This is a genomic window from Massilia phyllostachyos (assembly GCF_021044825.1).
Classification (GTDB): Bacteria; Pseudomonadota; Gammaproteobacteria; order Burkholderiales; family Burkholderiaceae_D; genus Telluria; species Telluria phyllostachyos.
Genome location: NZ_JAJNOC010000010.1, coordinates 57,672 through 113,447, shown reverse-complemented (window position 1 = coordinate 113,447; position 55,776 = coordinate 57,672). Strand labels below are relative to the sequence as shown.

The following is a 55,776-nucleotide window of genomic DNA, read 5'->3' as shown; positions in this document are numbered from 1 at the left end:
CAGGGCCGGCTTGTCCTCGGCGAACATGCGGTTGATCTCGTCCATCCGGCTGTAGGGATTGTCGATCGCCTTGCCCTCGCCCAGCAGGGTTTGCGACACCGACTCCAGGCTGAACGAGGGAAAGCTCCAGGTCGCCGAGCGCAACGCCTCGATCCCGTCGATCACCGGGCGGCCGGCGATGCAGACGAAGAAATGCTCGGAGCGGCCGTGGGCGCGCGTCTCGATGGCGCTGCCGTCGCGCCCCAGCATCAGCGGCCGGCCGCGCCGCTCGGCGGCCTGCACCAGCATGCGCAGGTCGAACTGGATCACGTTCCAGCCGATGATGGCGTCCGGGTCGTGGCGCGCGATCCACTCCTCGAAGCGGTCGAGCAGTTCGTTGCGCGAGGCGCAGTAGTCGAGATCGAAGTCCTCGGCACCGTCCGGCGGCGCGCCGCCGTTGGCTTCGCCCAGCATGTAGACCTGGCGCTGGCCGCAGCCTTCCAGGCCGATGCAATACAGCTCGCCGTGCTGGTTGGTTTCGATGTCGAGCGAGACCAGGCGCAGGCTTGGACGGTAGCCGCCGTCGGGGCGCAGCTGGGCGTCATGCAGCAGGTCAGCTCTTTCGTTATCCGGCCGACCACCATACAGCACCGGCGCGGTGACGAAGCGCTCCATCAGGTAGCGCTCGGTGGGCTTGACGTCGGCTTCGTAGACGTCGACGCCGGCTTCGCGCAGGCGCTTCTCGAAACGCAGCAGCTGGCGATAGTGGCGGCAGTACAGGCCGGCCACCGGGCGGTGGCGGAAGTCGGTGAGCGCCAGTTCGCGCAGCTCCCAGTCGACCCGGCCGCGGGTTTCCTGGCGCAGCAGCTGTGCGGCGGCCTCGCGCTGCTCCAGCGGGATGAAGGCCAGGGCCGGCTGGGGCGGCAGGCGCAGGCAGCGCGCGCCATTCTCGGTGGCGAGCCAGTACTCGACTTCGCAACCCGCATCCGTATCGCGCCAGTGACGCGTCAGCAGGAAGCCGCGTTCGGCGGTGTCATCCATGGCGATTCACGCGAAGCGGGCCAGCTCCGCCTCGCTGAAGCCGGCCTGGCGCCGCGCCTCGAGGTTGAACGGGCCTTTCAGGACCGGCGCCTTGTACTGCAACGTGAGGTCGGCATAGGTCCGGACCGGCTCGAGGCCGCGTTCCTCGCACAGCGCGAGATACCAGCGGTTGCCGATGTCGACGTGGCCGACTTCATCGACCAGCAGCACGTCCAGGATGTCGGCGGCGGCCTGGTCGCCCGCTTGCGCCAGCTTGGCGCGCAGCGGCGGGATCGCATCCAGGCCGCGCGCTTCGAGGGTGCGCGGCACCAGCGCCATGCGCGCCAGGATATCGCCCCTGGTTTTCTCGACCATCTCCCACAGGCTGTCGTGGCCGGGGAAGTCGCCATAGCGGTGGCCGAGCGTTTCGAGGTGGGCGCACAGCATAGTGAAGTGCAACGCCTCCTCGCTCGCCACCTTGAGCCAGTCGAGGTAATACTGCTCCGGCATGCCGGGAAAGCGCCACAGGGCGTCGAGCGCCAGGTTGATGGCGTTGAATTCGATGTGGGCCAGCGCGTGCACCAGCATGGCGCGGCCCTCGACGGTCGCCATCGAGCGGCGGCCGACCAGGCGCGGCGAGACCAGTTCCGGTCTGGCGGGGCGGCCGGGGATGCCAGCGGGCGCATCAAGGCTTGCGGCGGCATCGACCGTCCAGCCGCCGTCGCGGCGCGCGGCCGCGAGCGCCGCTACCAGCTCCGTCTTGCGGGCCGGGTCGGTTTCCAGCAGGGCGTGCAATGCGCATGCGCGAAGTTCCAGCGGGTGCGCCATGATCCGAATGAGAGCCAAAGGGCGTAGTGTACCATCGTCAATCTCACATTTCCTGGCGCGCCATGTCCCACGACTCCCCTGCCCTGATCCTCATCGACATGCAGCAATGCATGGCCAGCCCGGCTGCGGGCGAACGCAACAACCCGCGGGCCGAGGAGAACATCGCGCTGCTGCTCGCCGCCTGGCGCGAGCGCGGTGCGCCGGTCGTCCACGTGCGCCACGTCTCGCGCTCGCCAGGGTCCGGCTTCGCACCGGGACAGCCGGGAGCGGCGTTCCAGCCGGCCTTTGCGCCACGCGCGGACGAGCACGTGGTCGAGAAGAACGTACCGGACGCCTTCGTCAACTCCACCCTGGAACGCTGGCTGCGGGTGCGCGGCATCGCGCGCCTGGTCGTCGTCGGCGTCAGCACCAACATCTCGGTCGAATGCAGCGTGCGCAGCGCGGGCAACCTCGGTTTCGATGTGACGGCGGTCGAGGACGCGACCTTCACCTTTGCGCGCGCCGACCATGCGGGCGTGGCGCGCAGCGCGGACGAGGTCCATGCCATGTCGCTGGCAAACCTGGACGGCGAATACGCGGCGGTGGCCAACACGGCGCAGGTGCTTGCCGCGATCTAGGGCCGGCGCCGCGCATTTATCCGATGCGCATTGTGGCCGAACGGACAAGCTTGCTACTATCGATGCAGGGTTTTCACTTTCACTGCCTGGCTCACCGCAAAGGACCCATGCCATGCATCTCGCTGCTCGCCACCCCTCGCTGCGCACGCGCCTGCTGCTGACCCTGTGCGGCCTCGCCGCCGAACTGCTGCACCTCGGATGGGAGACCACGCATGGCGGCGTGCCTGCCCACCACCTGCTGAACGATCCGGCCATGCCCGCCATCTCCAACTGGTGGGGTGTGCTGGTGGTGCCGCTGCTGGTCTGGTTCGCGCTCGGACGCATCGAACGGCGCGGCGCGACCCTGGTGCAGGCCGGCAGCCGCGAGCGCTTCACGACGGTGGTCCGGCTGCACTTCGCGCTGTCGCTGGCCTGGGGCGGCGCACTGGCCCTCGCCTTCACAAGCGGGCACCCGGCGGTCAGCTTCCTCTTCCTCGGCGCCTTCGTGATCGCGCCGCTGGTGCACGGCTACCGCGCCGAGTACCTGCTGGGCTTCGTGCTGGGCATGACGTCCACTTTCGGTGCGGTGCTGCCGCTGCTGGCGGGCAGCGTGATCGCCCTGTTTGCATGGGGCACGCGCCTGACGATCGGCGCGCTGGCGAGGATGGCGCGCGGCGGGCGGGCACGCGGAGCGGGCCTGCCTTAGCATGGTGTGCATCACATCTGCCGGAACAGGTGGGCATACACCGGACTGACGCGCGGCTTCTCCGGGCGGCTGCGCAAATTCAGTTGCAGCTTGCCGACCGAATCGCGCACGGCGCTGGTCACACAGGCCAGGTTCACCACGGTGCTGCGATTGATCTGCCGGAACAGCTTCGGGTCGAGCTGCGGCAGCAGTTCGCGCAGGGGCACACGGATCAGGACGTCGCTGTCGGCGGTCGCCACGCAGACATACTTGTCGGCCGCCTGGAAGTAGACCACCTCGTCCGCCGGGATCATGCGCACCACATTGCCGACGGCCGCGCGCACGAAGTCGAGGCGCGCGGCGGCGGGCGGTGCGTCGTTCGGCAGCAGGGCCTGCAGGCGCTCGACCAGCTGGTCGAGCGGATCGCTTCCCTCGCGCCGCCCCGCCAGCAAGCCCTGCAAGCGCTCCACGGTGCGCGCCAGCCGCGTCTCGTTCACCGGTTTCAGGACGTAATCGGCAGCGGCCTGCTCGAAGGCCTGCACCGCGTAATCATCGTAGGCGGTCACGAACACCACATGCGGAAACGGCGCCGGTCCATCCCAGCGTTCGAGCAGTTCCTCGGCCGCCTCGATGCCGGTCTGCCCCGGCATGCGGATGTCGAAGGACAGCACGTCGGGACGCAGGTCCAGCGCCTGTTCGACCGCCGCCACGCCGTTCGCAGCGGTGGCGAGGATCTCCAGTTCCGGCCACAGCTTCTGCAGAATGCGCGCGAGGGTCGCGGCGAGGATCGGTTCGTCTTCGGCAATCAGGGCGCGGGGCTTCATGCGGTCTCCAGGGGAAGGGTCAAAATGGCCAGGGCGCCCTGCGGCTCGCCCGGCGTGAGGTCGAGCGCGGCCCGCTGTCCGTACAGGACGCGCAGGCGCTCGCGGGTCGTGTCCATGCCGATGCCGCCACCCTTGGCTCGCTGCGCGGCTGCGGCGCGGGGGCCGATGCCGGTGTCGCGCACCCGGATCTCCAGCAGGCCGCCGTGCGCCGAAGCCGACAGCACGACTTCGCCGCCGTCGATCGCCGGCTCCAGGCCGTGCACAATGGCGTTCTCCACCAGCGGCTGCAGCAGCATCGGCGGCAGGCGCGCAGCGCGCAGGGATGGCGGGAGTGCGAGCCGGTAGGCCAGGCGCGCACCCATGCGCACCTGCATCAGTCCGAGATACGCTTCCATGGCCGCGAACTCCTCGCCCAGGGTGGTGCTGTCGGCGCGGCTCGCGCCCAGGGTCGCGCGCAGGAACTGGATCAATTGGTCGAGCATGGTGTCGGCGCGCGCCGGGTCGAGTGCGATCAGGCCCTGCAGGTTGGCCAGGGTATTGAACAGCATGTGCGGTTCGATCTGCGCCTGCAGCAGTCGCAGGCGGGCCTGCAGCGCCTGGCGCTCGATGGTCTCGGCGCGCAGGCGGGCGTCGGCGTGCTCCTGCCGGATGCGCGCCAGGCGCTCGCGGTGCTCGGCCAGCATGGTCATGACGACCAGGCCGATCAGCGTGAACACGATCATGCTCACCCGTCCCGTGTTCGCGTACTCGGACAGCGGCGGCAGGCTCTCCCCCAGCAGCAGCGCGCCGGCATGCAGGCCGGTGAAATGCGCCAGCGGGGCGACCACCACCGTCAGGGCAAGGAGGGCCGCCCAGCGCAGGCGGTTCGCCGGCAGCGACGCGGCCCAGCGCAGCCGCACGGTGTCGACCACGGCGAAGCCGCCCAGGCCGATGCACAGCGAGTACACCAGCTGCGCGAACAGCGTCTCCGGCTTGGCCACCGTCAGCACGATGACGACGGCGGCCACGGCGCTGACGAGGGCGGCCAGTCCGAGGTCGCGCAGGAGGCGGGGAGCGATGCGGGCTGTCATGTGGCGCTGTGATCCTTATGTCAAGAACCGGCATTCTGGCGTGCCGCGGAACGCGAAGCAAGGCGGCTGCGACGAACGCGCCATTGATGGCGCGAAGCGCGGCGTGGACGCCGTGAACTGTCGTAAAGCGGTCCGTAAAACCACTTTCCACGTGTCCAAAACCATCCTTTCCTGTAGGATAATGGCTTTGCGCAAGACGGTCAGCCCCTGAAAGCGGCACGATGCCGCGCCGATCGGGCGGCTCCACCGTCGTCACCATAATTTACGAACGCCGGTTTCCAGGCCGCCGCCGGAACCCGTCCAGGATGTCAATGGAGCGATCCCCGCTAGAGCGTGGCGCAGCAGCGCGCCGCACCGTCTTTGCCTGCGCCGCCATCGTATTGGCGGTCGTCGCTGCCGAAGCAAGCCGCTGGAGCCGCGCCGCGCGCGCCGCCGCCACGCCCGCCTCGATCGACACCATCGTGCCGGGCACGGTGACGCTGTCCGAGCTGTCGCGCTCGATGGTGCCGATGCCGCAGAACGTCCCCTCCGCCCACGCCAGCGCCCTCGCCTCCCTGCCGGGCGACCGCATGGTCGCGTTCTGGTGGGCCGGCAGCCGCGAGAGCGGGCCCGACGTCAAGGTCTACGCTTCGCGCTGGAGCAACGGCAAGTGGGGCCAGCCCTGGACCGTGGCGAGCCGGGAGTCGCTCGGCAAGGCGCTCGGCTTCGGCGTGCGCCGCATCGGCAACCCGGTCGCCTGGACCGCGCGCGACGGCCGCATCCACCTGTTCGTGGTGGCCACCGGCCTGGGCGGCTGGGCCGCCTCGCGCGTGGTGCACATGGTCTCGAACGACGAGGCCGGTCAGCCGCCGAAAGGACGCCGCATCCTGCCGGCGCCCGAGGGCGAAGGCATGGATTTCACGGTGCGCCGCGTGCTGCCGGCTTCGCCGATGTTCAACACCAGCACCCTGGTGCGCACTTCGGCGGTGGGCCTGACCGACGGCGGCTGGTGGCTGCCCCTATATTTTGAACTGGGCATCAAGTACCCGATGCTGATGTCCTTCGACGCCGACGGCGAGCCGACCTGGGCCGGCCGCATCGGCGCCCGCACCACCACCTTGCAGCCGGCCATCGTGCCGGTCTCGCGCACCGAGATCCGCGCCTGGATGCGCGATGCCAGCGACGAACGGCGCGTCCAGCATGCGCTGAGCCGCGACGGCGGCGCCAACTGGGAAGACCTGCCGCCCCTCAGCCTGCACAACGAAAGCACCTCGGTGGCCGCGCTGCGCCTGGCCAACGGCGACTTCCTGATGCTGCACAACGACGCGGTCGAGGGAGGCTCCTCGCGCAGCACCCTGCGCCTGTCGATCTCGCAGGACGGCCGTACCTGGCGCACCGTCGCCGACGTCGCCAGCGGCAGCGCCGGCGACGAGTTCTCCTACCCGACCATGCAACAGGTCGGCAACGAGCTGCACGTCACCTATACCTACCAGCGCCAGGCGATCGCCCATCATCGCTACCGCATCCAGATTGGGGAGCACATCTGATGGTCCTGCCTGAACTTTCCTGGCAATTCCTGTACGGACGCCTGGCCTGGGCCGTGGTCCTGGCGGCCCTGGTCGCGAGCGCCTGGCCGTCCGCCTGGCGCCTGTCGCGCCGGGCTCTCGGGGCGATCGTCGGGGCCTCCAGCGTCCTGATGGCGCTGCCGGGCGCGGCCTCCGGCGCCTGGCACCTGGCCCTTGCCTTCCAGTATCCGAGCGGCCTGCTGCTCGGCCTGAGCGTGGCCGGCCTGCTGCGGCGCTGGCGCGGTACCCACCGCGCCGACGGCGCGCTGCTGCCGGTTCCCGCGGCGGCCGTCCTCGCCGTCACCGGGGCGGTGCTGTACCTCGACGCCTTCGGCCTGCTGACGCGCGGCTGGTACTATGCCGGCTTCGGCCCCAACGGCGCGCCGCTGGTGGCGGTGCTCGCAGCCATCGCCTGCGCGGCCGCGATCGTGCAGGACCGCCAGCGCGAACAGGCCGCCGCCCTGCTCGGCGCCGTCACCCTGTTCTCGCTGGCGCGCCTGCCGAGCGGGAACCTGTGGGACGCGGTGCTCGATCCGCTGCTGTGGGCCTGGGCCATCGCCACCCTCCTGGTCGCCGCCGTGCGCCGCCTGCTGCGCGCCATGCGCACGCATGCGCCGGCCGAGGCGCCGGCACGCACGCCCGAACCAGCCCTGCAGGCGGCCGGCATCGATCCGTATTCACCCATCAAGGAGTAGTTTTGAGTAACAAGAAGCCGTTTCTGCATCCCGCCATCGCCACCGGGATCGCCATCAATGTGTTCGTGCTGGCGCTGGCCGTTGTCTGGTCGGGCAATCCCCATGAGCTGTCGCGCCTGCTGGTCGAGGACGGCATCGTCGAGTGGTCGCAATTCCTCTGCTTCACCGCCATCTCGGGCATGATCGGCTACACCTTCGTCCAGCGCATCAAGGCGGGCGGCGCGGGCAAGCTCGAACTGCTGGCGCTCGGCGGCCTGAGCCTGCTGTGCGCGCTGGCCGCGCTGGAAGAGATCAGCTGGTTCCAGCGCATCCTGAACGTCCAGTCCTCCGAATTCTTCCTGCAGAATAACCGCCAGGGCGAGACCAACCTGCACAACCTGGCGGTCGGTTCGGGCAGCCTGCACAAGAACGTGCTGCTCAAGCTGATCTTCATCGCCGGCATCACCCACAACCTGATCCTGCCGCTGGTCGCGCGCGTGAAGCCGGCTGTAGCACGCTGGGTCGAGTCGCTCGGCCTCTACCTGCCGCCCCTGGTCGCCTCGGTGCCCTACCTGGTGCTGGTCGCGCTGTCGCACGTGCTGATCGACCACCCGCGCAAGGGCGAACTGGGCGAACTGTTCGGCGCCGTGCACTACCTGGCGACCGTCTATGGCGCTTATTTCGTCGGCGTGAACTACGGCCGCAGGCCGATCTTCGACCGCGAGCCGGAAGCCGGTCGCCTGACGACGCTGTTCTGCATGTTCCTGGTGTTCATGCTGTTCATGGGCTGGCTGCTGAGCGCCGGCGCGGGCGCCGACCTGAGCGGCGTCATGAAAGCGGATTGAGTGTCAATGAAGGTGGCCGGCATGCCGGCCACCGTTGCCGTCAGAAGCCGTAGTTCATCCGGGCGTAGATGAAGCGCCCGCCCCGCCCGAACGGGGCATAGTTGGCGAAGGGCGTGTTCCCCGTCGTGTTGAGCGCCGGCGGCTGGGTTCCCGGATACTGGTCGAACAGATTGTCCGCGCCCAGCGCCAGGGTCGCTTTCGGCGTCAGCGCGAAGCGCGCCTCCAGGTCCACCACCGTCTTCGCCCCCATCCAGAAGTCGAGCGCCTCCGTGGTGCCCGGCGACAGCACCTTGCCGTAGCGCGTCGCGCGCAAGGTCGCGCCCCACTGTCCCAGCTTCCAGTTCACGTTCGCGCTGAGCTTGTTCTCGGGCTGGCCTTTTTCCAGCGACAGCACGTTCAGGCGCCCGAACAGCGTCGGCGCGGGGTTGAGCGCGGCCAACTGCGCGGTGGTCGGCGTCCGGGTCACCTTGGTGTCGGTGACGTTGGCCGCCAGCGTGAAGTCAAAATTTCCCGCTTGGGCCGTCTTCATCGGCCAGCTCACCACCACGTCCACGCCCTCGGTGCGGGTGTCGACGCCGTTGATGAAGAAGCGCCCGCCGCCCACTCCCGTGATGCCCTGCGAGACGATGTAGTTGAACACATTGGTCTGGGTGAGATTTTCGGACAGGACGATGCGGTCGTCGATGTCGATGCGGTAGGCGTCGATCGTGATGCTGAAGGGAGCGAAGCGCAGCACCGCGCCGATCGACGCATTCACCGATTCCTCGGCCTCGAGCGGCTTGGCGCCGAGCGCCACCGCGACCCGGTCGGTCGGGCGGAAGGTGGTGATCTCGAAGGGCACGCCGTTGATGAAGTTGGTCGCGGTGGCGGTGAAGTTCTGCTGTTGCGGGGACGGCGCGCGGAAACCGTTCTGGATCGCGCCGCGCAAGGCGAAGGACTTGCTGAAGTCGTAGCGCCCGGACAGTTTGCCGGCCAGACTGTTGCCGAAGTCGGTGTAGTGTTCGCCGCGCACCGCGACCGAGGCCAGCAACTGCGGCGTGATGTTGGCTTCCAGGTCGACGAAGGCGCCGATCGCGCTGCGGTGGGCGTCGACCTCGTTCGAGGGCCGGAAGCCCGGGAACACCTGGGCGCCCGGGGCAGCCGGAACGCCGCTCGGCAGGATCACCGGACCGGCGCGCCAGGAATCGGGTTCGCCGGCGAACAATTCATAGCCTTCGCGCCGCGCTTCGGCGCCGACCGCGATGTTCAGCGGCGACGAGAAGGCGGCGACGTCCACCGTGCGCACGCCGGTCAGGTTGGCCACCAGCTGGTCGTAGGCATAGCCGCCGGCATAGAACTCGGTCTTGCTGGTGGGGCCGATCGAGCGGTTCAGGGTGTTCTCGATATCGTAGGCCATGCGATTTTTGCCGTAGCCGAGCGAGGCGTCCATGTCCCAGCTGCCTGCAGTCCAGGTGACGCCGCCGGTGGCCGCGAAATCATTCACGGTCGGCGCGATGATGGGGAGGAAACCGTCCGGGTAGATCGACTGGATGTTGCGCACGTCCTGCGCGGGGCGGAAGAAGCCGCCGGAGCGCGCGAAGCGGTTCTGGCCGCTCATCCAGCCATACAGCTTGGCGCCGCCGCTCAGGTTGATGCCGGCGTTGGCGAACAGCGTCACCTGCTCCAGTTCCGGCTCGCCGTACCAGGCGTTGAAACGGTTGATGGTGAGTTCGCGTGGATCGAAGGCGCCATTGGCCAGACGCGGGTATTGCTGGCGCATGTCGTAGCCGCTGCGTTCGGTGCGCTCCTGCTTGCGGTATTCGGCGGCCAGCGTCAGGAAACCGTCCCCGCCCAGCGGCATGCCCTGCCACAGGCTGATGGTGCCGGTCTGGCCGTCGGTGCGCTTGCGCTTGGCCGGCGCGGTCCAGGTGGCGCCGGCGGGCGCGGCGTCGTTCCACAGCTCGTATTCGGTCTTGCGCGCGCCGTAGGTGACGCTGGCTTCGCCGCCGCTGCGGTCGGTGCGCAGGCGCAGGTTCACGACGCCGGAGATCGCGTCCGACCCGTATTGGGCGGCGGCGCCGTCGCGCAGCACCTCGACGCTTTTCACGATCGCGGTCGGGATGGTGTTCATGTCCACCGCCGCCGAGCCGCGCCCGATCGAGCCGTTGACGTTGACCAGCGACGAGGTATGGCGGCGCTTCGAGTTCACCAGCACCAGGGTCTGGTCGGGCGCCATGCCGCGCAGGGTGGCGGGACGGATGGTGTCGGTGCCGTCGGTGATGGCCGGGCGCGGGAAGTTCAGCGAGGGCAGCGCGATCGACAGCGCCTGGGTCATCTCGGTGGTGCCGGCGTTTTTCAGGGTCTCGCTTGATACGATATCGACCGGGGCCGCGGTGTCGAGGGCGGTACGGTTGGCGACGCGGGTGCCGGTGATGACCACCGTGGAGGCGGCGCCCGGCTCGCTTGCTGTCTCCTGCGCGTGGGCGCCGGTAAAGAGCGAGGCGATGGCCAGGGCAAGCACCGTTTTTTCAGTAACGCTAGCGTGTTTCTGCATCATGGGTTCCTTGTGGTCGGCTGGGAAGGTGGCGCAAATCGATACTGCTGCGCACTACAAACGATGTCAATTCGGAAATTCTTTGTCTAGCGTCTTTACAACAGGGTTGCGTGCGTCAGGCTGCTGTAAGGATGAGCTGTCGGGGACTGCTACACTGGCGCTTTCCTATTCGATGAACCTGTTTATGGACGACTCGCTGTTTCCCGTCTTCCAGCACTTCACGATCGACACGGATGGCGCGACGATCGCCGGCGTGACCGGCGGCTCCGGGCCGCCGCTCCTGCTGCTGCACGGTCATCCGCAGACCCACGCCATCTGGCACAAGGTGGCGCCGCGCCTGGCGGAGCGCTTCACCGTGGTGGCCTGCGACCTGCGCGGCTACGGCGACTCGTCCAAGCCGCCGGCCGAGCCGGGGCATGCCAACTACAGCAAGCGCGCGATGGCCGCCGACATGGAGAGCGTGATGGCGCACCTGGGCTTCGGACGCTTCGCCGTGATGGCGCACGACCGCGGCGCGCGCGTTGCGCACCGGCTGCTGGCCGATCATCCGCAAGCCGTGGAACGGGCGGTACTGCTCGACATCGCGCCCACGCTCGCCATGTACGAGCAGACCGGCGAGGCGTTCGCGCGCGCCTACTGGCACTGGTTCTTCCTGGTCCAGCCGGCGCCGCTGCCCGAACGCCTGATCGAGGCCGATCCGCAGGCCTATGTGCGTGACGTGATGGGCCGGCGCAGCGCGGGACTGGCGCCGTTCGACCCGCGCGCGCTGGCGGAATATGCGCGCTGCCTGGCGCTGCCGGGCACGGCGCGCGGCATCTGCGAGGACTATCGGGCGGCGGCCGGGATCGACCTGGAACACGACCGGGTCGATCGCGACAGCGGGCGCCTGCTCGACACGCCGCTGCTGGTGCTGTGGGGTGCGGACGGCGTGGTGGCGCGCTGCTTCGATCCCATGCGGGAGTGGCGCCGGCTCGCATCGAGGGTCGAGGGCGAGCCGCTGCCCTGTGGCCATTACATTCCGGAAGAGGCGCCGGATGCCTTGCTGGCTCGGGCGCTGCCTTTCCTGCTGGGCTAGCGTTTCACCCTTACATAGCCCATTGGCACCACATCGCACGCAGTTTCAGCCGCGCGCCACGCCCCCGGGCGCTTGCCTATAATCGGTCGCCGCAGGGCTATCGTATGTACAGACTCGGCCTTGCACCCGATGTTCACGGGCCGGTGCGCTCCATGCCGGCAAAGGTTCCCACCTTCTATGTGATCGGCGTCATGCGTCCCCCCAGTGCACGTACCGATGTGGAACGTCTCCTGCCAGCGAGCGACGACAGCGCCCCGCGCCGCCTGCTCGGCCTGCGCCAGGCCATCGCCCTCATTGTCGGGGTCGTCATCGGCGCCGGCATCTTCAAGTCGCCCTCGATCGTCGCCGGCCTGTCCGGCAGCGCCGACTGGATGTTCGGCATGTGGGTACTGGGCGGCCTCATCTCCCTGGTCGGCGCGCTGTGCTATGCCGAACTCACCACCGCCTATCCGCACCCCGGCGGCGACTATCACTTCCTGCACCGCGCCTACGGCCGCGGCACCGCCTTCCTCTTCGGCTGGGCCCGCTTTGCCGTGATCACCACCGGCTCGATCGCCCTGCTCGCCTTCGTGTTCGGCGACTACATGCAGCAGGCCGCGCCATTGACCATGCTGCCGCCCGGCTGGGGCGCACCGAGCTACGCCGCGGCGATCATCGTGATCCTGTCGCTGCTCAACCTGCGCGGCCTGCGCACCGGGGCCGGCGCGCAAATGTGGCTGACCCTGGCGGAGATCGGCGGGCTGATCCTGCTGGCGGTGGCCGCGGCCTTCTTCACCGAACCGGCGGCCGCGCCGGCTCCGGGCGCGGCGGTGGCGCCGGTCTCCTTCGGCATGGCGATGGTGTTCGTGCTGCTGACCTACGGCGGCTGGAACGAGGCCGCCTATATCAGCGCCGAGCTGCGAGGCGGCGCGCCCGGCATGGTGCGGGCGCTGACCTTGTCGATCCTGATCATCACCCTGCTCTACCTGATGGTCACCTGGGCCTGCCTGCAGACGCTCGGCATGCAGCGCATGGCCAGTTCCGAGGCGCTGGCGGCGGACGTGATGGGCATGGCATTCGGCGCCCCGGGCGAGCGGGTGATCTCGGTGCTGGTGGCGATTTCCGCCCTGACCTCGATCAACGCCACCATGATCGTCGGCGCCCGTACCGGCTATGCGATGGGGCGCGACTGGGGGCGCCTGGAGCGCCTCGGCCAGTGGAACGGCGAGCGCGGCACGCCGGCGGTGGCGATGGGCATCCAGTGCGCGGCGGCGCTGGCGCTGGTCGCCATCGGCACCGCCTTCGGCAGCGGCTTCAAGGCCATGGTCGAGTTCACGGCGCCGGTGTTCTGGCTGTTCTTCCTGCTCAGCGGCGTCTCGCTGTTCGTGCTGCGCCGGCGCGAACCGCATCTGCCGCGGCCCTTCCGCGTCCCCCTGTATCCCCTGCTTCCCCTGCTGTTCTCCTGCAGCTGCGCCTGGATGCTGTGGTCCAGCCTGTCCTACGTGACCAGCCAGTCACTCGGCGGGCTGAACGCCGCCTGGATCGGCGTCGCCGTCCTGGCGAGCGGGACGCTGCTGCTGCTGTTCCTGCGCCGCGAGGCCGAAGCCTAGGCCTCACGCGCTTTCCGACAAGCCATCCCACCTGAAGGAGCACGAGCATGCACACCGATCCACGCCGCCGTACCCTGCTGCTGTCCGCCGCCGCCACGGCCGGCCTGTCCATCGTCCCCGCGCGCGCCCTGCTGGCCCAGGAGGCCGAGCCCGCGCGTCTCGACGTGCCCTATGTCCCGACGCCGCAGGAAGTGGTCGACCGCATGCTGTCGATGGGCCGGGTCGGCAAGAACGACGTGCTGTACGACCTCGGCTGCGGGGACGGACGCATCGTCGTCACCGCAGCCAAGGTGCACGGCGCGCGCGGCACCGGCATCGACCTGAACCCGGTGCGCATTGCCGAAGCGAAGGAAAACGCGAAGAAGGCCGGGGTGATGGAGCGCACCACCTTCCGGGTCGGCGACCTGTTCGAGACCGACGTCTCGCCGGCCAGCGTCGTCACCCTGTACCTGCTGCCGACGGTGAACGCGAAGCTGCGCCCGCGCCTGTGGCAGCAGCTGAAGGTCGGCACCCGGGTGGTCTCGCACGCCTTCGACATGGGGCCGGAGTGGCCGCCCGAGCAGACCGCCGAGGTCGACGGCCGCACGATCTATGCCTGGACCATCAGCCAGGCCAACAAGCGCGCGGTCAAGGCTTAGCGTCAAGTCTTGCGTCAAGCGCCTTGCCGGCAGCCCGCGGGCGCCAGGTCTCGCCGTGCTTCAGCACGAAGAAGGCGTCCTCCGGCACGCCCTGGGCCTGGCGTGCGGCGGCCAGGTCGCGCGGGCCCTGGTCGATGCGCTCCTGCCCCATCGGGAAGGTGCCCCAGTGCATGCCGACGCTGTGCTTCACCCGCAGTTCGCGGTGGATGCGCACCGCCTCGTCCGGGCTGACGTGGGAGTTGCGGTACCAGACCGGCTGGTAGGCGCCGATGCCGATCGCGGCCAGGTCGAAGCCGTCGAAGCGGGCGGCGATGTCGCCGATGTCCTTCGAATAGCCAAGGTCGCCGGAGAAGAAGAAATTGAAGCCGGGCCGCGTGACCGCCCATGCGCCCCACAGGGTCGCGTTGCGGTCCCAGGGCGTGCGCGCGGACCAGTGGTGCACGGGCAGCAGGTGCAGGTCGAGGCCGCGGAAGCTTGCCTTGTCCCACCAGTCGAGGCGCACGATGTTGTCACGCTTGCCGCCGGTGACGTTCCGCTCCAGCCACAGGTCGATCCCGAGCGGCACGTAGAAGGTCGGCGGGCCGCCGGACTGCTTGTAAAGCGCGCGCAGCGAGTCGACCGACAGGTGATCGTAGTGCGAATGGCTGATCAGGACGGCGTCGATGCGCGGCAGCTCGGTCAGCGCCAGGCCCGGCGGCTGGTGGCGCTTGGGACCGGCGAACGCCAGCGGCGAGGCGCGCTCGTCGAACACCGGATCGAGCAGGATGTTGACGCCGGTGCCGGTCTGGAACAGGAAGCTCGCGTGGCCGATCCAGGTCAGGGCCGGTTCGGTCGTGTTGGCGTGGATGAAGGCCAGGTCCGGCTTCACGGTCGGGATCGGCGCCAGCGGCAGGCGCGAACTGCCGTCGTCGGTCCAGTTGCGGATGCGCGCGGCCCAACCGGCGAAGAAACCCTGTGGCGGGCGGAAGTATGCCGGGTTCGATGGGTAATTGTTGGCGAAACCCTCCGGCCGGTGATGTGGCCTGGCGGCGTCGTAGTAGGGATTGACGTGCGAGCAGCCCGCGGCGAGCAGGGTGAGCGTCAGGATGGCGGCGCGGAGGGGAAGACGCATGGCGGGCTCGGCAGTTTGGATGCGGCGAGTATAAGGGAAACGATATTCCGCATGGCGCGCCTGCGTGCAAATGACAAGCCCATGCGTAGGGTGGGCGGCTCCACCTGGCGCTTCGAACGGTCGCCATGTTGGCGCCGCCGACGCGGTCAAAACACGGTGCTGCAATCCGCTCGCCTGCCTCGACCGGCTGACCGCGTGGGCGGCGCTACTGCCTGCCACGTATCACATGGCTGTGTTCGCGATCGTTGGGTGAACCAAATCGCGTTGCCGAAGTCTTACGCATCGTCGAGTTAACTCATCTGGAGTGACGATGCAAAGCCCGAGCTTCGACGAATTGCTAGCCCTCTTGACGGCCGCGCCATTGTCCAGCACTGATCTGGCCCGGCTGCGCGACTGGCTCGACAGCATCCGCGACCCGGCCGAGTGCCTCGCGCTCATCGAAGCGGCCGCGGCAGGCCGGCCCTGTCCGCATTGTGCTTGCGCGCGCTTGCACCGCTCCGGCTTCGCCAGCGGCCTGCAGCGTTATCGCTGCCTGGGTTGTCGCCGCTCCTTCAATGCGCTGACCGGCACGCCGTTGGCCCGGCTGCGCAAGCGCGAGTGCTGGCTGCCTTATATCAAGTGCTTGCTGGAATCACGCACCGTACGCGACGCGGCGCTCGTTACCGGCGTGCATCGCACGACAAGTTTTCGCTGGCGCCACCGATTCGCGCCGGGGGCCGCCCGGCACCGGCCCGCAGCATTGACGGGAATCATAGAGGCCGACGAAACCTACCGCCTCGAATCGCAGAAGGGTTCGCGCACCTTGTCGCGCCCGCCGCGCAAGCGTGGTGGCGCCGCCCGGCGGCGCGGCATCAACCGCGAGCACGATTGCCTGCTGGTGGCGCGTGACCGCATCGGCATGACGCTGGATTTTCACACCGGACGTGGTCCAGTGACCGCTGCGCAATTACATAACTGCCTGCAGCCGGTGCTGCCCGGCGACGGGCTGCTCATCAGCGATGGCGCTGCGGCTTACGTCCGGTTTGCCCTTGGCGCCGGAATCATGCACGAATCCGTCAACGTGCGGGCGGGCCGGCGCGCACGCGGTGCGATCCACATCCAGAACGTGAATGGCTGGCACAGCCGCTTCAAGAACTGGCTGGTGCGCTTCAAGGGCGTGGCCAGCCGCTACCTGGCGAACTATTCCGGGTGGCAGCGATTACTGGATGCGCAAGTGTTGCGTACACCAGCGCAGTGGCTATGTGCTGCGGTACGACAAGTTCAGTGAAGGCGGCTGCGAATACATAACTAACGCGAACACAGCCTATCGCATCGTCCGGCCCAGCCGCCCACCCTACGATGCAAACGATATTTCTGTGTGGATCCTGCCATGCAAATATTATTTGCTTTCGCCGCAGGGTGGTCGGCCCTACTTGGGACGACGGTCAGCACGTGGCATATGCGCCGACCGCGCGTCCAACCAGCCGCTGAACAGACTCGACCTCAGCGGCCATCGCCCCCACTCATCCATAAATTGTCATTTCCTAATTGTTGCCCAGCATGTAAGCTATGCAACCCAGCGCGCGTGTCAGCCCCATCCGGGCCACCCCTGCCGGCCACAAGCCGGGACGCCGCGAGCGCAGTTGCTGTCATTCTGCTACCGTAGACACAGTGCAGCGGTGCACCCATCCCGCGCTGCGCACTCACGTGCCGGCAGCACAGAACTTCGTTAACACTAATTTGGCCAACAACATGACTTCTTCGACAGACACCGACACCGGTCTTCCCCTCGACATGATCATCTTCGGCGGCATGGGCGACCTGGCCATGCGCAAGCTGCTGCCCGCGCTGTACATGGCCTACCTGCACGGCAACCTGCCCGCCGCGACCCGCATCATCTCGACCGGCCGCCAGGATTTCGACCGCAAGGCCTACCTCGCCCACGTCGAAGAGCACTCGCGCTCCTTCATCGCCAGCGCCAACTTCAACGAGAAGACCTGGGACGGTTTCCTGGCGCTGCTCGAGTACGTGCGCCTGGATGTCCAGGCCGCCCCCGACTTCAGCGCCCTGGCCCGCGCCTCACAGCCCGGCCACCAGCGCGTGTTCTACCTGTCGACCGCGCCGGCCCTGTTCACCACCATCTGCGACAAGCTGGCGGCATCGAACCTGGTCGACGCCAACGCGCGCGTGGTGCTGGAAAAGCCGCTCGGACACGACCTCGATTCCGCGATCGAGATCAACGAGGCGGTCGGCAAGCACTTCGCCGAATCGCAGATCTACCGCATCGACCACTACCTGGGCAAGGAAACCGTGCAGAACCTGATGGTGCTGCGCTTCGGTAACTCGATCCTGGAACCGCTGTGGCGCGCCCCGAACATCTCGAGCGTGCAGATCACGGTGGCCGAGGAAGTCGGCGTCGGCAGCCGCGCCGGCTTCTACGACGGCACCGGCGCGATGCGCGACATGGTGCAGAACCACTTACTGCAGCTGCTGTGCATCGTCGCCATGGAACCGCCGACCTCGCTGTCGCCGGATGCGGTGCGCGACGAGAAACTGAAGGTGATCCGCTCGCTGCGCCGCTTCGGCCTCGCCGACATCGCACGCGACACGGTGCGCGGGCAGTATGTCCACGGCGCCAGCGCGAACCACGAAGTGCCCGGCTACCTGGAAGAGAAGAACGTTCCGCAGGACAGCAAGACCGAAACCTTCGTCGCCCTGCGCGCCCACGTTGATACCTGGCGCTGGTCCAAGGTCCCGTTCTACCTGCGCACCGGCAAGCGCATGGCGCGCCGTTCCTCGAAGATCGTGATCGAATTCGCCAACCCGCCTTTCCCCCTGTTCCCCGACCAGCCGGGCGGCGTCGCCAACCGCCTGGTGATCGAACTGCAGCCGGAAGAAGCGATCAAGCTGCAGCTGATGGCCAAGCAGCCGGGCAGCGGCATGCAGATGCAGCAGGTGGCGCTGAACCTCGACCTGCAATCGGCATTCCAACAGCGCCGCGCCGAAGCCTACGAGCGCCTGCTGATCGATGTGGTGCGCGGCCGCCTGACCCACTTCATGCGCCGCGACGAGTTGGAAGCGGCCTGGGCCTGGGCGGATCCGATCATCGAGGGCTGGGGGACGCTGGGCGAGAAGCCGCATCCGTATGCGGCGGGTTCCTGGGGTCCGGCGGAGTCGTTCGCGCTGCTGGCGCGCGATGGCTTCGCCTGGGTCGAGTAACACACCGCGCACTTTTGCTTTTGTAGGGTGGGCGGTCCTCCGCCCACCCTACGAGGGTGTGAAAAATTCCGCCATGGCTGCGTTGCGCCGTCTCGCCGTACAAGTGTACTGTCTTCGACGGCGCGCCCTGCCCTGGCGGTTTTTTCACACCCTCTACGGAAAACGGCGTCGCAGCATCCAGCCATACAGTCCTGCATTCACCAGCAGCACCCCGGCCGCAAGGCCGAGCTGCATACCGCGCGTCAGCTCCCCCGGATAAATCAGCGCCACCACATAGTGCTCGACGAATCCGCCGCTGTACCCGGCATCGCCCGCCAGCAGCCGCATCCGGTTCTCGGCATACGTCAACGGACACACCGCCCCCAGCAACTCGATCCCGATTCCCCACGCCACCGCCAACAAGTGCAGCGGCATCAGCCGCCGCCGGCGCAGCACCAGCAGCGCGCCGAACACGACGAACAGGATGAAGGCCAGGTGCGCAAGCAGCACTGCGTCGGCCAGCAGGCGGTAAAACAAACGGTAAAAGTCCCTTGGAAATTGACCACGCGGGCCAGGTCAACCCAGCGCAAACCCGGGCCCGATTCCATCCTCGCACGTTTGGCACGCACGCGCAGCTGGCGTACAGTCTCGGTTCCGACCCTGACGAGATTGCCATGCACGCGCCCATCGTTCCCGCCGCACCAATCGTCCCGCACCCATTCGCCGCCTTCGGCGCCACACTCCTGAAAAACATGGACCGCTCGCGCCAGGCGCGCGGCAAACTGCTCGACCGCGCCGGCTACGGCCCGAAGGAAACACCCTTCACCGTCCTGCACAGCGAACCCGGACTGAACCTGCGCCGCTACGAACCCGAGCATACGGAAGGAGCAGCGCTGCTGCTGGTCCCCGCCCCCATCAAGCGCTCCTACATCTGGGACCTGGCGCCCGAGGTCAGCGTGGTGCGGCGCTGGCTGGCGCGCGGCTACCGGGTCTACCTGGCCGAGTGGACGCCCGTGGAAGACGATGGCGAAGACTTCGGCCTCGACGATTACGGCGACCGTCTCCTGGCCGCCTGCCAGGGTGCCATCGCCGCGGACAGCGGCGCAGGGCGGGTCATTGTCGCCGGCCATTCGCTCGGCGGCATCCTGGCCGCCATCTACAGCTGCCTGCATCCGGAGCGGGTGCGCGCCACCATCCTGCTCGAGTCGCCCCAGCACTTCGAGGAAGGATCCTGCTGCTTCCGCCCGCTGGTGCGCGCGCTCCCGCACGCCGGGCCGCTGGCCGCCGCCTTCGGCCGGGTGCCGGGCGTCTTCCTCAACCTGATGAGCGCAATGGCCGAGCCCCAGGCCTTCCAATGGGAACGCATGACCGACCGCTACCTCTCGCTCGGCAATCCGCACGCCATCGCGACCCACATGCGAGTCGAGCGCTGGACCCACGACGAATTCGCCCTGCCCGGCCGCCTGTTCACCGACATCGTCGAATCGCTCTACCGCGAAGATGCATTCATGGGCGGTCGCCTGGACATCGGCGGCCGGCGCATCGGCCCGGCCAGCTTGACGGCGCCGCTGGCCAGCGTGGTCGATCCGCGCAGCCGGGTCATCCCCTGGGACGCCGTGGTGCCCTTCCACGAAGCCGCCGCCAGCGCGCACAAACTGCTGCTGCGCTACGGCGGCGACATCGGCGTCAACCTGCAGCACGTCGGCGTGCTGGTCGGCGCCAGCGCGCATGCGCGGATCTGGCCGGCGATCTTCGACTGGCTCGACGAATTGCAAGCGGACAGCGCTGGCGGCGGCTAGCGTAAAGACCTATACTGCCGGGTTTGGCCGCGTCACCTGCGTGGCCACAGTTCATTCCCGGAGTTATCTTGTTCGCTGTTCTTTCGCTCGACATGGGCGCCGCCATGAAGACGCTGGTGCTGACGCTCGACCTGATCGGCACCTTCGTGTTCGCCCTGAGCGGCGCCGCGGCCGGCGTGCGCCGCCGGCTCGACCTGTTCGGCGTGCTGGTGCTGTCTTTCGTCGCCGCCAACTCGGGCGGCATCGTGCGCGACCTCCTGATCGGCGCCACGCCGCCGGCGGCGATCAGCGACTGGCGCTACCTGGTGGTGTCGCTGGCGGCCGGATTGACGATCTTCTTCTGGCACCCGACCGTGCAGCGCCTGCGCAGACCGGTGCTGGTGTTCGACGCCGCCGGCCTGGCGCTGTTCTGCGTGGCCGGCGCCCAGAAGGCGCTCGTGTTCGGACTGGAGCCGGAAATGGCCGCCCTGCTGGGCATGCTGACCGGCATCGGCGGCGGGGTCGCGCGCGACGTGCTGCTGTCGGAAGTGCCGGCCGTGATGCGCTCGGACGTGTATGCAGTGGCGGCCCTGGCCGGCGGCGTGGTGGTGGTGCTGGGCGACGCCCTGGCGCTGCCGACCGCGCCCACGGCCTGCGCCGGGGCGGCGCTGTGCTTCGTGCTGCGGCTTGCTGCGATCCGCTACGACTGGCACCTGCCGGTCGCGCGCGGGTATGGCCCGCGTGAAGAGGACGATGGCCGCTAGATAAAGCACGCACCGGGCCACGAAAGGCGGCTCCATGTTGATGTAGGATGTACGGCTTTGCCGTACGCGCGTTCAAGCAGTGCATGCGTAGCCACAACGCATCTACAGGTCCACGCAATGTCGAGTTCGGTCGTGGCATATGCAGCCACAACCCATCCGTGAGTTGGACGCGCGTCCGCGCCAGCGGCAGAATGACGCCGGGCTAGTTCGGCATCCGCTCGCCGTCGCGCAAGGTCAGCACCTTGAACCCGCTGCGCGTCACGGCGACCGTATGCTCGAACTGCGCCGACAGCAGCCCATCCACCGTCACCACCGTCCATCCATCGTCCTCAGTGCGCACCGCGTGCCGGCCCTGGTTCAGCATCGGCTCGATGGTGAACACCATCCCTTCGCGCAGCACCAGCCCGGTGTTCGGCCGCCCGACGTGCAGCACCTGGGGCGGCTCGTGCATTTCGCGGCCGATGCCGTGGCCGCAGAAGTCGCGCACCACCGAATAGCCGTGGCGCCGCGCATGCCGTTCGATCGCATGCCCGACGTCGCCCAGCCGCGCGCCGGGACGCACGGCCTTGATGCCCTTCCACATGGCCTCGTAGGTCACCTGCACCAGGCGCTTGGCCGGCGCCGGCACCGCCCCCACCATATAGGTCTTGCTGGAATCCGCGATATAGCCGTTCTTCTCCAGCGTGATGTCGAAGTTGACGATGTCGCCGCGCTGCAGGATCTCGGCCTCGGACGGCACGCCATGGCACACCACCTGGTTGCGCGAGGAATTCAGGGCGTAGGCATAGCCGTACTGCCCCTTGCTGGCCGGCCGCGCCTTCAGCTCGTCGACGATGAAGCGCTCGACCAGGTCGTTCACCGCCATGGTCGACATGCCCGCCAGCTCCAGGCGGTCGAGTTGCGCGAACACGCTGGCCAGCAGCCGGCCGGAGTCCGCCATCAGGGCGATTTCCTGCGGCTGCTTGGTCATGAGGGCGCCCTCACCGCCTGTGGGACGATGCCCGCAGCCCGCAACTCGCGCGAGACGATCTCGTTGAAGCTCTGGGTCGGATTCATCTCGCACAGCATGCCGATCTTGATCCAGAACGCCGCCTGCGCATTGATCGAGCGGCACGACACGATGCTCGCCTTGCGCAGCTGGTCGTGCACCTCGTCGTCGATGTTCACGATACCCATTCCCCACTCCATATATAGATCATATACGAATCATATACGCAGTGCTCGGTATCCGCAAGCCGCTCCGCTCAAGGGGCGAGTTCGATCGTCTGCCGCAGCCGGATATCGTCCGAGGCGCTCCCAACCATCAGCTCGAACTTGCCCGGCTCCGCGGTCCAGGCCAGCTTGCGGTCGAAGAAGGACAGCGTCTCGCGGTCGATCGTGAAGCTTACCTGCCGCTGTTCCCCCGGCTGCAGCGCGATCCGCTGGAAGCCCTTCAACTCCTTCACCGGCCGCACCACGGACGCGACCGGGTCGCGCAGGTAGAGCTGCGCCACCTCCGCGCCGGCCCGCTTGCCGGTATTGGCCAAGGTGAACGACAGGGTGATCTTGCCGTCCGCCCGCATGCTGTTCGACGACAGCCGCAGGTCGCGGTAGCCGAAGCTCGTATAACTGAGGCCATGGCCGAAGGCGTAGCGCGGCGTGTTCGGCGAGTCGATATAGGCCGACTTGTAGACGATGTTGTTCACGTCGCGCACCGGGCGGCCGGTCTCGTACTGCTGGTAGCTGATCGGCACCTGGCCCATATTGCGCGGGAAGGTCATCGGCAGCTTGGCCGACGGAGTGACGTCGCCGAACAGCACGTCGGCCACCGCGCGCCCGCCTTCGCTGCCCGGGAACCAGGCGTACAGGATCGCCGGCGCTTCCTCGGCCAGCCGCTCGAAGATCAGGGGCCGCCCGGCCATCACGACCACCACCGGCGTCTTGCCGATCGCGCGCAGCGCCGCGAACAGTTCGTCCTGGCGGCCCGGCAGCTTGATGTCGGCGCGCGACTTGGCTTCGCCCGACATGTCCCAGCTCTCGCCCACCGCCAGCACCACCGTGTCGGCATCACGCGCCGCCCGCAGCGCCGCCTCGAAACCGTTCGCGCCGCGGCAGGCCACGTCGCAGCCCGGCGCGTAGCTCACCCGCGTGCCCGGTCCCGCCGCCTCGCGCACCGCGTCGACCAGGCTGGCCATCTTGTCCGCATTCGACTTGACGATCCAGCCGCCCTCGAGGTCGCGCCGCGCATCGGCGAGCGGGCCGACGACCGCGATCGAGCGCAGGCCGCGCCGCAAGGGCAGCGCGCCGCCCTCGTTCTTGAGCAGCACGATCGACTTGGCGGCGACCCTGCGCGCCGCCTGGGCGTGGCGCGGGTCGCTCAAGGCCGCCTGTTCGCGCGCCGCGCTTGAAAAGCGGTAGGGGTCGTCGAACAGGCCCAGCTCGAACTTTTTCGTCAGCACGCGGCGCACCGCGTCGTCCACCTGCGCAAGCGCCACCTTGCCGGCCCTGACCTGCGCCACCAGCGACGAGGAAAAGGCATTGCTCTCCATATCCATGTCGCTGCCCGCGTTCAGAGCCTTGGCGGCGGCATCGGCCAGGTCGTCGGCATAGCCGTGCACCACCATCTCGCGCACCGAGCCCCAGTCGCTGACCACGAAGCCCTTGAAGCCCCAGGCGCCCTTCAGGATGTCGCGCTGCAGTCCGGCGTGGCCGGTGGCGGGAATCCCGTTCAGGGTATTGAAGGCGTTCATGAAGGTGGCGGCGCCGGCGTCGAGCGCGGCCTTGAATGGCGGCAGGTAGGTTTCATGCAGCTGCTGGTCGCTCATGTCGACCGCGTTGTAGTCGCGCCCCGCGACCGACGCGCCGTAGCCCGCGAAGTGCTTGGCGGTCGCCATCACCGATTCCACGCCGCCCAGGCGCGCGCCCTGGAAGCCGCGCACCCGCGCTTCAGCGATGCGGGCGCCGAGGTAGCTGTCCTCGCCGGCGCCTTCCATCACCCGGCCCCAGCGCGGGTCGCGCCCGACGTCCACCATCGGGGCGAAGGTCCAGTGGATGCCCGATGCCGCGGCCTCGCGCGCCGCGATGCGGGCCGACTCCTCGATCGCCTCCAGGTCCCACGACGCCGACTCGCCCAGCGGCACCGGGAACACCGTCTGGTAGCCGTGGATCACGTCCAGGCCGAACAGCAGCGGAATCCTGAGGCGCGATTGCAGCGCCAGCGCCTGCAGGCGGCGGGTGTCGGCCACACCCTTGATGTTGAGCATGGAGCCGACGTGGCCGCTGCGGATCTCGGCTTCCATGCTGCGCACCTTGTCGGTGGCCGGGCCGGTGAACTCCTTGCCGGACAGCTGGTTCAGCTGACCGACCTTCTCTTCCAGCGTCATCTGGGCCAGCAATTGCTCGACCCGCTGGGCCACATTGTCCACCGCCGCCTGCGCCAGGCCGGCGCTGAACGCGAGCGCAAGTGCTCCCGGCCCGATCAGGCCACGCCAATACCGCTTCATCTCGTCTCCTCCAGCGGCTGGCCGGGCGGCTCGCCGCTTGTAATCGTTTATATGATTGACAGCATTCGTGGCGAATATACCGCTTAGTTAAACGTTTTACAAGCGCTTAGCCGACTTGGAGCGGTGCATCCTACCGTGGCTGCCGAGCATACTGGGCGTCGCCCTTTCCCATCCATTCGATCTGTTTACCTTCCAGGCTTTCCTGGATCGGCATGTGGTCATGGCCGATTTCGGTGCAGCTTCGAGCTAGTATGATTGGGTATCTAACATGCAATACCCTTACGAAAACAGCTCATGAATACGGGCCGCGACGCATGTCGCCAGCCGTTGAATTGTTTGTCGTTATTGCCTTCAGCACTATGCGGAAATGCTAAGTTAAACGATTAACTACTCAGGCGAAGCTGCCGGAGCTGGTGCCGTCGTACGGCTTGACACTGAACGACGATCCAACCCTGGCGAACCGCAGCTGGGTCGCTGAAGCCAGCACCGTCGCACCGGCGGAGGCCGGTGCCCAAGGTTGCATGCGGACCGTCTGCGCAACGAACTTAGGCACCGGCCTGCGCCGGTGCGACGGTCTTGGGGCAACGCAAGCGGCGCAGCTGCGCGGCCTGGTAAGCGCCGAAAGTGTCGCTGAACAGGCAGCGGATCAGCGGATCATCCACCACGTCCGCCTCCGCGATCGCCGCCTCGTGATCGTCATCGAACACCGCATCGTTGATGCGCATGTACATCGACGTCAGCGACTCGCCCAGCTCCAGCGCCGCATACAGCTTGGCCGCCGGGATCTCCGTGGTCCAGCCGAGCGGACCTTCCTCCGCGCCGGCGAGGCGCGCCGCTTCCCCATCCAGCCGATAGCGCCAGCACGTCGCCACGCCGTCGTGATCGTACAGCGTCAGCTGCCAGATCCGGGGAACGTCGAAGTACGCCGACCCCGCCTCCACGTCCCCATATTTCGCCGGCAGCTCGACGCTGCAATAACGGCGCACACGCGCGTCCTGCTCCGCCGTGAGCGGCGCAAAGTGGCGCGCGATCGAGGCCGTCGAGGGCGGCGCCGCATTGCCCTCATAAACGTAATCCACATCCTGCGGGCCAACCGGATGCACCCACGCCAACGGCGGCGCGTTCTCCAGCCCTTCGCTGCCGAGTAGCACCGACACCGACGGATCCAGCCGCACGACCCGGGCGCGCGGCAGCGCCGCCCTCACCTCGCGCGTGAACTGCGCATACGAGATCGGGAAGAAGGCGCGGTTGTACCAGGACCACGGCTCCTGCTGGAACTGGCAGGAACTCGGCACCACATAGCGAGGATCGAGCGCGCGCAGCTGGTCGATCCAATGTTCCGGCAAGTTCGGTGGCGCCGCCAGCGCGCGCGATGGCGCCAGCACCTCGATCTCGCGCATGGTCTGGAACGGCCACAGCACCATGTCCCACGGCGCCTGCCGGACCAGTTCCGCCAGGGTGCCCTCGTCGATCCACGAGTCGACCACGTTCAGCACATTCATGCCGCCGGCCTTCACCTGGAACATCGAATCGACGTCCGCATCCATCGCCTCACGCGGGATCACCTCGAACGGCCCGACCAGCACCGGCGCGTTCAGCTCCAGCGGATGCACGCGCGTGAAGCCGAGCTGGCGGATCATGGCGAACAGTTCGTCGAACCGGCAATACAGGTAGATCGGCGTGTCGCGGTCCAGGAGGTCGAGGCTCTCGAGCGAACAGTGGTCGTCGTGGAAGTGCGAGATGAACACCGCCGCGAAGCGCTCGCGCCGGATCGCCGCCGCATCGAAGCGCACATCGGGAAAGGCGTGGCAGTTGCGGCTGAAGGGATTCTCGAAGATCGTGTCGAAGGCGATGCGCGTGCCCTCGCACTCGAACACGTAACCGGCGTGCAGGATCCGGGAAATGCGCAAACCTGTGCTTCCCATCTTAGCAGCCGGTCTGCTTCACGCGCTCGACCTCGAGCCCGAACAGCGGGCGCAGGCGGGTGCCGAACACGTTGCCCACAAAAGCCGCCACCAGCCACAGCCAGCCATGCAGGCTGCCCGACAGGATGCCGCTGAAGTAGGCGCCGATATTGCAGCCGTAGGCCAGGCGCGCGCCGTAGCCGAGCAGCAGGCCGCCGACCACGGCCGCCGCCACGGAGCGCAGCGGCAGGCGCCACACCGGCGCGTAGCGGCCGGCCAGCGCGGCGGCCAGCATGGCGCCCAGCACGATGCCGATGTCCATCACCGAGGTCACGTCCTTCCACACCGGCGCCTGCAGGGCGGCGGCGTTGGCGGCGCTCGACCAGTAGGTCCAGCCGGCGACGTCCAGCCCCAGGAAGGACGCGGTCTTCGCGCCCCACAGCGCGAACGCCGAAGTCACGCCCCAGGGACGGCCGGCCAGCGCCAGCGTCGCGAAGTTGAGCAGCACCAGCGCCAGCGCGCCGGCCAGCAGCGGCCAGGGGCCGTGCAGCCAGCGCGAGCCCGCGCTCGGCTGTACTTCGTTAGTCACGATGCGGCCGTGGCGGCGCTTCTCGACCGCGATGGTCAGCAGCGCGATCGCCGCGAACACCAGCAGGTTGAGCAGCAGCGCCGGCGCCAGGCCCATCGCCTTCACCAGCGAGGTCGGGGCCAGCTGCGGCAGCGCGCTCCAGTAAGGCATGTGGGCGGTCGCGATCAGCGAGCCGGCGATGAAGAAGAGCAGCGTGACGACCATGCGCGTGCTGCCGCCGCCCACCGTGTACAGCGTGCCGGAAGCGCAGCCGCCGCCGAGTTGCATGCCGATGCCGAACATGAAGGCGCCGACGACGACGGAGGTGCCGGCCGGCGACACCAGGCCGCTGACCGGATTGCCGAACAGGGTGCCGTTCGCCAGCACCGGGAAGAACAGCAGCACCCCGATCGCCAGCATGAACATCTGGGCGCGCAGGCCGGCGCCGCGGCCGTCGGCGATGAAGACGCGCCAGGCCGAGGTGAAGCCGAAGGCCGCGTGGTAGAGCGAGATGCCGAGCAGCGCGCCGACCACGAACAGCGCCGCCAGCTTGGCGCTGGCGGCCTGCATCAGGAACACGGCGCCCATCAGGATGAGCAGCAGCGACACGCCGAGCGGCTTGAGGTTGATGTCGATGCGCCGCGCGAGCGGCAAGGTAGCGGATTCTGACATGACGAAGAGCATGAGTGGATATGAAGCCCGGGATTGTGCCTTGCTTCCGGGATTTCGGCCACTTTACTCCAAAGCGCGATTGCGCGATTCCACGTCCACGTAGCGGATCGCGACGGCGCCCAGCACCAGGCAGGCGGCCAGCATCGCGAGGGCCCGCGTGAAGTGGGTCGCCATCACCGGCGCCACGATGCTGGGCGCGAACAGGCCGCCGATGCGCGCCACCGCGCCCGCCATGCCCATGCCGCTGGCGCGCAGGCCGGTCGGATAGACCTCGGGCGTAAAGGCATACAGGGCGCCCCAGGTGCCGAGCAGCGCGAAACTCATGAGCAGGGTCGAGCCGACCACCAGCGCGGTCGAGCTGCCCAGGCTGTAGCACATGCAGCCGGCGCCGCTCAGCAGGAGGAAGCCGATCAGCGTGGGCTTCCTGCCCCAGCGCTCCACTCCATAGGCGGACAGGGCGAAACCCGGCAGCTGGACCAGCGCCAGCGCGACCAGGAATTCCTGGCCGCGCATGAAGCCGAAGCCCTGGGCGCTCAGCCGCACCGGCAGGTAGACGAAGACGCCGTAGTAGGCGATCGAGATCAGCATCCACGCCAGGAGCAGGCAGACGCTCCGGCGCCGCAGCGCCCCCGCGAATAGCGCGGCCAGGCGCGGCTTGTCCGCGCGGTCCGGGGCCAGCTCCGGAATCGGTGCCGTGCTTCCGTTGGTGCGCGCCACCCGCTCGAGCACCGCGCGCGCCTGCGCGCCTTTGCCGCTGCGGTTCAGGTACATGGGCGACTCCGGCACGTACAGCCGCAACACCACGCCGACCAGCGCCGGCAGGCCGGTCACGAAAAAGATGATGCGCCAGGCGTCGTCGCCCCAGGCCACCGCCGCCAGGGCCAGCAGCGCCAGCAGGATGGTGCCGACCGCCCAGAACGATTCGAGCAGCACCAGCCAGCGCCCGCGCCGGTCGCTCGGCAGGAACTCGGCCATCATGGTGTAGTCGACTGGCAGCGTGCCGCCCACGCCGACGCCGGTGAGGAAGCGCAACGCCAGCAGCCAGGTGAAATCGGGCGCGAAGCTGGACGCCACGCCGAAGCAGGCGTCGAGCACCACCGCCATCATCAAGACCGGCCGGCGCCCGATGCGGTCCGCCAGGCGCCCGAAGGCGAAGGCGCCGAGCAGCATGCCGACGAAGAACCAGGTGCCGCTCTGCAGCGCCTGCGGCAACGGAATGCCGAAGGTGGCCGCGATCGAGGGCGCGCTGAAGCCGATCGACAGCACCTGCATGGCGTCGGCCATCCAGACCAGCCCGAAGATCGCGAACAGGCGGTACTGGAAGCGGCCAACGCCGGCCGTGCGGATGCCCTGTTCCACTGTCGCCTTCGATCCGGTCATCGTTTGTCCTTTGATATAAAAAAAATGCCCACCGAAGTGGGCACCCGTCTTGCATGGCGCCTTATACGCCGACCATCGATACGGCCTTGGTGTTCAGGTAGGATTCCAGCGCCTCCGGGCCGCCTTCCGAACCATAGCCCGAATCCTTGATGCCGCCGAACGGCAGCTCGGCGCTCGGGGTCGCCGGCTGGTTAATCCACAGCATGCCGACTTCTACGCGGTTCATCAGGAGCTGGGCGTTCTTGATCGAGCGGGTGAAGGCATAGCCGGCCAGGCCGTACGGCAGGCGGTTGGCCTCATTGATCGCTTCTTCCAGGCTTTCGAAGCCGCGGATCGCCGCGACCGGCCCGAACGGCTCGTCGTTGAACACGCTCGCTTCCAGTGGCACGTCGGCCAGGATGGTCGGTGCGAAGAAGTTGCCGGCGTCGCCCACGCGTGCGCCGCCGGTGGCCAGGGTCGCGCCCTTGGCCTGCGCATCTTCCACCACCTGCTTCATGGCGGTAAGGCGGCGCGCATTGGCCAGCGGGCCCAGGGTCGTGCCTTCCTGCAGGCCGTCGCCCAGCTTCAGGCCCTCGGCGTGGGCGACCAGCGCGCGGGTAAACTCTTCCTTGATGTCCTTGTGGACCAGGAAGCGGGTCGGCGAGATGCAGACCTGGCCGGCATTGCGGAACTTCGCGGCGCCGGCGGCCTTCACCGCCAGGTTGACGTCCGCGTCTTCCGCGATGATGACCGGCGCGTGGCCGCCCAGTTCCATGGTGGCGCGCTTCATGTGGGCGCCGGCCAGGGCGGCCAGCTGCTTGCCGACCGGGGTCGAGCCGGTGAAGGTGACCTTGCGGATGACCGGGTGCGGGATCAGGTAGCCGGAGATCTCGGCCGGGTCGCCGAACACCAGGCCCACCACGCCGGGCGGCACGCCGGCGTCGACGAAGCACTGCAGCAGCGCGGCCGGCGAGGCCGGGGTCTCTTCCGGCGCCTTGCACAGGAAGGAGCAGCCGGTGGTCAGCGCGGCGGCGAGCTTGCGCACGATCTGGTTGATCGGGAAGTTCCACGGCGTGAAGGCCGCGACCGGGCCGACCGGCTCCTTCAGCACCAGCTGCTGGGCGGCCGGGTTGCGCGACGGGACGATGCGGCCGTAGACGCGCATGCCTTCGGCGGCGAACCAGTCGATGATCTCGGCGCCGGCCATGGCTTCGCCCTTGGCTTCGACCAGCGGCTTGCCCTGCTCCTGGGTCAGCAGGCGCGCGATGTCGCCGGCGCGCTCGCGCAGCAGGTTGGCGGCGCGGCGCATGGTGGCGGCGCGCTCGGCGGCGGGAATCGCGCGCCAGGTTTCGAAGCCCTTCTGGGCGGCGGCCAGTGCGCGATCCAGGTCGGCGATGCTGGCGTGGGCCACGGTGCCGATCGCCTGGCCGGTGGCCGGGTTCAGCACCGGAATGGTCTTGCCGCCGGTCGCGTCGACCCATTCGTTGGCGATCAGGAGGCGGGTGTCGGGGTAGCTGGAGGTCGTCATGGAGCGTCGGTCCCTGTGATGAAAGAATCGAAAGCTCGATGATAACCGGTGTGCGCCGGCCTTGCAGGCGCACGCCCCAACCTGGCGGCGGCCATCGGCCGCCACGTCGCGCCGAATAGCGCCAGATAGCGCCAGATAGCGCCGAGCGCTAGGCCCCGAACATGTTCGCGATGGCGCGCGCGCCGAGCGTCACGCCGCCGGCGATCAGCCGCGCCGCGATCAGGCCGACGACGATGAGGACCGCCATCTGGATGAGCCGCAGCGCCAGTTCATGGCCGCGCCAGCGGCGGCCGAAGCGCATGGGTCCATGGAAGCGTTCTGCGAAGTGAGGTGATGCCAGCCGTAGTTTCATGATCGTCTCCGATGTATATGTATTGGCTTTGCAGGTTCAGCATACTCCTCGGGGACGGCGCTTGCAAACAGGGGCGCTACGGACCGTGCGCACGCGGGGCTAGGGCGCCAGCAGCTGCGGCCCGATCTCGGCCACCTTGCCCACGCCGGTGAGGACCATGGTCGTGCGCAGGTCCTTTTCCATGATCGCCAGCAGGCGCTCGACGCCCGCCTGGCCCTGCACCGCCAGCGCGTAGATGAAGGCGCGGCCGAGCAGGACCCCGTCCGCGCCCAGGGCCAGCATGCGGAACACGTCGGTCCCGGTGCGCACGCCGCCGTCGGCGAAGATCGTCATCTTCCCTTTCACCTCGGCCGCGATCGCCGGCAGGGCCCGGGCGCTGGACGGCGCGCCGTCCAGCTGACGCCCGCCGTGGTTGGACACCACGATGCCATCGGCGCCGAACGCCAGCGCGTCGCGTGCGTCCTCCGGATCGAGGATGCCCTTGATGACGAGTTCACCCTGCCACTCGTCGCGGATCCACTGCAGGTCTTGCCAGGCGATGCCAGGGTCGAAGTTGGCGCCCAGCCAGCCGATGTAGTCGGCCAGGCCCGTGGCGCTGCCGCGGAAGGCCGAGATGTTCCCGAGGTCGTGGGGCCGGCCGAACAGGCCGACGTCCCAGGCCCAGCGCGGATGCAGCATCGCCTGCAGCACGCGCCGCAGCGGCCCATTGGGTCCGCTCATGCCGCTGTGGGCGTCGCGGTAGCGCGCCCCCGGCACCGGCATGTCGACGGTGAACACCAGCGTGGTCGCACCCAGCTCCCAGGCGCGCCGCATCACGTCGCGCATGAAGGCGCGGTCCTTCAATACGTAGAGCTGGAACCAGAGCGGCCGCTCTGCCTGGGCCGCGACTTCCGCCAGCGGACACACCGACACGGTGGACTGGATGAAGGGGATGTTGCGGCGGCAGGCCGCGCGCACCGCCTGCACTTCGCCGCGCCGCGCATACATCCCGCCCAGGCCGACCGGCGCCAGCGCCACCGGCAGGTCGTACTGGCGCCCGAACCAGGAGACCGACAGGTCCTGCTGCGCCGAGCCGCGCAGCACGCGCTGGCGCAGGCGCACCGCCTGCAGGTCCTCGACATTGCTGCGCAGGGTCTGCTCGGCGCCGGCGCCGCCGTCCAGGTAGTGGAACAGGAAGGGTGGCAAGCGCCTGCGCGCCGCTTCACGGTAGTCGGTGGCGGACGAGATGATCATGGCATTCTTTAACCCAGTGGCGTGATGCGGATGTTGCGCAACTCGTAGGGCGCGCCTTCCAGCTGGAAGCCAATCCGCCCTGCACGCGGCGTGCTGCCGCTCACGCGGTTCTGCGCCACGCCGTTGATCGTGACCTCGATCACGCCGTCGCGGCACAGGATGTCGGCGCTGTTCCATTCGCCGGCGGGACGCTCGCTGCCTGGAGCGGTATGGCCCTTGACCGGCGTGGCCGCGCCGGGCGCGCTGGTGAGCGGCTCGAGAAAGCCGGCGCCCGCCATCGGCAGCAGGTCGCCGGCGGCGCCGTGCTTGGTCTGGACCTGCACGCTGAACGGCCACACGCGGTCCTTCGGGCCCGACGCGATGTGCAGCAGCACGCCGGCATTGCCCGGCTTGCCCGGCCAGCGCCATTCGACGTGCATGCGGTAGTTCTCGTAGCTGGCGCGGGTCGCGATGAAGCCGGACGGCGCCCCGGCGACGCGGACCACGCCGTCCGACCCGCGCGACCACACGTCCGCCAGCGTGCCCGCGGGGGTGGTGACCATCTCGAGGCCGGCCTCGCCGTCGAAGGGTTGCACGGAGGTGGTGGCGCAGCCCGCCAGCAGGGCGGCGCATGCGAGAATACTGCCGGGTTGAAAACGCTTTAACATGGATGCTTAGCCGATGAATGAATACAGGAGACGTAGATTGAGCCAATTCGCCGCCGGCCTGGCGCTCGCCGCCGCCGGCCCCCTGGGGATGGCGGCGGGCAGCGGCCCGCGCGTGTTGCCATTGTGGCCGGAAGGTGTGCCCGACGCCAAGCCCGAACTGGGCCCGAACCGCGTCGACGAGGATGGCCGCACCACCAACATCACGGAACCCTCCCTCACCGTCCATCCGGCGGCGGTGGACCGTGCCAACGGCACCGCCGTCATCATCTGCCCGGGCGGCGGCTACGTGCGCCAGTCGACGCGGCGCGAAGGCGAGCAATACGCGCAGTGGCTGTCCGCGCTCGGCGTCACCGCCTTCGTGCTGACCTACCGCCAGCTCGAATTCGGCCACCCGGCGCCGCTGCGCGACGTGCTGCGCGCGGTGCGCCTGGTGCGGGCGCAGGCCGGCGAGTTCAGGGTGCAGCCGGACCGGATCGGCGTGATGGGCAGTTCGGCCGGCGGCCACCTGGCGGCCAGCGCCGGCACCCTGTTCGATCATCCGCTGGGCCGCACCGGCGCGGCGCTGGACGCGGTCAGCGCCCGGCCCGACTTCCTGATGCTGATGTACCCGGTGATCACGCTGGCGGGGCCGGCGGCGCACGCGGGCTCGTGCAAGGCGCTGCTGGGCGCGGAGCCCCGGGCGGCGGAGGTGGAATTGATGTCGGTGGAACGCCAGGTCACGGCGCGCACGCCGCCGACGCTGCTGGTCCACACCCAGGCCGACCAGTCGGTGCCGGTCGAGAACAGCATCCTGTTCTACCAGGCGCTCACGCGCGCCAGGGTGCCGGCGGAGATGTATCTGTTCGAGCACGGCGCGCACGGCATGGGCATGCGCGACGGGTTGGGGACGGCGTCGCTGTGGCCGCGCCGCGCCGAGGAGTGGCTGCGGGATCGCGGGCTATTGAGCCCGGCCCGGACATAGAAAAAGCCCCTCGCGAGGGGCTTCGTTCAGTGATCCTGGCGGCTGCGCTTACAGGTAGCGCGCGCCCTGCACCAGGAAGGCGTCGCCCGACACTTCGATGGCGCGGCGCAGGTGGCCACCCAGCATCGACAGCAGGTTGGCGAAGACGTTCGGAGCAGCCGGACGGGCGAAAGCGATGGTAGCGGTGTTCATGCTGGTTCCTTTGAAAGTGTGAAGCGGTTAGGCAATGAACACAGTGTAGACCTGGACGAGACATTAATCCAATTGCGATTTCCGATTTCAACGATAAGTAATTCGCATATCTGAACACGCGCGACCGATCATCCGATATCACGCAATCGAATATCAGATCACCTTGACAACATGGTGCGGCAGCCCGGGCGTCTCGACCCGGAAGGCGAACAGGCCGCCCGCCAATGGCTGCTCGCGCCGTTGTGATTCCGACAATCCCTTCCATGCCGTGGTCACATAGGCGGTGCGCAGGTCGTCGCCGCCGAAGGCGAGCTTGGTGATGTTCGTGCACGGGAACTGCACGCTCCCGACGAGCCGCCCCGCCGGCGTATAGCGCTCGATGCGCCCGGCGCCGAACAGCGCGATCCACAAGTGCCCATCGCTGTCGACCGCCATGCCGTCCGGACGGCTGCCCTCCGGCAGCTGCAGGAAGACCCGCTTGTCGGCCAGGGAGCCGTCGCCCCGCAGCGCGAAGGCATAGACCCGGCGCAGCGGCGTCTCGGTGTGGTACAGCGTGCGCCCGTCCGGGCTGATCGCCGGGCCGTTGGTGATCACGTAGCCGTCATCGGCGCGCGCCAGCACGCCCTCGCGGCCAAGCCGGTACAGGGCGCCGCTGGGCGCGGCCTGGGCGTCGTCCATCGAGCCGAACCACAGGTTGCCCCCGGCGTCGACGTGGCCGTCGTTGAAGCGGTTACCGGGCAAGTCGTCCTCTACCTTGCGCAAGGGAGTGAACGAGCCGTCGGCCGGGTCGAAGCGGTACAGGCCATCCTCCAGCGCGCAGACCATGCGGCCTTCCGCATCCGGCACCACGAAGCCCGGCTGTCCCGGCGCCGCCCAGCTGCTCCGGCCGCCGCCGTCGGCGGCGCAGCGGTGGATGCGCCTGCCCTTGATGTCGACGAACCACACCGAGCGCGTCGCCGCATGCCAGAGCGCGCCCTCGCCGAGATGGGCGCCCACATCCCAGAGGCAGACGGGTTCGTGGAGTGCTGCTGTCATGGTGTCCTTTCAGGCTGGCCGGCAAACGGCGGATTGTACCCGTTCGGCGGTGGGTGCCCCGTCAGGGACGCCAGCGCAAGGCCAGTACCGCGCCCTCCTCGCCTTCCGCGGCAAAGCCGAGCGCCGCATAGAGCCGGCGCGCGCCGGCATTGTCGCGGTGTACGGCCAGTGCCAGGTCGCGCCCATCCTGGCGCGCCTGCCGCTGCAGCCACTGCAGGGCCGCGGTGGCGACGCCGCGCCCGCGCGCCGCCGGGAGGACGGCCAGGTCGACTACCCGCAGCGCCCTTGCCACGGCCGCGGTGACCAGGCGCGCGACGGGCTCCCCGTCCAGCTCGAGCACCTGGTACCTGGCGTCGGGATAGCGTTCGCGATAGCTGGCCGCCTGCGCCTGCCACGCGGCGGCGACCAGGCCGTCGATGTAGCGGCGGTCGGCCAGCATGGCCAGCAGGTCGGGACGGGTCGAGCGGTACAGCGCGGCGAAGAATGCCGCGTCGTCCGGCCGCGCCGGGCGGATGTGCAGCGCCGGCGGCGCCATCGATGTAGATTGCGTCACGTGTTTACGCATGCCGGGGCTGGCGGCGCCTGAAGTCGCGCAGCACCTCGCGCGCGGCATTGTGGCCGGGCGCGCCGGTAACGCCGCCGCCCGGATGGGTGCCGGAGCCGCAGGTGTACAGGCCGGCCACGGGGCCGCGGTAGTCCGCGTGGCCCAGCATCGGGCGCGCCGCGAACAGCTGGTCGAGCCCCAGCGCACCATGGAAGATGTCGCCGCCCACCAGGCCGAAGGTGCGCTCCAGGTCGAGGGGACTCATGATCTGGCGCCCGATCACACTGCGCCTGAAGTTCGGCGCGTGGCGGTCGACCGTGTCGATCATGAGGTCGGCCACCTCGTCGCGGTGCGCGTCCCAGCTGACGCCATCGGGCAGCTGCGGCGCCACGTGCTGGCAGAACAGGCTGGCCACGTGCTGGCCGGGCGGCGCCAGGCTCGCGTCCAGCGTGGAGGGAATCAGCATCTCGACGATCGGTGCGCGCGACCAGCCATGGCTGCGCGCGTCCATGTAGGCGCGTTCCATGTACTGCAGGCTCGGGGCGATGATGATGCCGCTGCCATGGTGCTCCTCTAGCTGGCCGCCGGGCAGGCAACTGAAGCTCGGCAGCTCGGACAGCGCCACGTTCATGCGGAAGGTGCCGGAGCCGCAACGCCAGCCCTGCATGCGGCGCAGGAAGTCGGCCGGCAGCGCGCCGGGATCGACCAGGCGCGTGTACAGCAGGCGCGGATTCAGGTTCGACACCACCGCGCGCGACGCGATCCGCTCGCCCTTCTCCGTGACCACGCCGCCGGCGCGCTTCTCCACGAGCAGGACTTCCGCCACCGCGCAGTCGGTGCGGATCTCCACGCCCTGCGCCCGGGCCGCCTTCGCCATCGCCTGCGTGATGGCGCCCATGCCGCCGATGGCGTGGCCCCAGGCGCCCTTCTTGCCATTGACCTCGCCGAACACGTGGTGCAGCAGCACGTAGGCCGAACCGGGCGTGTAAGGGCTGGCGTAGTTGCCGACCACGCTGTCGAAACCGTAGGCGGCCTTGATCGGGGCGCTCTCGAACCAGCCGTCCAGGTAGTCGCCGGCCGACTTGGTGAACAGGTCGAGCAGTTCGCGCTGCATTTGCAAGGAAAGTCCGCGCATGCGGTTCCCCAACTTGCCGGCCTTGACCAGTTCCGGCAGCGCGGCGAGCCAGCCTCCCTCGACCCGGTTCGGCGGCGTCTGCAGGACCAGTTCGCGCAGCAGGTCGGCGGCGCCGTCGAGGTGGCGCGCGTAGTCGTCCAGCCTTTGCGCATCGCGTTGCGAGAACTTCGCGACTTCGCTCGCGGTCTTGCCGGCGCCGAGCTTGAGGTAGCGGCCGTCGTCGAGCGGCAGGAAGTTCGACAGCGGGCGCTCGACGATGCGCAGGCCGTGCTCGGCCAGGGCCATGTCCGCGATCACCCTGGGGTTGAGCAGGGAGACCGTGTAGGCGGCCACCGAGTTGCGAAAGCCCGGGTGGAATTCCTCGGTCACGGCGGCGCCGCCGACCACCGCGCGCCGTTCCAGCACGGTGACCTTCAGGCCCGCCCGCGCCAGGTAGAAGGCGCACACCAGGCCATTGTGGCCGCCGCCGATGATGATTGCGTCGCGCATCGATTTCCTCCCCGGAGAACCCGGCCATTATGCGCCAGCGGCCGCCCGCGCGCACCTGTCCGCGGCGCCGGACATCGCGCGAAGTCGCGCGAAGTCGCGCGGGGCGCCCGTGCTATGCTTGGCTCCCATTCTTATTCTAGAGTGTGCGATGCTGGCGAAAGCGATGATTGCGGTGGCGGGACTGTCGATGGCGTCCCTGGCCCAGGCCCAGGCCAATCCGAAGGACACCGAGGTATGGTCGCCCGAGCCGGCGCGGGTGACCCCGGCCCCGGCGCAGGGCGCGCCGTCGGACGCCGTCGTGCTGTTCGGCGGGAAGGACCTGGGCGCCTGGGTGTCGTCCGGTGCGCCGGACAAGCCGGCGCCATGGCTGGTTGCGGACGGGGCGTTCACCGTGCGCGGCGGCAGCGGCGACATCCAGACCCGGCACAGCTTCAGCGACTACCAGCTGCACCTCGAATGGCGCGTGCCGGCCACCCTGAGTGGCAGCGGCCAGGCGCGCGGCAACAGCGGCGTCTTCCTCGCCTCGACCGGCAACGGCAGCGGCTACGAGATCCAGATCCTCGACTGCGTCGACAACAAGACCTACGTGAACGGCCAGGCCGCCAGCATCTACAAGCAGCACGTCCCGCTGGTGAACGCCTGCGCGCGGGGCGGCGAATGGCAGACCTACGACGTGATCTGGACCGCTCCGCGCTTCGCTCCTGACGGCGCCCTGCTCTCGCCCGGCTTCGTGACCGCGCTGCACAACGGCGTGCTGGTGCAGAACCACGTGGCGCTGCAGGGCGAATCGCTCCACGTCGGCAAGCCTTCCTACCGCAAGCACGGCGCGCTGCCGATCCGCCTGCAGGATCACGGCGACGCGGTCAGCTTCCGCAACGTCTGGATCCGCCCGCTCTGACGTGGGCCTGCGCCGCTGCCTGGCTGTCTCGAGCGCCCGATGCATGGGGCGCCAGCTACATCCGTGCGATGGAGAAAGCCAGGCGCAAGCCGGCGGCCAGCCTGGGCATCGCCTCCGACAAGATCGAGATCACGATCCGGCCGTAGCCGCCCTCGCTGCCAGCACGTCCAGCGACGTCGCGACCCGCTCCTCCACGCTGCCCGCCAGGATGACGTACGGGATCCCTGCCCGCTCGAGCGTGGCCAGATACCACGCGTGCTGGCGCTGCCTGAACGCCGCGTCGCGCCGGGTGCCGTCCTGCACGAAGGGAATGTCGGGCGCACAGACGAAGGTCATCGCATACGGGCGCCTGGCCAAAGCCTGCACGGCCGCGTCGACCTTTCCGTACCCGTCTTCGCTGTAGAACACGGTGGTCAATGCGCTGCCATCGCATACCAGCCAGCGGCGCGCGTCCTGCGCCAGCGTGATTTCAAGGGCGATCTGCCCTTCGGCGATCACGCGCATGTCGTCGTAGGTGAACGCCCCGCCCTTTTCTTCCCAGTGCAGCCGCCCCACTTCGGGCACGCCGACCGTGTCCAGGGCCTGCGCCAGCGCCGCCACCAGCGTGGTCTTGCCGCTCGACTCGCCGCCCAGGATGCAGATCCGGTCGATGAAATCGGCATAGACGACCGGGTCCAGGTAACGGCGCCAGGCGTGGGGGTCCTCGCGCACCCGGGTTCCGGACACCGGCACCGCGCACCTTTCCGGGTCGACGCTGACGTGGGTGACGACATGGGGCCGCTTCAAGCGGTCAGAAAAATAGCCGGACAAGGCCTGCGCGAAACCGTCGCCATACGACTCGCTGGTGAACACCGCATCGACGACGACCCCGGCCAGCGCTGAGCATGACCAGGCACTGAATTCGCGGTGGATCGCGGCGTCGGCGTCATTGTCAGGAACCGGCATGAGGGGCGCGATGCCGCGCCGGGCGCATTCCGTCAGCAGCAGCGCATCGTCGACCACCAGCCGCGCCGCCTGCGGGAACAGCGCCGCCAGCCAGGCCTCGCGCGCGGCCGGGCCGCAGCGGTCGAATTCGGGCTTCGTATAGCTGACGATCAGCACCTCGTCGCAGGCGTCCAGCGCGGTGCGGATCAGGTGCATGTGGCCGAGGTGCAGCGGGCAGAACTTCCCGACCACCAGACCCTGGCGGTAGCGCTTCATGCGCCGGCCAGGCGGGTGCTGTCTTGCTCGGCGAGCCGGTGCCACCAGCGCCAGGCGATGCAGGCATTGACCCAGTAGACGCAATACAGGAATGCGGTCAGGTACAGGCCACGGCTGGCGTACAGCGGCACGGCCACCGAATTCACCAGCAGCCAGAAGGCCCAGTTCTCGATGCGCCGCCCCATCAGCAGCAGCTGGGCGATGACGCTGAACACCAGCACAGCAGAGTCGGCGAAGGGCGCATAGGCGTCGGTCCAGCGGTGCAGCAGCATGCCGTAGGCCACGCTGACGGCGACGCCGGCCGGGACGGTCCAGGCCAGGCTGCGGAAATCGGCGCGCGACACTGGCAGCGCCTGCCCGCCGCCACCGCGCAGCCAGTGGCGCCACCCGATCGCGCTGGAGGCCACGAAGAATACCTGCAGGACCACGTCGGCATACAGCCTGGCCTCGAAGAACAGCACGCCGAACAGCGCGCAGCCGACGATGCCGGTCCACCAGGTGTGGATGCTGTTCCTGCCGGCCAGGATGATGGCGGCGGTGGCGGCCGCGTTGGCCGCGAGTTCCAATGGTCCGATCATGCGTCTGCGCCGGCCGCTGCCGGCATCTCCCCGTGGAAGGTTGTTTCGTGCTCGAGCGCCAGTATGACACGGCGCTCGCCAGCCGCCTACCCGGCCTGCGACGCCCCTGCGAAATCCGAGGTGTACTGGCGCACCTTGTCGTCGGCCGTGATCGCGCGCAGCGCGATGCGCCGGTCACCGAACAGCGGCCCGAGCGCCGCCAGCGCCGCGGGGCCGAGGGCCAGCGAATCGTGCGCCAGTCCCAGCACCAGCTCGCCGTCCGCGGCCTGGTGCAGGGTAAAGCGCGACAGCGGCAGCGCGCGCAGCGCATGGGTGACGTCGACGTTATTCCACCACTGGCCGCGCCCGAAGAAGCGCACCGGCCGGCGTCCCTGCAAGTCCACCAGCACCGGGCCGTGCGGCCCGCAGGCCAGGCTGGCGTAATCCCCGGTCCGGTAGCGCAGCAGCGGCAGGCAGAAATTGAAGCCGCCCGTGACCGTGACTTCGCCACGCTCGCCTGCCGGCGCCAAGCGGCCGTCGTCGCCGAGGATCTCGACATACAGGCGCGGCTGCAGGAGCAGATGACCGCCCGCCGCATCGTCATGCGCCGCCACCGGGCCGACTTCGTTGAGCGAATAGATGTCCAGCACGGGGCAGCCGAAGCGCTCCTCCAGCAGCCTGCGCAAGCCGTCATGCAGGGCCATCGAGACCGAGATGATGGCGCGCGGCGCAACCGTGCATCCCAGGTCCGCGTATTCGCGCAGGGAAATCGGGTCGCCCGCGACGATCTCGGGCGCCATCGCATCCAGGTAGCGGGCGCGGTCGCCGGGCGCGCGCCAGTCGTTCGGATGCAGGTTGATCTTGGCCAGTCCGGATTCGCCCATCGCCGGCGACACCGACACATAGGTGAAGCAACGCTGCTGGAAGCCGAGCAGCACCACGCCGACCTGGCCCGCGCCGTGCATGGGCACGACACCGGTCCGGCCAAGGGCGCGCTTGTGGAAGGCGGCGTACCTGGCCGCCACCAGCGGGTGCGAGGGCACCACCAGCGGATGGCCGGTGGTGCCGGTGGTCTGGAAAACCATGAGGCGCGCCGTCTCGACGTCGTCCGGCACGAAGCGCGCCACGTCGGCGGCCAGGTCCGCGCGCGAGACCGGCGCCACGTCTTCCAGGCGCCGCGGCGGCGAACCGAGCGCGCGATAGAAGGGCACGGTGCGGAAGGCGCCGGCGACGAAGCCCTGCACCCATTCGGGCGGCCGGCCCGGCGTCCAGCCGATGGCGGCGCCGGCGACTTCACGCTCGAAGCTGCGGACCAGCGCGATCTCCTCATGCAGCAAGCGATTGCCGCTGTGGTTGCGGTAGATCGGCGCATGCGGGTGGTGGCGCATGAAGTCGATCATGCGCTGGCCCTCGGCGCTGAGGGTCGGAAAGCGCTCGCGGTGCAGCGGATCCTCCGTCACTCGCGCGTCCACTTGTCGGCCGACTCCTCGGCAGCCTTGCGCGCCAGGGCCTCGCGCACTTCGCGCGCGCGCTTTTCCGCCGCCCGGCTGGCGTCGAGCAGCCTGCGCCGGGCGGCGGCGCTGACGGCGGCCAGCCGGTCCTGCGCCTGCTCGAGCGACTCGTCCGCGGGACGGTAGCCGAAATGCGCCAGCGCGACACGCACCAGTTCCTCGCCGGCGCCGGTCTCCTGCACGAAGTTGTGCGCTGGAGTAGCTTGCGCCAGCTGGCCGGCTTCGTTCTCGAACAGGGAATACAAAGCATCGCGCGGCAGGCCTTGCGCCAGGAACCACTCGTCGGCCAGCAGCCAGCACAGGACCATCATGACCGCCAGGCGGTTGCGCCGCGCGCGCGGCTGCGCGCCGCCCAGCCCGTCGAGCCAGCGCGCCGGCGCGCGGTGCCCATGCAGCCGCATCAGGTCATGGAGCAGCGCCGGCACCGCTACCGTGCCGCTGTTGTCGATGCGCGGTTCGTCGAGGAACTCGGCCGGCGTGTCGAGCAGGCGCCGGGTCAGGGTCTCAAGTGCGGGGCCGGCGCTGTTCATGGCCGGCGCTCCTGCGTGTCTTGCGCGTAATGACGGCGGCTGAAGGCCTGCGCGAACGCGAGCAGTCCGGCCTGGTCCGGCACCGCATGAATGTCCCACCCCTGCTCGCGGCGGGCGCGCTCCAGGGTGGCTGCCAGCTCTCGGTAGTAGCCCCCGTGGGCGGCGTCCCAGCCGGCGGGCAGGTCCAGCGCCATGGTCCCGCCGGCCTTTCCTGCCGCCAGGGCGCGCGCGGCGACGTCCCAGCCGCTGTTGCCGCGCTCGTCCTTGTCGAACATGGTCGTGATGCCGTCGTCCGAGATCATCAGGATGTGGGTCCGCCGCGCGCGGCGGCCGGCCGCATAGGTCTCGCGCAGGCGGTGGATCGGAAAGCAGGTGCCGCCGCCGAAGAAACCGGTCAGCACGTGCAGCACCTGGTCGGCGTCGCGCGTGAAGCCCTTGGTGGCGAGCACCTGCTGCTTGCCGCTCCACAGCGTCGCCTGCACCGACGCGCCAGTACGCAGGGCCGACAGCGCGATGATGGCGCCGGCCAGCGCCAGCCAGGACATGCGGTGCTGCGGGTCGGGCATCGAGCCGGAACTGTCGACGTAGAGGTCGAGGTCGACGGGCGCCAAGGCGTGGTCGTCGGCGCTTTCGAGGCTGTAGACGCGGCGCACCAGGGTCACGCCGGGCACCGGCCGCGGGCTGATCGTGACGCTGTGCAGCCAGTCGATCTCGTCGAGCGGGTCGCCGATGCTCCACGGTTGCACGCCCTCCATCTGCGGATCCGGCGCCTTGCGGTCGGCACGCACGGGGAACGGCACCAGGTGCGGCAAGGCGCGTTCACGGTAATAGCGCATCGCGATCTCGTGCGGGCTCAGGCTGGTGCCGCCGGCGCGCAGGATTTCGCCGTATTCGTAGGGGTCGAGCGCCTGGCCGGCGCCCTGCCCGACCGCTTCCCGCGGCGCGTCTTCCGCATCCTCGGCGCCGGTCAGGCGGGTATCCCAGGCCGGGTGCAATGCGTCGGCCGGGCCGTCGTCTTCCAGCTCGTGCAGGCTGCCCGGCGCGCAGCCGGCGGCCGCGTCCCCGGTATCGTGCCATGCGAAGGCATCGAGGCCGTCCTCGACCAGGTAGGGCAGCAGCAGCGCCGCGAAGCGGGAGGCGCCGACCATGGGCTCGTTGGCGTACACGCGCACGATCCGGGCGCCGAGCCAGGCGTCGGCGTCGAGCGCCTCCTCGCAGGCGCCGCCACCCAGGCTGCCCCGTGGCAGGCGCCACAGATGCTCGTAGATGCGCAGGTAGAGCGTCCACACCCTGCCCGGCTCCGCCGACCCGGGTGCGCGCGCCAGCTTCCGGTAGACCTCGGCCATGCGCAGCCCGGCCTGGCGCTGCAGACGGTCGTTGATGCACAGGTCGGTGTACAGGTTGGCCACCATCGGCGCGGCGTCGCCCTCGGTCCCCAGCACGCGGCGGAGCCGGGCCAGCATGCGGAAATGGTCGGTCGCGGTGGCCGGCGCCAGCACGTGGTGCCCGATCTCGTGCGCCAGGATCTCGACGCCGTAGTCGTGCAGCCCGCGTTCGTGAACCGCCTGCAGGTCGATCACGACACTCTGGTCCGCCAGCCGGATCATGGCGAAGCTGCCCTCCAGGCCGGCCTTGGCGGCCCGCGCCGTCGTCGCGCACAACTGGGGCTCGTGCAGGCGCGTGTAGCGGCTCCAGCATGCCAGCGCCGCCGGCCAGGCCGCGCGCCAGCGTGCGAGCAGCGCGCCCATTTCTTCCTGCGGTAGGGCGTGAGCGTTCATTGGCGGGCCACCAGCTGGATTGCATGCGTGTAGGGAGAGCTGAGCGCGATGGTCGACGCCGTGGCGCACAGCGCGAGTCCTTCCGGCGGCAGCGCCAGCGCGATGCGCTGCCGGCCGACGAGCACGTCGTCGCCCTCCACAAGGTAAGGCAAGTTCGCCACTGCGCCAGCATCGGCCTCGCCGGCTGGCAGCAAGACCACACCGTAGGCATCGGCGATCAGCAGGAAGGCACGCTCGCCGGATTGCACCACGAAGCACGATTCGGCCGCTGCCAGTCGCGGCGGCGTGGTGAACAGGCCGCCGAAGCCGGCAAAGCTTCCGGTCACATGCGTCGACACCCCATCGGGATCAGCCTCCGCCCGCCACCATGGATCGCTTGCCAGGCTGGCCCGTGCCAGCTGCCAGGAGCCGGCGTCCGCGCAACGAAAAGCGGCCAGCGCCAGCGCTTCGGGCAAACCATCCGCCGCCGCGATCGCTCCTTGCCGGTAGTGAGCGGCGCCGGCGCGCCAGGCCAGCACCTGCCCGAGCGCACGCAAATGCTCGATACTGTCGACCAGCGGCGCCAGCGCCGCCATGTCGCGCTCCCAACGCTGGACGCGCACGCCGGGCAGCGTCGCCAGGTGGAGGGCCGCGTTGCTCAGCATGCCGAGCGTGCGCTCGGGAGCGCGCGCCACCAGGGGCGCGAACCTGGGCAGCACCGTTGTCCAGGCACGCACCAAGCCGGACGTGCGCGGGCTGCCGTCGGCCAGGCGCTGGCCGACCATCTCGAGGCCCATGCGGAAGGCGTGCGCCGCCACGCCATGCACACTGTCGGGCGCGGTGTGGGCGACGGCATCCACCACCGGATCGGCCGCCTCGACCAGGAACTGCGTGAATGCGTCCTGGTCGAAGCCCGGATAACGGCGCCGCGCCTCGGCGGCCAGGGCGTTGAACTCGCGGCGCTGCGCGGCCAGCGCCGCGCCGAAGGCTGCGGAAACCATCTCAGCGCGAGCGCAGCCAGGCGAGGTAGTTGGTATAGCGCTGGTGCAGGTACTTCAGCTTCAGCAGGTCGTCGTACAGGTGCCCGTAGAGCTTCTTGCCCTTGACCCGGTCCGCGACCAGCTTTTCGATCTTCACGATGCGTGCGCGGGTCTCGCGTTCGGACACGCCATCCAGGCCGAGGGCGAAGGTCGCGGCCATTTCGCCCACCTCGTCGTCGTGTTCCAGGTCGAGGCGCGTGTACTCGTCGTTGGCCAGGTCGAACAGGCGCCGCAGCCAGCTGACCCGGTCGGTGCGGTAGGCGGCGTTTTCCGGCAAGGCGAAGAACGGCGCGTCCGGATCGGGCTGCAGCTTGTCGTGCAGGACGAAGGGCAGGGTCTGGCGCAGGTCGTCGAGTTCGACCTGCGGGTTGCCGCGGAACCAGGCCAGCGCTTTCGCATAGATCAGCAGGGTCGTCAGGTTGCGCACCGAGACCCCGTTGACGCTCTGGCAGCCCAGGTCCTTCAGGCGATCGCGCCCGCTGTCGGCGGCGGTGATCTCGTTCCACGGCACGCCCGACAGGCGCGCGGTATCCTTGGTCATGTACTCGAACTGGCCGCCGGCGCGCTCGCACAGCTCGAACTGGCTGGCGAAGAATTCGAGGCGCCGCCGCACCTGGGCCGGCACCTCGACTGCGCGGATCGCCGCGCCCATCTCGTCCACCTCTTCCTCGGTGAAGATCAGTTCGCGTGGCACCAGTTCCTCGGGCCGGATGCCCTCCTCGATGCGCAGCAGCAGGTCGCCCAGGAAGCGCGGGTTGAAGGCCAGCGCCTGCACCACGACGTCGATGCGGTCGCGCAGCGCCTCGATTACCTGGAAGGTTCCGCCGCCCGTGTCGTCGTTGGCGGTCAGGTACCAGGCCGACTCCGGGCACTCGAACACCTGGTCCAGCACCTCGGCATAGTTGTCGCCCATGACCGTCAGCAGGGCGCTCTGGGTGCGCGTAGGAATCCGGTTGTATTCGTCGATGATCTTGACCCGCATCGACAGCCAGGCGCGCCAGGCGATGCGGATCTCGCCCATGCTCTGGGCGTTCACCAGGTCGGCCGGCAGCGGATTGCCGAGCAGGTCGGCCACCGTCATCTGCGGGTGGCCGTGCTGCATGGCGCGCCGCACGTCGCGCACCGAGGCGCCGGACAGCACGCCCATCAGGATCGCGCTGGCGGTCTTGCCGCGGCCCGGGCCGCCCACGAACAGGCATTTGCGGCGGGTGGCGAAGGTCAGCAGGGGCAGCAGGATGAAGCTCGAATAACTCTGCGCCGACGGCAGCGTCAGCACCCGCTTGCTGTCGCCGACCAGGTAGCTGCGCGGCGCGCCTTCGTTGTATTCGATGTCGTAGTGCGGGCTGATGATCGCCTTGTTGACGATCCAGAAGTAGGCCTGGCGCAGCTTCTCGTCGAGCGCCCGCGCACCATCGGGCGGCGCCTCGCCGCTGGCGACCGGGCCGCGGTACAGGTCCGCGACATCGTATTCGCGCGGCCTGGCGGTCGTGTGCGGGTTGGTGGGGGCACGGGAAATCTTCTGGAACAGGTCGAATTTCATGTGGTTTTCCGATAGAGCCGCGATGAACAGGTCCGCGAGAGTATAGCGCTCTCAGGCATTCATGATGGTCTCCTGGACAAGCCGGAACTGGGCGAATTTGCTCCGCATGTCCGCGATCTGCGATGGATGCAGCCGGATCCTCAGATTGACCGGGACACCGTTGCAGCTGCCGATATCCGCCCAGATTCGGCCGATCCAGAGGCGGTCGCCGCGCAAGCGCGCGTCCATGACACTGGCTTCGATCGCGCCGTCACGACGGAACGTATATTTGCCGAGCGGGTCGCGCGCGGCGCGTGCTTTCCAGCTCTGTTGCTGGCCGGCCGAACGTGGATACAGCTTCACCCGGAAAAATGGCTCGATCCAGTCGATCACCTCGGTAATCTGCCTGCACAGCGCGTGAACGCGCTCGTCGTCCGTGTCCCTGAGTTCCTTCCCGTTTGCCGCGTAATCGAGTGCCAGCACGGCGTCATACCACTCCCGGATCGTCCGCGCGGCCTCTATCTTCGCCAGAAAGTAACCGGACGCGAACTCGCTGAGCTGCCGCAGCAAGTGCATCAGGCGGGTCACTTCTTCCGCAAGCTGGACTTCCGAGGCTGGTTTCATGGATGCGAATGGGGTGAAAAGCCATCAGCTTACCCGAATGCCCGGTACTGGAAGCGGCGGAACCGCACCTCCCCCGCCCCCACCGCGTACAGGGCCGGCTTGAGCGACATGAAGCCCCCGCGCACATTGTGGTGGTAGCCCGACACCTCGTAGCCGCGTGGCCCGCGGCGCCAATCCTTGCCGTCGCCCGAAATATGAATGCTGACCACGTGCTTGCGGTTGCGGATGCGCAGGTGTACCTTGGCGCCGTGGGGATTGGCGAACTTGCCGTGCTCAGTCCCGTAGCGGTGCATGGTGAACTCCTTCGCATCGAATCCCAGGCCGCAATACAGCTTGTGGTCGTAGAACAGCAGCAGGCCGCCGCGGGTGTTCGGATCGACCTCGATCTCGCATTCGAATTCGTAGTCCTGGTCTGGGGCGACGAACACCAGCGGCGAGCTGTCGGACGGCTCGCTCCCCTCGCCCTTCAGGTGCAGCGTGCGGTCCTTGCGCGCCATGCGCGCGGTCTCGCCCGGGGCCGGGCTGAAGAAGCTCCACTGCACGCCATATTTGTCGGTCGAAAAATCGTCCGACAGCGCCATGCCGTGCGGCCCCGGCTTGCCGCCCTTCGGTTTCGGGATTGGCCGCGACAAATCGCCGCCGCCGAATTCCGGCCAGCCATCAAGCGTCCAGGTGACCGGCGCCAGCAGGGTTTGCCGGCCCAGGGTCCAGTAGCCGTTCTCGTAGCCGTGATAGACGCTCCACCAGTCGCCCGCCGGCCCCTGCACCAGGGTCGCGTGGCCGCGCGACCACCAGCGTTCATCCACGCTCGTCGTGCGCACCAGCGGATTGCGCGGGTGGTGCTCCCACGGGCCGTTGATCGAGCGCGAGCGCGATGCGATTACCATGTGGCCGGTCGGCGGGCCGGAAGTGCCGCCCACGGCCAGGATCAGGTAGTACCAGCCGTCGCGGCGCAGCACCTTCGGTCCCTCTGGGGAGAACGCTTCGACTTCCCAGTCGTCCGGGTAGCGCCACGGTTCATACACCCGCTCCGGCGCGCCGATCGTCGACAGGCCGTCGTCCGCCAGGCGCACCCGGTCGACGCCGGACAGGAACAGCCAGCGCGAGCCGTCCTCGCCGACCGCGTGGCCGGGGTCGATGTGGCGCGGCAGGTTCAGGTCGATCGGATCGGACCAGGGGCCGCGGATGTCGTCGGCCCAGATCACCCAGGAGGTGGTCTTCGAGCCGGGGATCGCGGTCTTCTTGGTCGGGATGTAGAGGTAGTAGCGGCCCTTGTGCTTGCACAGCTCCGGCGCCCACACCGAGCCGATGTTCTTCTGCAGCGCCGCGACCAGCGGCCGCCAGTTGACCAGGTCCTGCGAGTGCCAGATCACCAGGCCGGGATAGGCGTCGAAGGTGGAGAAGGTCATGTAGTAGTCGTCGCCGTCCTTGAGGATGGACGGGTCGGGGTGGTCGCCCGCGACGAGCGGGTTCAGGAAGGCGCCGTTGCCGAGGTCCGCCTTGCGCTGGCCTTCCTGGCCGTGCTGCCACTGCGGCCAGGCGGCGCAGCCGGGGGCGGCCGCCGGCGCCGCGCCGGCGCTCGTGCCGGCGCCCAGCAGCAGCGTGCCCAGTCCCGCGGACTTCATCGCGTCGCGTCGTGAAACCATCTGTTCGTTCTCCGGTAATGGTGCAGGTTCGTCAGATCATGGCTGCAGCGAGACCCGGTAGACGGTGGTATGGCGGTACACCTCGCCCGGCCCGAGCAGCAGGCCCGGCGCGCGCGCGCCGTCGCGCTGCACGCGCGAGGCGCCGGCCTCCAGGCAGAAACCGGCATGGCGTTCGTAGGGCGCGGCGCCGCGTCCCGGCACCCCGTCCAGCCGGTTGCCGCTGTAGAAGTGCAGGCTTCCTTCGGTGGTCGAGACCTGCAGGCGCCGGCCCGAGCCGGGATCGTGGATGCTCGCCACCGGGCGCACGATGCCCGAGCTGGAGGCGCCGACCTGGTAGGCATGGTCGAAACCGCCCGCCGCGCCGATCTGCTCGTGCGGCCAGCGCAGGCGCGGGCCGATTGGCGCCGGACGGCGGAAGTCGAAGGGCGTGCCGCTGACCTCGAGGTCGCGCAGCGCGCCGCCGGCATCCGTCGCCAGGAAGCGGTCGGCGTCGATCTGCAGCATGTGGTCGCCCACGTCCGCGTGGCCGCCGTTCAGGTTGAAGCAGGCGTGGGTGCTCAGGTTGATCAGGGCCGGGCTGTCCGCCAGCGCGTGGTAGGCGACCGACAGGCAGCCGTCGTCATCGAGCTCGTAGCGGACCTCGAGTTCGGCCAGGCCGGCGCCGATGCCGTCGAGGTTCGAGGGCCGCAGCCGCAGCGCGGTGCCGCCGACATCGAGCTCGCCGCGCCAGTGCGGCGCATGCAGGCGCGGCGCCGCGCCGCTGCGCTGCACGACCGCACCCAGGCAGGCCGTGTTGCAGGCGTAGTCGCTATCGTCGCGGTAGCCGAGCAGCACGTCGGCCATGCGGCCGTAGCGGTCCGGCGCCCACCACGACACCAGGGCGGCGCCGTGTTCGCTGATCGTCACCCGCATCTCGCGCCGGTTGCGCAGGGTGAACAGCCGCGCCGGAGGCGGCCAGGATTCCATTTTCATCTCTACCAACTTCTTTCTGACCTTAGTCGACGGGGGCAGCCTGTTCCACCCCGCTGCTGCTGCGCAGCCGCTCCTGGTAGCTGCGCGGCGAGCAGCCCAGCTCGCGCTTGAATACCGAATGCATGTACTGGCTCGAGGTGAAGCCGCACTTGAGCGCGACCTCGGCCAGGTGGCAGTCGCCCTGCTTCAGGATGGCGACCGCCGCGTTGAGGCGGAAGCGCAGGATCTCGTCATGCACGCTGTAGCCGAGCTCCTGCCGGAAGTGGCTCTCCAGCGAGGAGCGCGAGATGCCGACGTAGCTCGCCACCTGGTCGGTCTTGATGCCCTGGCAGGCATACTGGCGGATGAAGTGGCGCGCCCGCATCACGTGCGGATTCTTCGCCGGCTCGTGCTTGCTGGAGGCCAGCACGTTGATGCCGCTTGGGGGCACCAGGATGCGGGTGTTCGCCAGGCGCACGCCATGCAGCATCTGGTCCAGCAGGTGCGCCGCCGTGCGGCCCATCTCCTGGGCGCCCTGGATCACGGAGCTCATCGGGATGCGCGTCAGGATGCGTGCCAGCGGGTCGTTGTCGATGCCGATGATCGCCACCTGCTCGGGCACCGCGATGCCGGCCAGGGTGCATGCCTGCAGCAGCTGGCGCGCGCGGGCGTCGGTCACGGCGACGATGCCGACCGGCTTGGGCAGCGCATGCAGCCAGGCAATCTGCTCCTTCACCGACTCGTCCCAGGTATGCGCGCGCGTGCTCTGGCCGCGGAACACGGCCGGCTCCATGCGGTCGCGCCGCATCAGGGCCATGAAGGCCTTTTCGCGCTCCTGGGCCCAGCGGTTCTCGCGCGCCTCGGGAAGGCTGAACAGCGCGAAGCTGCGCAGGCCGGCTTCGATCAAGTGTTCGTAGGCCAGCTTGATGATCTTGAAGTTGTCGGTCGCCACGTACGGCACCGAGGCCGGATAGTCGGCCGGGTCCTCGTAGGAGCCGCCCACCGCCACCAGCGGCACCCGGGCGCTGGCCAGGGTCGCGGCCACGCTGGGGTCGTCGAAGTCGGCGATGATGCCGTCGCCCTGCCAGTCCTCGATGCCCGAGAGGCGCAGGCGGAAGTCCTCTTCGAGGAACAGGTCCCAGTGGGTACGGGTGCTGGACAGGTAGTCGGCAATGCCGGTGATGACCTCGCGGTCGAAAATCTTGTTGCCGTTGAAAAGCAGCGCAATGCGGCGCGTCTTGGGCATCGACATGTCTTGTCTCCTTGTGGCCCGGTCTGCTTTGGACGAGGCCTGTTTCCCACTATGTTGCAGGAATACGGTGATTGTGCGGCCGAGCTGCCAGCCGGTCAATTGTGAAATCCACCAAGGCGGCTAGCGATTCTTGTCAAACCGCATGGCTTTTTTGGTCAGACCAATTTCACAACAATCTTACAACGAGACAAGGCGAGAGGAGCAAAAAAAGGGTGTTTGCGAAGGAATTGGGGCAGGGTTGCCCTTCTGCTCAGCAATTTGCGCGGCGTGGTTCTTTTGCATACTACTGTCGGTAGCTGTCAATCTCCGACTCCCTGCGAAGAAAGCAGATCATGATCATTCGAGGCGCCCAGGCTGTGAACCCGGCGGCATTGCGGCAGAACGCTTACGCTCCCAAGACCGTGGAGGCGCCGGAGAGCGCGCCGTCAGCGGACAAGGTCAGTATTTCGCCGGAGGCCGCGCAGAAGGCGGCCGCCGAGGATCAGGCCGACGGCCCCTGCCGCGCCAGCGGCGCTCCCACCCTCCTGAGCTCACTGAATCTCGAGACCTGCAAGATGCCGCAAGCGCCGGTGGAGGAGATGGCGGTACGGGCGAAAGAGGAATCCGTACGCGCCGGGATCAGCGCGCAGTACGCGCAGGAGCACCGTTACCAGACCGTCGGCCAGGTGCTGGTGGACGGCCGGTTCTACGCCGAGGTCGACGACGCCGGCGGCTACGGGTTCATCGGCAGCGCCGCATCGGGATTGAGCGAAGCGCCGCTCGATCCGCGCGCGCGGCTGGAGGAGATCGCGCGCGCCGCCCAGGGCATGGGCAAGGTCGAGGTTCGGTACGCCGACTTCGTCCCCGGACTGGGCGGCGGCGGCGGTCCCGCAGCCCCGGACTCGATGCTGCCGGCATTCACGGCGCGCGGCCTCCGCGACATCTTCGCGGAGGCCGTCGCCGCCGCCAAGCGCCAGGCGTAGCGCCGGTTCAACGGCGGCCGCTGCGGGTCGCCACGTCCAGCCACACCGCCAGCGTCAGGATCGCGCCCTTGACGATCATCTGCCAGTAGGCGTCCACGTCCAGCATCGACATGCCGTTGTCCAGGCTGGCCATCACCAGCGCCCCGACCAGGGCGCCGTGCACGGTGCCGGCGCCGCCGCGCATCGAGGTGCCGCCGATGAAGCAGGCCGCGATCACGTCCAGCTCCCCTGACATGCCGGCCGAGGGCGAGCCGGCCGCCAGGCGCGCCGTGTTGATCAGGCCCGCCAGCGCGCACATCAGGCCCATCAGGCCGAACACCCACAGCTTCACCGCGCGCACATTGATGCCCGAGAGGCGGGTCGCCTCCATATTGCTGCCCACCGCGTAGATGCGGCGGCCGAACACGGTCTGGTGGGCGATGTAGCTGAACACGCCCAGCAGCACCAGCAGGACCAGCACCGGCAGCGGAATGCCCTCGTAGCTGTTCAGGGTCGTGATGAAGCCGGCCAGCACCGCGCCGACGATCGCGACCCGGCCCAGGCTGCGCCACATTGGCAGCACCGGCAGCTGGTGGCGCGCCTGGTTCAGGCGCTGGCGCCAGGCCAGCACCGCGGCCAGCACGAACAGGGCCAGGCCCAGGGCGATGCCGAAGCCCGGCGGCAGGTAGGCCTGGCCCAGCTGCTCGAATTCCGGCGAGACCGGTGCGATGGTCGAGCCGTCCGTGATCCCCAGCACGATGCCGCGGTAGGCCAGCATGCCCCCCAGGCCGACAATGAAGGAGGGTATGCCCGCATAGGCCGTCAGGTAGCCGTTGACGAAGCCGAGCAGCAGGCCGCTGCCCAGCACGATGGCCATCGACAGCGGCAGCGGCAGGCCGTGCACGACGTCGAGCACCGCCGCCATCCCGCCCAGCAGGCCGAGTAGTGAGCCGACCGAGAGGTCGATCTCGCCGGCGATGATGACGAACACCATGCCGCAGGCGAGGATGCCGGTCACCGACATCTGGCGCATCAGGTTCGAGATGTTGCGCGCCGAGGTGAAGCCGCCGTCGGTCTTCCAGCTGAAGAAGATCCAGATCAGCGCGATCGCCACCAGAAGGGCCAGGATCTTGTACTGCGTGAAAATCTGCTTGAGGTTGAGCGGCGCACGCCCCGCCCCCACCCCAGCCGCCTGTATGTTCATGTGTGCCTTATCCATGTTGGTTTCCCTGTCCGATTGCAGCGGCCAGCACCATCTCCTGGGTCAGGCCTTGATTCACGAAATTCCCGCGCAGCTTCCCTTCGCCCATCACCAGCACGCGGTCGGACACGCCCAGCACCTCGGCCAGTTCGGACGAGACCATGATGATGGCGATGCCCTGGGCCGCCAGTTCGAGCATCAGTTTGTAGATCTCGAACTTGGCGCCGACGTCCACGCCGCGCGTGGGCTCGTCCAGGATCAGCACCTTCGGCTGCGTCAGCAGCATCTTGGCCAGCACCGCCTTTTGCTGGTTGCCGCCCGAGAGGGCCGTGATTGGCAGCGCCGGGCTGGCGGTTTTCAGGCCCATGCGCCGGATCTGCGTGTCCACTTCGCGCGACTCGCGCGAATCGTCGATGCGCGACAGCGAGGAAAAGCGCTCCAGCACCGACAGGGTGATGTTCTGGCCCACCGACAGGTCGCGCACGATGCCGTGCTGCTTGCGGTCTTCCGGCACCAGCGCGAAGCCGGCCCGGATCGCCTTCAATGGCGACGAGGTGTCGACCCGCGCGCCCTCCAGCCACACCTCCCCCTCGCTGGGGCCGTCGTAGGCGCCGAAAATGGCGGTCACCAGTTCGGTGCGCCCTGCTCCCACCAGGCCGGCGATGCCAAGGATCTCGCCGCGCCGCACCTCGAAGGAGACGTCGTCGACCTTCTTGCGGCGCGGCTGGTCCGGGTCGCGGCAGGTGATGTGGCGCGCCTCCATCACCACCTCGCCCACCGTGTGCGGCAGGCTCGGATACAGCTGGTTCAGCTCGCGCCCGCACATCTGGGCGATGATGCGGTCGACGTTCATCTCGCGCATCGGGGTGGTCGCGATGTGCTTGCCGTCGCGGATGACGACGATGGTGTCGCAGATCGCCGCCACCTCTTCCAGCTTGTGCGAGATGTAGACGCAGGCCACGCCCCTGGCCTTCAGGTCGCGCACGATCTCGAGCAGCACCTCGATCTCGGCGGCCGTGAGCGAGGCCGACGGTTCGTCCAGGATCAGGAGTCGCGCCTGCTTGTTCAGGGCCTTGCCGATCTCGATCAGTTGCTGGTGGCCGCCGCCATAGTTCTTCACCGGCAGCACCACGTTCACGTCGGGCAGCTTCAGCTCGCGCAGGATGTCCTCGGCGCGCCGGTTCATGGCCGGATAGTCGAGGCGGCCGCCCGGCAGGGTGGGCTCGTTACCGAGGAAGATGTTCTCGGCCACCGACAGCTCGGGCACCAGCATCAGTTCCTGGTGGATGATGATGATGCCGGCGGCCTCGGTCTCGCGCACCGAGCGCGCGCGCAGCGGCCGGCCGTCGAACAGGATCTCGCCGTCCCAGCTGCCGTGCGGGTAGACGGCGGACAGTACTTTCATCAGGGTCGACTTGCCGGCGCCGTTCTCGCCGCACAGGCCGATGCACTCGCCGGAACGGATCGCCAGGTCGATGCCGTCGAGCGCGGGGACACCGTCGAATCGCTTCGCGATGCCCTTCATTTCGAGGAGAATAGGTGACATTCGGGTCCGCTCAGGGTGACCGCCGCCCCACCGCGCCGCCGCAGGGAGCGGACACGGCGCGCCGCGGCGACGCGGGTTGCACGGGGGCTGGGCTTATTTCCCGGCCAGCTGGTTCTGCGTGTAGAAGCCGTCCTTGACCAGGACGTCCACGTTCGACTTGTTCAGCAGGACCGGCTTGAGCAGCAGGCTGTCGACATTCTTGAAGCCGTTGTTGAGCTGGGCGTTGTAGGCGGGCTTCTGGTTGCGCACCAGCTGCACTGCGAGGTTGGCGGCGCTGGTGGCGATCTGGCGCAGCGGCTTGTAGACGGTCATGGTCTGGGTGCCGGCGATCACGCGGCGCACCGCCGCCAGGTCCGCATCCTGCCCCGAGACCACCACCTTGCCGGCCAGCTTCTGGGTCGACAGGGCCTGGATCGCGCCGCCGGCGGTGGCGTCGTTGGAGGCGACCACGGCGTCGATCTTGTTGCCGTTGGCGGTCAGCGCGTTCTCGACGATGGCCATGGCTTCCGAGGCGCTCCAGTCCTTGACCCACTGCTTGCCGACGATTCGGATGTCGCCCTTGTCCGCCAGCGGCTGCAGCACCTTCAATTGGCCCTCGCGCAGGATCTTGGCGTTGTTGTCGGTCGGGGCGCCGCCCAGCAGGTAGTAGTTGCCCTTCGGTTTTTGCGCCACCAGCGACTGCGCCTGCAGCTCGCCGACCGCCTTGTTGTCGAAGGAGATGTAGGCGTCGACATCGGCGTTCAGGATCAGGCGGTCGTAGGAGACCACCTTGATCTTCGCCTTCTTCGCTTCGCGGATGGCGCTGTTCAAGACCGTCGAGTTGTAGGGCACGATCACCAGCACGTCGACGCCGCGCGAAATCAGGTTCTCGATCTGGGCGATCTGTCGCTGCTCGCTGGCGTCGGCCGACTGCACGTAGACCTTGGCGCCCAGCTTCTCGGCGGCAGCAAGGAAGTAGTCGCGGTCGCGCGCCCAGCGTTCCAGGCGCAGGTCGTCGATCGAGAAGCCGATCTTCGGATTCTTCGCGTCCGCATGGGCGAAGCCCGCCGAGAACATCATGGAACCTGCGACGCAGGTCAGTCCGATCGCCTTGATGAGGTGTTTCATATTGCGTCTCCTGTGAATTTTATTCGCCTGCCGGCGCCGTCCTGGACCGGCAGGTCACGGGCACTATCTTTACACCCGCTGTTATCGCCATCATACGAGTCTATGCGGGGCCTTCCCGGACTGTCAAATCGATAATGACCGAGGGGCGTTATGAAATTTCGTCCGGCCCCAAAAAGCCCTGTTCCACTCTCATGGCAGCCCTTATGCTGTGTTCGCGGTCGGGTACGACGGGCCGCATGAACCAACGATTGGAGACAGCTGTGCGCAGTGCTTTATTCACGGAGGGCCGCTAGATGTACCTCGGTATCGACCTCGGCACCTCAGAAGTCAAATTGCTCCTGATGGAGGACAACGGCAACGTCGCCGCCACCACCGGCGTGGCGCTCACGGTCTCGCGCCCGAAAGCGCAATGGTCGGAACAGGACCCGGGCCAGTGGTGGGACGCCACCTGCGCGGCGATCCGCCAGCTGCGCGCTTCGCACGGTGAAGCGCTCGCCGCCGTGCGCGCGATCGGCCTGTCCGGGCAGATGCACGGCGCCGTGCTGCTCGACGCCGGGGACCGCGTGCTGCGCCCCGCCATCCTGTGGAACGACGGCCGCAGCCACCTCGAATGCGCGGAACTCCTGGAGCGCGAGCCACGCCTGCCCGAGATCACCGGCAACCTG

The 55,776-nt window shown here is 68.6% G+C and carries 51 protein-coding genes (2 of these 51 running past the window's edge); 16 read left to right on the top strand and 35 right to left on the bottom strand.

Features of this window, described 5'->3' with window-relative positions:
• Positions 1–1,020: the 5' end (the start) of a DNA polymerase II gene (locus LQ564_RS22410; protein WP_231060334.1), read on the bottom strand. The gene continues 1,371 nt to the left of window position 1, outside the view; only the first 1,020 of its 2,391 coding nucleotides appear in the window; the start codon lies at positions 1,018–1,020; its stop codon lies off the left edge, out of view.
• A 6-nt stretch (positions 1,021–1,026) separates the two neighbouring features.
• A complete protein-coding gene (locus tag LQ564_RS22405) occupies positions 1,027–1,827 on the bottom strand; it encodes a ferritin-like domain-containing protein (RefSeq protein ID WP_231060333.1) in 801 nt (266 codons plus the stop codon).
• 62 nt (positions 1,828–1,889) lie between these two features.
• Here LQ564_RS22405 and LQ564_RS22400 point away from each other — a divergent pair, with 62 nt between their 5' ends.
• Together LQ564_RS22400 and LQ564_RS22395 are read left to right on the top strand one after the other, a co-directional pair.
• A complete protein-coding gene (locus tag LQ564_RS22400; protein WP_231060332.1) occupies positions 1,890–2,444 on the top strand; it encodes a cysteine hydrolase family protein in 555 nt (184 codons plus the stop codon).
• Between the two features lie 112 nt (positions 2,445–2,556).
• Positions 2,557–3,129, top strand: coding sequence for a hypothetical protein (locus LQ564_RS22395; protein ID WP_231060331.1), 573 nt, complete (start codon positions 2,557–2,559; stop codon positions 3,127–3,129).
• A gap of 11 nt (positions 3,130–3,140) precedes the next feature.
• On the opposite strand, the gene LQ564_RS22390 is transcribed toward LQ564_RS22395, so the two are convergent.
• Together LQ564_RS22390 and LQ564_RS22385 are read right to left on the bottom strand one after the other, a co-directional pair.
• The gene (locus LQ564_RS22390) at positions 3,141–3,932 is read right to left on the bottom strand and encodes a LytR/AlgR family response regulator transcription factor (protein ID WP_231060330.1); all 792 of its coding nucleotides are present in this window, start codon (positions 3,930–3,932) and stop codon (positions 3,141–3,143) included.
• Complete coding sequence (locus LQ564_RS22385; RefSeq protein ID WP_231060329.1) at positions 3,929–5,002, bottom strand: sensor histidine kinase; 1,074 nt, start codon at positions 5,000–5,002, stop codon at positions 3,929–3,931. Before LQ564_RS22385 ends, LQ564_RS22390 begins: the two co-directional genes overlap by 4 nt.
• A 311-nt stretch (positions 5,003–5,313) precedes the next feature.
• Here LQ564_RS22385 and LQ564_RS22380 point away from each other — a divergent pair, with 311 nt between their 5' ends.
• The 3 genes from LQ564_RS22380 to LQ564_RS22370 are packed head-to-tail and all read left to right on the top strand — an operon-like array spanning position 5,314 to position 8,065.
• Positions 5,314–6,528 (top strand): exo-alpha-sialidase, encoded by a 1,215-nt coding sequence (locus tag LQ564_RS22380; RefSeq protein WP_231060328.1) that lies wholly within the window; start codon positions 5,314–5,316, stop codon positions 6,526–6,528.
• Entirely contained in the window at positions 6,528–7,241 is a 714-nt protein-coding gene (locus LQ564_RS22375; RefSeq protein ID WP_231060327.1) for a hypothetical protein, read from the top strand. The genes LQ564_RS22380 and LQ564_RS22375 overlap by 1 nt, the downstream gene beginning before the upstream one ends.
• Before the next feature lie 2 nt (positions 7,242–7,243).
• A complete protein-coding gene (locus LQ564_RS22370) occupies positions 7,244–8,065 on the top strand; it encodes a hypothetical protein (protein ID WP_231060326.1) in 822 nt (273 codons plus the stop codon).
• Positions 8,066–8,105: 40 nt separating this feature from the next.
• On the opposite strand, the gene LQ564_RS22365 is transcribed toward LQ564_RS22370, so the two are convergent.
• On the bottom strand, positions 8,106–10,601 hold the full coding sequence (locus tag LQ564_RS22365) for a TonB-dependent receptor plug domain-containing protein (protein WP_231060325.1): 2,496 nt from the start codon (positions 10,599–10,601) through the stop codon (positions 8,106–8,108).
• A gap of 169 nt (positions 10,602–10,770) precedes the next feature.
• On the opposite strand from LQ564_RS22365, the gene LQ564_RS22360 reads away from it, so the two are divergent.
• From LQ564_RS22360 to LQ564_RS22350, 3 genes are all read left to right on the top strand, one after another.
• On the top strand, positions 10,771–11,673 hold the full coding sequence (locus tag LQ564_RS22360; RefSeq protein ID WP_231060324.1) for an alpha/beta fold hydrolase: 903 nt from the start codon (positions 10,771–10,773) through the stop codon (positions 11,671–11,673).
• Between the two features lie 152 nt (positions 11,674–11,825).
• The gene (locus tag LQ564_RS22355) at positions 11,826–13,262 is read left to right on the top strand and encodes an APC family permease (RefSeq protein WP_231060323.1); all 1,437 of its coding nucleotides are present in this window, start codon (positions 11,826–11,828) and stop codon (positions 13,260–13,262) included.
• A 47-nt stretch (positions 13,263–13,309) separates the two neighbouring features.
• Positions 13,310–13,900 carry an SAM-dependent methyltransferase gene (locus tag LQ564_RS22350; protein ID WP_231060322.1) on the top strand — a complete coding sequence of 197 codons (591 nt, stop codon included), beginning with the start codon at positions 13,310–13,312 and terminating at the stop codon, positions 13,898–13,900.
• Here LQ564_RS22350 and LQ564_RS22345 read toward each other — a convergent pair.
• The gene (locus LQ564_RS22345) at positions 13,890–15,011 is read right to left on the bottom strand and encodes an MBL fold metallo-hydrolase (RefSeq protein WP_231060321.1); all 1,122 of its coding nucleotides are present in this window, start codon (positions 15,009–15,011) and stop codon (positions 13,890–13,892) included. The genes LQ564_RS22350 and LQ564_RS22345 overlap by 11 nt on opposite strands.
• A gap of 310 nt (positions 15,012–15,321) precedes the next feature.
• On the opposite strand from LQ564_RS22345, the gene LQ564_RS22340 reads away from it, so the two are divergent.
• Both LQ564_RS22340 and zwf read left to right on the top strand, forming a co-directional pair.
• On the top strand, positions 15,322–16,278 hold the full coding sequence (locus tag LQ564_RS22340) for an IS1595 family transposase (RefSeq protein WP_231060320.1): 957 nt from the start codon (positions 15,322–15,324) through the stop codon (positions 16,276–16,278).
• Positions 16,279–16,742: 464 nt separating this feature from the next.
• Positions 16,743–18,209: a glucose-6-phosphate dehydrogenase gene (gene zwf, locus LQ564_RS22335; protein WP_231060319.1), complete on the top strand. Its 1,467-nt coding sequence runs from the start codon at positions 16,743–16,745 to the stop codon at positions 18,207–18,209.
• 153 nt (positions 18,210–18,362) lie between these two features.
• On the opposite strand, the gene LQ564_RS22330 is transcribed toward zwf, so the two are convergent.
• Positions 18,363–18,725, bottom strand: a complete 363-nt coding sequence (locus tag LQ564_RS22330) for a DUF2784 domain-containing protein (RefSeq protein ID WP_231060318.1) — start codon at positions 18,723–18,725, stop codon at positions 18,363–18,365.
• A 137-nt stretch (positions 18,726–18,862) separates the two neighbouring features.
• Between LQ564_RS22330 and LQ564_RS22325 the strand changes: the two genes are divergently transcribed.
• Together LQ564_RS22325 and LQ564_RS22320 are read left to right on the top strand one after the other, a co-directional pair.
• Complete coding sequence (locus LQ564_RS22325) at positions 18,863–19,987, top strand: alpha/beta fold hydrolase (RefSeq protein ID WP_231060317.1); 1,125 nt, start codon at positions 18,863–18,865, stop codon at positions 19,985–19,987.
• 68 nt (positions 19,988–20,055) lie between these two features.
• Complete coding sequence (locus tag LQ564_RS22320; protein WP_231060316.1) at positions 20,056–20,730, top strand: trimeric intracellular cation channel family protein; 675 nt, start codon at positions 20,056–20,058, stop codon at positions 20,728–20,730.
• Between the two features lie 202 nt (positions 20,731–20,932).
• On the opposite strand, the gene map is transcribed toward LQ564_RS22320, so the two are convergent.
• The 10 genes from map to LQ564_RS22270 all read right to left on the bottom strand — a co-directional run bounded on the left by map (position 20,933) and on the right by LQ564_RS22270 (position 32,475).
• Positions 20,933–21,700 carry a type I methionyl aminopeptidase gene (gene map, locus LQ564_RS22315; RefSeq protein WP_231060315.1) on the bottom strand — a complete coding sequence of 256 codons (768 nt, stop codon included), beginning with the start codon at positions 21,698–21,700 and terminating at the stop codon, positions 20,933–20,935.
• Positions 21,697–21,906, bottom strand: coding sequence for a ParD-like family protein (locus LQ564_RS22310; RefSeq protein WP_231060314.1), 210 nt, complete (start codon positions 21,904–21,906; stop codon positions 21,697–21,699). The genes map and LQ564_RS22310 overlap by 4 nt, the downstream gene beginning before the upstream one ends.
• Before the next feature lie 68 nt (positions 21,907–21,974).
• Positions 21,975–24,212: a beta-glucosidase BglX gene (bglX, locus tag LQ564_RS22305; RefSeq protein ID WP_231060313.1), complete on the bottom strand. Its 2,238-nt coding sequence runs from the start codon at positions 24,210–24,212 to the stop codon at positions 21,975–21,977.
• A gap of 545 nt (positions 24,213–24,757) precedes the next feature.
• On the bottom strand, positions 24,758–26,122 hold the full coding sequence (locus LQ564_RS22300) for an MBL fold metallo-hydrolase (RefSeq protein WP_231060312.1): 1,365 nt from the start codon (positions 26,120–26,122) through the stop codon (positions 24,758–24,760).
• A 16-nt stretch (positions 26,123–26,138) separates the two neighbouring features.
• A complete protein-coding gene (locus tag LQ564_RS22295) occupies positions 26,139–27,356 on the bottom strand; it encodes a YeeE/YedE family protein (RefSeq protein ID WP_231060311.1) in 1,218 nt (405 codons plus the stop codon).
• Between the two features lie 63 nt (positions 27,357–27,419).
• Positions 27,420–28,736, bottom strand: a complete 1,317-nt coding sequence (locus tag LQ564_RS22290) for an MFS transporter (RefSeq protein ID WP_231060310.1) — start codon at positions 28,734–28,736, stop codon at positions 27,420–27,422.
• 61 nt (positions 28,737–28,797) lie between these two features.
• Positions 28,798–30,243 (bottom strand): NAD-dependent succinate-semialdehyde dehydrogenase, encoded by a 1,446-nt coding sequence (locus LQ564_RS22285; protein WP_231060309.1) that lies wholly within the window; start codon positions 30,241–30,243, stop codon positions 28,798–28,800.
• Positions 30,244–30,391: 148 nt separating this feature from the next.
• Entirely contained in the window at positions 30,392–30,595 is a 204-nt protein-coding gene (locus LQ564_RS22280; protein ID WP_231060308.1) for a hypothetical protein, read from the bottom strand.
• A 99-nt stretch (positions 30,596–30,694) separates the two neighbouring features.
• Positions 30,695–31,828, bottom strand: coding sequence for an FMN-dependent L-lactate dehydrogenase LldD (gene lldD, locus LQ564_RS22275; RefSeq protein ID WP_231060307.1), 1,134 nt, complete (start codon positions 31,826–31,828; stop codon positions 30,695–30,697).
• Between the two features lie 8 nt (positions 31,829–31,836).
• On the bottom strand, positions 31,837–32,475 hold the full coding sequence (locus tag LQ564_RS22270) for a 3-keto-disaccharide hydrolase (RefSeq protein WP_231060306.1): 639 nt from the start codon (positions 32,473–32,475) through the stop codon (positions 31,837–31,839).
• A gap of 37 nt (positions 32,476–32,512) precedes the next feature.
• On the opposite strand from LQ564_RS22270, the gene LQ564_RS22265 reads away from it, so the two are divergent.
• A complete protein-coding gene (locus tag LQ564_RS22265) occupies positions 32,513–33,436 on the top strand; it encodes an alpha/beta hydrolase (protein WP_231060305.1) in 924 nt (307 codons plus the stop codon).
• Positions 33,437–33,484: 48 nt separating this feature from the next.
• On the opposite strand, the gene LQ564_RS22260 is transcribed toward LQ564_RS22265, so the two are convergent.
• From LQ564_RS22260 to LQ564_RS22245, 4 genes are all read right to left on the bottom strand, one after another.
• Positions 33,485–33,628 carry a hypothetical protein gene (locus LQ564_RS22260; RefSeq protein ID WP_231060304.1) on the bottom strand — a complete coding sequence of 48 codons (144 nt, stop codon included), beginning with the start codon at positions 33,626–33,628 and terminating at the stop codon, positions 33,485–33,487.
• A 153-nt stretch (positions 33,629–33,781) separates the two neighbouring features.
• Positions 33,782–34,663: an SMP-30/gluconolactonase/LRE family protein gene (locus tag LQ564_RS22255; RefSeq protein WP_231060303.1), complete on the bottom strand. Its 882-nt coding sequence runs from the start codon at positions 34,661–34,663 to the stop codon at positions 33,782–33,784.
• Positions 34,664–34,724: 61 nt separating this feature from the next.
• The gene (locus LQ564_RS22250; RefSeq protein WP_231060302.1) at positions 34,725–35,216 is read right to left on the bottom strand and encodes a GNAT family N-acetyltransferase; all 492 of its coding nucleotides are present in this window, start codon (positions 35,214–35,216) and stop codon (positions 34,725–34,727) included.
• Positions 35,217–35,220: 4 nt separating this feature from the next.
• Entirely contained in the window at positions 35,221–36,831 is a 1,611-nt protein-coding gene (locus tag LQ564_RS22245; RefSeq protein ID WP_231060301.1) for a phytoene desaturase family protein, read from the bottom strand.
• A gap of 148 nt (positions 36,832–36,979) precedes the next feature.
• Here LQ564_RS22245 and LQ564_RS22240 point away from each other — a divergent pair, with 148 nt between their 5' ends.
• Positions 36,980–37,729: a 3-keto-disaccharide hydrolase gene (locus LQ564_RS22240; RefSeq protein ID WP_231060300.1), complete on the top strand. Its 750-nt coding sequence runs from the start codon at positions 36,980–36,982 to the stop codon at positions 37,727–37,729.
• Positions 37,730–37,858: 129 nt separating this feature from the next.
• Here LQ564_RS22240 and LQ564_RS22235 read toward each other — a convergent pair whose 3' ends face one another.
• From LQ564_RS22235 to LQ564_RS22185, 11 genes are all read right to left on the bottom strand, one after another.
• Positions 37,859–38,929 (bottom strand): AAA family ATPase, encoded by a 1,071-nt coding sequence (locus LQ564_RS22235; RefSeq protein WP_231060299.1) that lies wholly within the window; start codon positions 38,927–38,929, stop codon positions 37,859–37,861.
• On the bottom strand, positions 38,926–39,507 hold the full coding sequence (gene pnuC / locus LQ564_RS22230; protein ID WP_231060298.1) for a nicotinamide riboside transporter PnuC: 582 nt from the start codon (positions 39,505–39,507) through the stop codon (positions 38,926–38,928). Before pnuC ends, LQ564_RS22235 begins: the two co-directional genes overlap by 4 nt.
• Positions 39,508–39,593: 86 nt before the next feature.
• A complete protein-coding gene (locus LQ564_RS22225; protein WP_231060297.1) occupies positions 39,594–40,946 on the bottom strand; it encodes a phenylacetate--CoA ligase family protein in 1,353 nt (450 codons plus the stop codon).
• Positions 40,943–41,527: a hypothetical protein gene (locus tag LQ564_RS22220; protein WP_231060296.1), complete on the bottom strand. Its 585-nt coding sequence runs from the start codon at positions 41,525–41,527 to the stop codon at positions 40,943–40,945. The genes LQ564_RS22225 and LQ564_RS22220 overlap by 4 nt, the downstream gene beginning before the upstream one ends.
• Positions 41,524–43,305, bottom strand: a complete 1,782-nt coding sequence (locus LQ564_RS22215; protein ID WP_231060295.1) for a vWA domain-containing protein — start codon at positions 43,303–43,305, stop codon at positions 41,524–41,526. The genes LQ564_RS22220 and LQ564_RS22215 overlap by 4 nt, the downstream gene beginning before the upstream one ends.
• Positions 43,302–44,285 (bottom strand): hypothetical protein, encoded by a 984-nt coding sequence (locus LQ564_RS22210; RefSeq protein ID WP_231060294.1) that lies wholly within the window; start codon positions 44,283–44,285, stop codon positions 43,302–43,304. The genes LQ564_RS22215 and LQ564_RS22210 overlap by 4 nt, the downstream gene beginning before the upstream one ends.
• 1 nt (position 44,286) lies before the next feature.
• Complete coding sequence (locus LQ564_RS22205) at positions 44,287–45,864, bottom strand: AAA family ATPase (RefSeq protein WP_231060293.1); 1,578 nt, start codon at positions 45,862–45,864, stop codon at positions 44,287–44,289.
• 51 nt (positions 45,865–45,915) lie between these two features.
• Entirely contained in the window at positions 45,916–46,467 is a 552-nt protein-coding gene (locus tag LQ564_RS22200) for a hypothetical protein (protein ID WP_231060292.1), read from the bottom strand.
• A gap of 29 nt (positions 46,468–46,496) precedes the next feature.
• Positions 46,497–48,092, bottom strand: a complete 1,596-nt coding sequence (locus LQ564_RS22195; protein WP_231060291.1) for a family 43 glycosylhydrolase — start codon at positions 48,090–48,092, stop codon at positions 46,497–46,499.
• A 57-nt stretch (positions 48,093–48,149) separates the two neighbouring features.
• Complete coding sequence (locus tag LQ564_RS22190) at positions 48,150–49,079, bottom strand: aldose epimerase family protein (RefSeq protein WP_231060290.1); 930 nt, start codon at positions 49,077–49,079, stop codon at positions 48,150–48,152.
• A 28-nt stretch (positions 49,080–49,107) separates the two neighbouring features.
• The gene (locus LQ564_RS22185; protein ID WP_231060289.1) at positions 49,108–50,316 is read right to left on the bottom strand and encodes a XylR family transcriptional regulator; all 1,209 of its coding nucleotides are present in this window, start codon (positions 50,314–50,316) and stop codon (positions 49,108–49,110) included.
• A 332-nt stretch (positions 50,317–50,648) separates the two neighbouring features.
• On the opposite strand from LQ564_RS22185, the gene LQ564_RS22180 reads away from it, so the two are divergent.
• Positions 50,649–51,278 carry a hypothetical protein gene (locus LQ564_RS22180; protein ID WP_231060288.1) on the top strand — a complete coding sequence of 210 codons (630 nt, stop codon included), beginning with the start codon at positions 50,649–50,651 and terminating at the stop codon, positions 51,276–51,278.
• 7 nt (positions 51,279–51,285) lie between these two features.
• Here LQ564_RS22180 and LQ564_RS22175 read toward each other — a convergent pair whose 3' ends face one another.
• The 3 genes from LQ564_RS22175 to xylF all read right to left on the bottom strand — a co-directional run bounded on the left by LQ564_RS22175 (position 51,286) and on the right by xylF (position 55,063).
• The gene (locus LQ564_RS22175) at positions 51,286–52,461 is read right to left on the bottom strand and encodes a sugar ABC transporter permease (RefSeq protein ID WP_231060287.1); all 1,176 of its coding nucleotides are present in this window, start codon (positions 52,459–52,461) and stop codon (positions 51,286–51,288) included.
• Positions 52,462–52,468: 7 nt separating this feature from the next.
• Positions 52,469–54,004, bottom strand: a complete 1,536-nt coding sequence (gene xylG, locus LQ564_RS22170) for a D-xylose ABC transporter ATP-binding protein (RefSeq protein ID WP_231060286.1) — start codon at positions 54,002–54,004, stop codon at positions 52,469–52,471.
• A gap of 93 nt (positions 54,005–54,097) precedes the next feature.
• On the bottom strand, positions 54,098–55,063 hold the full coding sequence (gene xylF / locus LQ564_RS22165) for a D-xylose ABC transporter substrate-binding protein (RefSeq protein WP_231060416.1): 966 nt from the start codon (positions 55,061–55,063) through the stop codon (positions 54,098–54,100).
• Between the two features lie 341 nt (positions 55,064–55,404).
• On the opposite strand from xylF, the gene xylB reads away from it, so the two are divergent.
• Positions 55,405–55,776, top strand: partial view of a xylulokinase gene (gene xylB, locus LQ564_RS22160; protein WP_231060285.1) — the 5' portion only. Its footprint extends 1,125 nt past the window's final position; 372 of the gene's 1,497 nt are visible here — the first part of the coding sequence; it begins with the start codon at positions 55,405–55,407; its stop codon lies off the right edge, out of view.

What these genes read in the sequence shown, in the direction of transcription:
- LQ564_RS22405 (WP_231060333.1), bottom strand. Translation starts at nt 1,827, where the DNA reads ATGGCGCACCCGCTGGAACTTCGCGCATGCGCATTGCACGCCCTGCTG.
- LQ564_RS22400 (WP_231060332.1), top strand. Translation starts at nt 1,890, where the DNA reads ATGTCCCACGACTCCCCTGCCCTGATCCTCATCGACATGCAGCAATGC.
- LQ564_RS22395 (WP_231060331.1), top strand. Translation starts at nt 2,557, where the DNA reads ATGCATCTCGCTGCTCGCCACCCCTCGCTGCGCACGCGCCTGCTGCTG.
- LQ564_RS22390 (WP_231060330.1), bottom strand. Translation starts at nt 3,932, where the DNA reads ATGAAGCCCCGCGCCCTGATTGCCGAAGACGAACCGATCCTCGCCGCG.
- LQ564_RS22385 (WP_231060329.1), bottom strand. Translation starts at nt 5,002, where the DNA reads ATGACAGCCCGCATCGCTCCCCGCCTCCTGCGCGACCTCGGACTGGCC.
- LQ564_RS22380 (WP_231060328.1), top strand. Translation starts at nt 5,314, where the DNA reads ATGGAGCGATCCCCGCTAGAGCGTGGCGCAGCAGCGCGCCGCACCGTC.
- LQ564_RS22375 (WP_231060327.1), top strand. Translation starts at nt 6,528, where the DNA reads ATGGTCCTGCCTGAACTTTCCTGGCAATTCCTGTACGGACGCCTGGCC.
- LQ564_RS22365 (WP_231060325.1), bottom strand. Translation starts at nt 10,601, where the DNA reads ATGATGCAGAAACACGCTAGCGTTACTGAAAAAACGGTGCTTGCCCTG.
- LQ564_RS22360 (WP_231060324.1), top strand. Translation starts at nt 10,771, where the DNA reads ATGAACCTGTTTATGGACGACTCGCTGTTTCCCGTCTTCCAGCACTTC.
- LQ564_RS22355 (WP_231060323.1), top strand. Translation starts at nt 11,826, where the DNA reads ATGCCGGCAAAGGTTCCCACCTTCTATGTGATCGGCGTCATGCGTCCC.
- LQ564_RS22350 (WP_231060322.1), top strand. Translation starts at nt 13,310, where the DNA reads ATGCACACCGATCCACGCCGCCGTACCCTGCTGCTGTCCGCCGCCGCC.
- LQ564_RS22345 (WP_231060321.1), bottom strand. Translation starts at nt 15,011, where the DNA reads ATGCGTCTTCCCCTCCGCGCCGCCATCCTGACGCTCACCCTGCTCGCC.
- LQ564_RS22340 (WP_231060320.1), top strand. Translation starts at nt 15,322, where the DNA reads ATGCAAAGCCCGAGCTTCGACGAATTGCTAGCCCTCTTGACGGCCGCG.
- zwf (WP_231060319.1), top strand. Translation starts at nt 16,743, where the DNA reads ATGACTTCTTCGACAGACACCGACACCGGTCTTCCCCTCGACATGATC.
- LQ564_RS22325 (WP_231060317.1), top strand. Translation starts at nt 18,863, where the DNA reads ATGCACGCGCCCATCGTTCCCGCCGCACCAATCGTCCCGCACCCATTC.
- map (WP_231060315.1), bottom strand. Translation starts at nt 21,700, where the DNA reads ATGACCAAGCAGCCGCAGGAAATCGCCCTGATGGCGGACTCCGGCCGG.
- LQ564_RS22310 (WP_231060314.1), bottom strand. Translation starts at nt 21,906, where the DNA reads ATGGGTATCGTGAACATCGACGACGAGGTGCACGACCAGCTGCGCAAG.
- bglX (WP_231060313.1), bottom strand. Translation starts at nt 24,212, where the DNA reads ATGAAGCGGTATTGGCGTGGCCTGATCGGGCCGGGAGCACTTGCGCTC.
- LQ564_RS22295 (WP_231060311.1), bottom strand. Translation starts at nt 27,356, where the DNA reads ATGTCAGAATCCGCTACCTTGCCGCTCGCGCGGCGCATCGACATCAAC.
- LQ564_RS22290 (WP_231060310.1), bottom strand. Translation starts at nt 28,736, where the DNA reads ATGACCGGATCGAAGGCGACAGTGGAACAGGGCATCCGCACGGCCGGC.
- LQ564_RS22285 (WP_231060309.1), bottom strand. Translation starts at nt 30,243, where the DNA reads ATGACGACCTCCAGCTACCCCGACACCCGCCTCCTGATCGCCAACGAA.
- LQ564_RS22280 (WP_231060308.1), bottom strand. Translation starts at nt 30,595, where the DNA reads ATGAAACTACGGCTGGCATCACCTCACTTCGCAGAACGCTTCCATGGA.
- lldD (WP_231060307.1), bottom strand. Translation starts at nt 31,828, where the DNA reads ATGATCATCTCGTCCGCCACCGACTACCGTGAAGCGGCGCGCAGGCGC.
- LQ564_RS22270 (WP_231060306.1), bottom strand. Translation starts at nt 32,475, where the DNA reads ATGTTAAAGCGTTTTCAACCCGGCAGTATTCTCGCATGCGCCGCCCTG.
- LQ564_RS22260 (WP_231060304.1), bottom strand. Translation starts at nt 33,628, where the DNA reads ATGAACACCGCTACCATCGCTTTCGCCCGTCCGGCTGCTCCGAACGTC.
- LQ564_RS22255 (WP_231060303.1), bottom strand. Translation starts at nt 34,663, where the DNA reads ATGACAGCAGCACTCCACGAACCCGTCTGCCTCTGGGATGTGGGCGCC.
- LQ564_RS22245 (WP_231060301.1), bottom strand. Translation starts at nt 36,831, where the DNA reads ATGCGCGACGCAATCATCATCGGCGGCGGCCACAATGGCCTGGTGTGC.
- LQ564_RS22240 (WP_231060300.1), top strand. Translation starts at nt 36,980, where the DNA reads ATGCTGGCGAAAGCGATGATTGCGGTGGCGGGACTGTCGATGGCGTCC.
- LQ564_RS22235 (WP_231060299.1), bottom strand. Translation starts at nt 38,929, where the DNA reads ATGAAGCGCTACCGCCAGGGTCTGGTGGTCGGGAAGTTCTGCCCGCTG.
- pnuC (WP_231060298.1), bottom strand. Translation starts at nt 39,507, where the DNA reads ATGATCGGACCATTGGAACTCGCGGCCAACGCGGCCGCCACCGCCGCC.
- LQ564_RS22220 (WP_231060296.1), bottom strand. Translation starts at nt 41,527, where the DNA reads ATGAACAGCGCCGGCCCCGCACTTGAGACCCTGACCCGGCGCCTGCTC.
- LQ564_RS22215 (WP_231060295.1), bottom strand. Translation starts at nt 43,305, where the DNA reads ATGAACGCTCACGCCCTACCGCAGGAAGAAATGGGCGCGCTGCTCGCA.
- LQ564_RS22210 (WP_231060294.1), bottom strand. Translation starts at nt 44,285, where the DNA reads ATGGTTTCCGCAGCCTTCGGCGCGGCGCTGGCCGCGCAGCGCCGCGAG.
- LQ564_RS22205 (WP_231060293.1), bottom strand. Translation starts at nt 45,864, where the DNA reads ATGAAATTCGACCTGTTCCAGAAGATTTCCCGTGCCCCCACCAACCCG.
- LQ564_RS22200 (WP_231060292.1), bottom strand. Translation starts at nt 46,467, where the DNA reads ATGAAACCAGCCTCGGAAGTCCAGCTTGCGGAAGAAGTGACCCGCCTG.
- LQ564_RS22195 (WP_231060291.1), bottom strand. Translation starts at nt 48,092, where the DNA reads ATGAAGTCCGCGGGACTGGGCACGCTGCTGCTGGGCGCCGGCACGAGC.
- LQ564_RS22190 (WP_231060290.1), bottom strand. Translation starts at nt 49,079, where the DNA reads ATGGAATCCTGGCCGCCTCCGGCGCGGCTGTTCACCCTGCGCAACCGG.
- LQ564_RS22185 (WP_231060289.1), bottom strand. Translation starts at nt 50,316, where the DNA reads ATGTCGATGCCCAAGACGCGCCGCATTGCGCTGCTTTTCAACGGCAAC.
- LQ564_RS22180 (WP_231060288.1), top strand. Translation starts at nt 50,649, where the DNA reads ATGATCATTCGAGGCGCCCAGGCTGTGAACCCGGCGGCATTGCGGCAG.
- LQ564_RS22175 (WP_231060287.1), bottom strand. Translation starts at nt 52,461, where the DNA reads ATGAACATACAGGCGGCTGGGGTGGGGGCGGGGCGTGCGCCGCTCAAC.
- xylG (WP_231060286.1), bottom strand. Translation starts at nt 54,004, where the DNA reads ATGTCACCTATTCTCCTCGAAATGAAGGGCATCGCGAAGCGATTCGAC.
- xylF (WP_231060416.1), bottom strand. Translation starts at nt 55,063, where the DNA reads ATGATGTTCTCGGCGGGCTTCGCCCATGCGGACGCGAAGAATCCGAAG.